At 40.4% G+C, this 46,408-nt stretch carries 33 protein-coding genes; 14 read left to right on the forward strand and 19 right to left on the reverse strand.

Going from position 1 to position 46,408, the window contains the following annotated elements; genetic code table 11:
- Positions 1 to 1,913: alanine--tRNA ligase (gene alaS / locus KK060_RS17910; RefSeq protein ID WP_254155150.1), on the reverse strand; the 1,913-nt coding region annotated here is incomplete at its 3' end.
- A gap of 181 nt (positions 1,914 to 2,094) precedes the next feature.
- Here alaS and KK060_RS17915 point away from each other — a divergent pair.
- Genes KK060_RS17915 through dprA form a run of 5 tightly spaced genes read left to right on the forward strand, consistent with a single transcriptional unit; the run spans position 2,095 to position 6,641 of the window.
- Complete coding sequence (locus KK060_RS17915; RefSeq protein WP_254155151.1) at positions 2,095 to 3,069, forward strand: M23 family metallopeptidase; 975 nt, start codon at positions 2,095 to 2,097, stop codon at positions 3,067 to 3,069.
- A complete protein-coding gene (locus tag KK060_RS17920) occupies positions 3,069 to 4,034 on the forward strand; it encodes a M23 family metallopeptidase (RefSeq protein ID WP_254155152.1) in 966 nt (321 codons plus the stop codon). The genes KK060_RS17915 and KK060_RS17920 overlap by 1 nt, the downstream gene beginning before the upstream one ends.
- Positions 4,035 to 4,085: 51 nt before the next feature.
- Positions 4,086 to 5,162 carry a CapA family protein gene (locus KK060_RS17925; RefSeq protein ID WP_254155153.1) on the forward strand — a complete coding sequence of 359 codons (1,077 nt, stop codon included), beginning with the start codon at positions 4,086 to 4,088 and terminating at the stop codon, positions 5,160 to 5,162.
- Between the two features lies 1 nt (position 5,163).
- A complete protein-coding gene (locus KK060_RS17930) occupies positions 5,164 to 5,502 on the forward strand; it encodes a MerR family transcriptional regulator (protein WP_254155154.1) in 339 nt (112 codons plus the stop codon).
- A 29-nt stretch (positions 5,503 to 5,531) separates the two neighbouring features.
- Positions 5,532 to 6,641, forward strand: coding sequence for a DNA-processing protein DprA (gene dprA / locus KK060_RS17935; protein WP_254155155.1), 1,110 nt, complete (start codon positions 5,532 to 5,534; stop codon positions 6,639 to 6,641).
- 225 nt (positions 6,642 to 6,866) lie between these two features.
- Here dprA and KK060_RS17940 read toward each other — a convergent pair whose 3' ends face one another.
- Both KK060_RS17940 and KK060_RS17945 read right to left on the reverse strand, forming a co-directional pair.
- Complete coding sequence (locus KK060_RS17940; protein ID WP_254155156.1) at positions 6,867 to 7,502, reverse strand: tetratricopeptide repeat protein; 636 nt, start codon at positions 7,500 to 7,502, stop codon at positions 6,867 to 6,869.
- A gap of 99 nt (positions 7,503 to 7,601) precedes the next feature.
- Positions 7,602 to 8,453 carry a hydroxymethylglutaryl-CoA lyase gene (locus tag KK060_RS17945; protein ID WP_254155157.1) on the reverse strand — a complete coding sequence of 284 codons (852 nt, stop codon included), beginning with the start codon at positions 8,451 to 8,453 and terminating at the stop codon, positions 7,602 to 7,604.
- 137 nt (positions 8,454 to 8,590) lie between these two features.
- On the opposite strand from KK060_RS17945, the gene KK060_RS17950 reads away from it, so the two are divergent.
- From KK060_RS17950 to KK060_RS17975, 6 genes are all read left to right on the forward strand, one after another.
- The gene (locus tag KK060_RS17950; protein ID WP_254155158.1) at positions 8,591 to 10,333 is read left to right on the forward strand and encodes a DUF1800 domain-containing protein; all 1,743 of its coding nucleotides are present in this window, start codon (positions 8,591 to 8,593) and stop codon (positions 10,331 to 10,333) included.
- 12 nt (positions 10,334 to 10,345) lie between these two features.
- Positions 10,346 to 12,097, forward strand: a complete 1,752-nt coding sequence (locus KK060_RS17955) for a DUF1501 domain-containing protein (RefSeq protein WP_254155159.1) — start codon at positions 10,346 to 10,348, stop codon at positions 12,095 to 12,097.
- A 7-nt stretch (positions 12,098 to 12,104) separates the two neighbouring features.
- Entirely contained in the window at positions 12,105 to 12,989 is an 885-nt protein-coding gene (locus KK060_RS17960; protein WP_254155160.1) for an outer membrane beta-barrel protein, read from the forward strand.
- Positions 12,990 to 12,996: 7 nt separating this feature from the next.
- Positions 12,997 to 14,211, forward strand: a complete 1,215-nt coding sequence (locus tag KK060_RS17965) for a hypothetical protein (RefSeq protein WP_254155161.1) — start codon at positions 12,997 to 12,999, stop codon at positions 14,209 to 14,211.
- Positions 14,212 to 14,511: 300 nt separating this feature from the next.
- The gene (murB, locus tag KK060_RS17970; protein ID WP_254155162.1) at positions 14,512 to 15,534 is read left to right on the forward strand and encodes a UDP-N-acetylmuramate dehydrogenase; all 1,023 of its coding nucleotides are present in this window, start codon (positions 14,512 to 14,514) and stop codon (positions 15,532 to 15,534) included.
- A 514-nt stretch (positions 15,535 to 16,048) separates the two neighbouring features.
- Positions 16,049 to 16,384, forward strand: coding sequence for a hypothetical protein (locus KK060_RS17975; RefSeq protein ID WP_254155163.1), 336 nt, complete (start codon positions 16,049 to 16,051; stop codon positions 16,382 to 16,384).
- Here the strand turns inward: KK060_RS17975 and KK060_RS17980 are convergent.
- The 12 genes from KK060_RS17980 to bamJ form a co-directional block, all read right to left on the reverse strand.
- The gene (locus KK060_RS17980; RefSeq protein ID WP_254155180.1) at positions 16,381 to 16,863 is read right to left on the reverse strand and encodes a deoxycytidylate deaminase; all 483 of its coding nucleotides are present in this window, start codon (positions 16,861 to 16,863) and stop codon (positions 16,381 to 16,383) included. The two genes, KK060_RS17975 and KK060_RS17980, sit on opposite strands and share 4 nt — an antisense overlap.
- Before the next feature lie 99 nt (positions 16,864 to 16,962).
- A complete protein-coding gene (locus KK060_RS17985; protein ID WP_254155164.1) occupies positions 16,963 to 17,859 on the reverse strand; it encodes a hydroxypyruvate isomerase family protein in 897 nt (298 codons plus the stop codon).
- A 145-nt stretch (positions 17,860 to 18,004) separates the two neighbouring features.
- Complete coding sequence (locus KK060_RS17990) at positions 18,005 to 21,367, reverse strand: VCBS repeat-containing protein (protein ID WP_254155165.1); 3,363 nt, start codon at positions 21,365 to 21,367, stop codon at positions 18,005 to 18,007.
- Positions 21,368 to 21,440: 73 nt separating this feature from the next.
- Entirely contained in the window at positions 21,441 to 23,324 is a 1,884-nt protein-coding gene (locus KK060_RS17995; protein ID WP_254155166.1) for a RagB/SusD family nutrient uptake outer membrane protein, read from the reverse strand.
- Positions 23,325 to 23,328: 4 nt separating this feature from the next.
- Positions 23,329 to 26,886: a TonB-dependent receptor gene (locus KK060_RS18000; RefSeq protein ID WP_254155167.1), complete on the reverse strand. Its 3,558-nt coding sequence runs from the start codon at positions 26,884 to 26,886 to the stop codon at positions 23,329 to 23,331.
- A 167-nt stretch (positions 26,887 to 27,053) separates the two neighbouring features.
- Positions 27,054 to 28,043: a FecR family protein gene (locus KK060_RS18005; protein WP_254155168.1), complete on the reverse strand. Its 990-nt coding sequence runs from the start codon at positions 28,041 to 28,043 to the stop codon at positions 27,054 to 27,056.
- 612 nt (positions 28,044 to 28,655) lie between these two features.
- A complete protein-coding gene (locus tag KK060_RS18010) occupies positions 28,656 to 29,234 on the reverse strand; it encodes an RNA polymerase sigma-70 factor (protein WP_254155169.1) in 579 nt (192 codons plus the stop codon).
- Positions 29,235 to 29,772: 538 nt separating this feature from the next.
- A complete protein-coding gene (locus KK060_RS18015; protein ID WP_254155170.1) occupies positions 29,773 to 31,074 on the reverse strand; it encodes a peptidoglycan DD-metalloendopeptidase family protein in 1,302 nt (433 codons plus the stop codon).
- Between the two features lie 64 nt (positions 31,075 to 31,138).
- On the reverse strand, positions 31,139 to 32,167 hold the full coding sequence (locus KK060_RS18020) for a cytochrome d ubiquinol oxidase subunit II (protein ID WP_367397504.1): 1,029 nt from the start codon (positions 32,165 to 32,167) through the stop codon (positions 31,139 to 31,141).
- A gap of 1 nt (position 32,168) precedes the next feature.
- Positions 32,169 to 33,482 carry a cytochrome ubiquinol oxidase subunit I gene (locus KK060_RS18025; protein WP_254155171.1) on the reverse strand — a complete coding sequence of 438 codons (1,314 nt, stop codon included), beginning with the start codon at positions 33,480 to 33,482 and terminating at the stop codon, positions 32,169 to 32,171.
- A 177-nt stretch (positions 33,483 to 33,659) separates the two neighbouring features.
- Positions 33,660 to 34,295, reverse strand: a complete 636-nt coding sequence (locus KK060_RS18030; protein ID WP_254155172.1) for a hypothetical protein — start codon at positions 34,293 to 34,295, stop codon at positions 33,660 to 33,662.
- A gap of 139 nt (positions 34,296 to 34,434) precedes the next feature.
- Entirely contained in the window at positions 34,435 to 35,232 is a 798-nt protein-coding gene (bamJ, locus tag KK060_RS18035) for a BamJ family beta-barrel-assembly machinery protein (RefSeq protein WP_302180115.1), read from the reverse strand.
- A gap of 361 nt (positions 35,233 to 35,593) precedes the next feature.
- Here bamJ and KK060_RS18040 point away from each other — a divergent pair, with 361 nt between their 5' ends.
- On the forward strand, positions 35,594 to 38,638 hold the full coding sequence (locus KK060_RS18040; protein WP_254155173.1) for a SusC/RagA family TonB-linked outer membrane protein: 3,045 nt from the start codon (positions 35,594 to 35,596) through the stop codon (positions 38,636 to 38,638).
- A gap of 14 nt (positions 38,639 to 38,652) precedes the next feature.
- Entirely contained in the window at positions 38,653 to 40,050 is a 1,398-nt protein-coding gene (locus KK060_RS18045) for a RagB/SusD family nutrient uptake outer membrane protein (RefSeq protein WP_254155174.1), read from the forward strand.
- A gap of 219 nt (positions 40,051 to 40,269) precedes the next feature.
- Here KK060_RS18045 and KK060_RS18050 read toward each other — a convergent pair whose 3' ends face one another.
- Complete coding sequence (locus KK060_RS18050) at positions 40,270 to 41,649, reverse strand: hypothetical protein (protein ID WP_254155175.1); 1,380 nt, start codon at positions 41,647 to 41,649, stop codon at positions 40,270 to 40,272.
- Between the two features lie 505 nt (positions 41,650 to 42,154).
- Here KK060_RS18050 and KK060_RS18055 point away from each other — a divergent pair.
- Positions 42,155 to 42,934: a phytanoyl-CoA dioxygenase family protein gene (locus KK060_RS18055; RefSeq protein WP_254155176.1), complete on the forward strand. Its 780-nt coding sequence runs from the start codon at positions 42,155 to 42,157 to the stop codon at positions 42,932 to 42,934.
- A 131-nt stretch (positions 42,935 to 43,065) separates the two neighbouring features.
- On the opposite strand, the gene KK060_RS18060 is transcribed toward KK060_RS18055, so the two are convergent.
- The 3 genes from KK060_RS18060 to KK060_RS18070 form a co-directional block, all read right to left on the reverse strand.
- A complete protein-coding gene (locus KK060_RS18060) occupies positions 43,066 to 45,210 on the reverse strand; it encodes a glycoside hydrolase family 3 C-terminal domain-containing protein (protein WP_254155177.1) in 2,145 nt (714 codons plus the stop codon).
- A 321-nt stretch (positions 45,211 to 45,531) separates the two neighbouring features.
- On the reverse strand, positions 45,532 to 46,002 hold the full coding sequence (locus KK060_RS18065) for an SRPBCC family protein (RefSeq protein ID WP_254155178.1): 471 nt from the start codon (positions 46,000 to 46,002) through the stop codon (positions 45,532 to 45,534).
- A 109-nt stretch (positions 46,003 to 46,111) separates the two neighbouring features.
- Entirely contained in the window at positions 46,112 to 46,348 is a 237-nt protein-coding gene (locus tag KK060_RS18070; RefSeq protein ID WP_254155179.1) for a hypothetical protein, read from the reverse strand.
- Positions 46,349 to 46,408: the final 60 nt, after the last annotated feature.

Consider the following 46,408-nt stretch of genomic DNA (forward strand, 5'->3'; position numbering starts at 1 on the left):
GCTCCCAACGCCTTTGCCTTCTCTATCGGCACGTTGCGTTGCTCGTCCAGTTGAATATTCTCCCTGATCTTTTTGTTGACAATATCCTCTACCTTCTGAATCTCTTCCTGTGTCATGGCAGCAAAATGTGAGAAGTCGAAACGAAGCATTTTATCATTAACCAATGAACCCTTTTGCTCTACGTGCTTACCAAGCACCTGGCGCAACGCAGCATGCAGTAAGTGCGTAGCTGAGTGGTTATTCATTGACAACTGACGTTTCTTGCTTTCTACCTGTGCTTTAAAAGTAGCATTCAGGTTAGACGGAAGTTTTTCAGTAAAATGAATAATTAACTCATTCTCCTTTTTGGTATCGATGATATTGATCTTCTCTCCAGTTGCCTCAATGTAACCAGTGTCACCAACTTGCCCACCACTTTCTGCGTAAAAAGGTGTTCTATCAAAAACAAGCTGAACAAGTTCTTTATTCTTCTGTTTGATCTTTCGGTACTTGGTAATCTTTACATCAGCATCGAGATGATCATAACCGATAAATTCTGTCTTTTCATCTTCACCTACTACAATCCAGTCACCAGTTTCTTTAGCAGCATCAGCTTTAGATCGGGTCTTCTGTTTCTCCATCTCTCTTCTGAAACCTTCTTCATCAACTGAATATCCTCTCTCTCTGGCAATTAAGGAAGTTAAATCGAAAGGAAAACCATAAGTATCATACAATTCAAAAGCTAACTCACCTTTGATGACTTTATCTTTTAATTCAGACTGTATAACCTCGATCCGCTTAAGACCTTTCTCAAGTGTCTTTAAAAATGAAGTCTCTTCTTCAAAGATCACTTTACCAACGTAATCCTTCTGTGATTCTAGTTCAGGGAATACGTCCTTCAACTGATTACCCAATACAGGAACCAGTTTGTAAATAAATGGCTCCTTGAAATTCAGGAACGTAAATCCGTAACGGATGGCTCTTCTTAAGATTCTTCTGATTACATAACCAGCTCCTGTGTTTGATGGTAGCTGACCGTCTGCTATAGCAAAAGCCACAGCGCGAATATGATCTGCTATTACACGCATAGCAATATCAGTCTTTTCCTCTTGCTTATACTTAATACCAGCAGCGTTACTGATAAAGTCTAGCAGGGGCGTGAAGATGTCAGTATCATAGTTGGATGTTTTCTTTTGAATGGCCATGCATAACCGTTCAAATCCCATCCCTGTATCAACGTGTTGTGCAGGAAGCTTTTCAAGTGATCCATCAGCCTTGCGGTTAAACTCCATGAACACGTTATTCCAGATTTCAATTACTTGAGGATGGCCCGTATTCACTACATCCTTACCTGGAACTTTCTTTATCTCATTGTCTGTACGCAGATCAACATGTATCTCGGAGCAAGGACCGCACGGCCCTGTATCGCCCATCTCCCAAAAATTATCCTTCTTATTACCTCTTAGTATTCTGTCTTCTGCAATCCATTCTTTCCAATAGTTATATGCATCCTGATCAAAGGGCAAATTCTCTTTATTGTCTCCTTCGAATACAGTAACATATAATCTATCTTTAGGAAGCTTATATTCTTCTGTGAGTAACTCCCACGCCCACGCAATAGCTTCTTTCTTAAAGTAGTCGCCAAACGACCAGTTACCCAGCATTTCGAACATGGTATGATGGTAAGTATCAATACCTACTTCTTCCAGGTCGTTATGTTTCCCGCTTACGCGAAGACATTTCTGCGTGTCTGCTACACGTTTGCTTTTCGGTGTGGCGTTTCCAAGAAAATAATCTTTAAACTGCACCATACCGGAATTGGTAAAAAGTAGAGTTGGATCATTCTTTAACACAAGAGGTGCAGAAGGCACAATCAAATGGCCTTTTTCTTTAAAAAAATCAAGGAATTTTCTTCGAATCGAACCCGAATCCATCGCAATACGCTTTTTAAGGGGTGAACTATTGTTTTTTTACTTATATTAGCAGCAAATCCCGAGAAGTGCTCGGGACAGCAAACCACAAAAATAATCGCAGTTGACAGAGATTATGCAGAATGAATAGATTTTTTTATGGTTTGAAACATAAAAGAAGGAAGTGAAATCTGTGAAATTAAACATGCGAGGCCCCACTTACCGTTACGATACGGTAACTTGCCGTTACGAGCGTTCACGCATCAGCTTCAAAGGAGCGTCTATGTATGTATTGGGCGTAGCTATAACTGCCTTCTTTTTTCTTGCTGCTCTACTCATCCTTCATGATTTTCTCTTTAGTTCTAATCAGGAAATTGCATATCAAAAAGAGAATAAAGTTTTACAAAAGAACGAACTGCTCTTATTAAAAGAACTCGAAGACGTTGAGGCAACATTATCTCTGCTCAAAGAAAAAGATAAGCAATTGCACGAAAAGTTTTTTGCCCAAATCAGCAACACACCAAACACCAATAAGAAGACTAAAAGGCAACATGATATCCTGTTGAGTAATGCCAAATCATTTCGCAAAACCGCGGGAACACTAGAAACAAAAGTTGATGCCTTATTTGCTACTATTTTGGAAAAAAATCCAGGATTCTCCCTCAGAAATGAAATTGCCAATACCAAATACGGATTGATCGAATCTCTTCCCCTGCTTCAACCTATTCGCAACTTAGCTCCGCAGCAACTTATTTCAGGATATGGCGTGCGAATAAATCCCTTCCATAAGGGGCTCTACAAGCACACAGGCGTTGATATTGCACTGCCTCGCGGTACTGAAATAATAGCTACTGCACCTGGTAAAATCATAACAACTAAAATCAGCACTGTAGAAGCGGGTTACGGCAACTATATTGAGATTGACCACGGCCACGGGCTTATTACCCGGTATGCACACCTAGAAGAAATTAAAGTACGTGCAGGACAAAATATAGAAAAGGGCGTTGTAATTGCAACCTCTGGTAATAGCGGTGGATCAATTGCTCCTCATTTACACTATGAAATAATCCGAGAGGGTAAAGCAGTAGATCCCATAGACTATATGATTGAAAAAGTAGAACCTCAACTATATAATCAACTTAAACAATTTAGTCAGCAACAAAATCAATCACTTGACTAATGCGGAAAGTAAGATATACATATAACCGTGAGACGTGTAAATATGAACCTTTCTATGTTAATGGAAGGACACTGAGAAACCATGTGCTCACCTTCATAATGTTATCGCTGATTATTGCATTGGGCGCCTACCTTCTCTCCATCCAACACTTTGAGAGCTTAGACGAGCTATTATTGAAACAAAAAAATGAAAAGCTTAAGGTGAAATGGAATGTCCTTCATAGGCGCATTGAGCAAACACAACAAGAACTAGCTGAGCTTATCAGAAAAGACGACTATAACTATAGGATTATACTCGACTCTAACCCGCTTGAATCATCAATCAGAGAGGCAGGCATCGGCGGAAGTGAAAAAATCAACACAATGCAGATCAAAGATTTCCCCTACATTGTTTCTGATTTCCTCTCTCTCCAAAAGATAAAACACCAGGTACAGGTAGAGGTGCAATCGTATGACGACCTTGAAAAAATACTGACAGAGAAATTACTGGCGTGGTCAGCCCGCCCTGCTATACAGCCAGTCAGCAACAAGCAACTTCAAAAACTACATCTCACCTATGGCCTTCGTTTACATCCTATCTTTAAGGTATGGAAAGACCATAAAGGTTTGGACTTTGCAGCACCTCATGGCACACCTGTTTATGCTACAGGAGACGGAAAAGTAGTAATGGCATATTTCTCGGGCTCTTACGGAAACGTGCTATATATCGATCATGGTTATAATTTTGAAACCAGATATGCCCACCTTTCCAAATTTCAGGTAAAGCAAGGTGAAACCGTAAAACGCGGCCAGTTAATTGGATATGTTGGTAATACCGGCAATTCTGTTTCATCTCATTTGCATTATGAAGTGCTCTATAACGCGCAACATGTAAATCCCATCAATTTCTTTCAACGCGATCTCAGCAATGAGGAATATCAGAAATTAATTGACAATGGAAGTGAAAATAGTTTTTCGCTCGATTAATTTTTCCTTATTATTAACAATCTGCTTTCTTTGCGTCCTAAATTTTAAGCCATGAGATTCCTTTGCATTTTAGTCGTACTTTTTGTTGGATTAAAAGCTTTTTCGCAGGATTCTGTCTCAGTTCCTTCTATTGATACAACACAACATACAAAAGATACATTAACCATCATCGGTGTGGGGGATATTATGATGGGTACAAATTTTCCCGAGGATAAATTACCACCGAACGATGGTGACTTCTTGTTGAAAGATGTAGAATCAGTTTTAAAAAGTGCTGATGTTACCTTTGGCAATCTCGAAGGAACATTGCTTGACAGTGGTGGAATTCCGAAGAAATGTAATGACCCGAAAGTATGTTATGCTTTCCGCACACCTGCACGTTATGTGAAAAATCTCATCAACGCAGGGTTTGATATGATGAGTCTTGCCAACAATCACGCCGGAGATATGGGTGATGAAGGAAGAAAAAGTAGTATGGCTACATTAGAGAGCGCAGGAATTGTTCATGCAGGACAAATGTCGCAAAAAACCGCGATTTTTGAAAAGGAAGGAATCAGATACGGCTTGGCTGCTTTTGCCCCAAATAGCAATTGCGTTCCGCTTAACGACTTGCAAGGTGCTGTACAAATAGTAAAAGAACTTGCCGACACCTGCGATATAGTAATTGTTTCATTTCATGGGGGTGCGGAAGGTGCGCAGTATCAGAATGTTCCTCGTACAAACGAAATCTTCCACGGCGAAAACCGCGGAGATGTATACAAATTTTCTCATACATTAATTGACGCCGGCGCAGATATCATTTTCGGACATGGTCCGCACGTGACAAGAGCTGTAGAAGTGTACAATAATCGCTTTATCGCTTATAGCCTCGGTAATTTCTGCACGTACAGAGGAATAAGTGTTAATGGTGTCAATGGCCTCGCTCCTATTATAAAGGTATTTACTGACAAACAAGGAAATTTTTTTAAGGCAGAAATCACACCTACTTATCAAACCTATGCTACTGGCGTGAGAATTGATATGCAAAAGCAAGTAATTAAAAAGATTCAGGAGTTAACAAAAAAAGATTTTCCTGAATCAAAAACTCAGATTGATGATAACGGTTTAATTACTTATCTTGCTCAGTAACATGGCGTATAAAGAAAAGGAAATAGAAAAACTCTACTACTCGATAGGAGAAGTTGCTGAACTTTTCAACGTTGCACCATCCCTTATTCGTTTTTGGGAATCTGAATTTGATATCATCAAACCCAAAAAGAACAGAAAAGGTAATCGCCAGTTTACCAAAGAAGATATCGAGAATGTTCGCACTATCTATCACCTTGTAAAAGAAAAAGGATTTACGCTTCAAGGCGCAAAGGAAATGTTACGAAATGATACCCAGGCAGTAAGAGATAAAATGGAGATGCTTGAATCGCTTCGCAAAGTGAGATCCTTTCTAATCGAACTTCGGGATAACCTTCACTAATATCTCGCTGTTGATGCTGTAGAAAATCCATGGATCAAAACCGACTCTCTTTTCTTGCCTTACATTTTATTCCCGGAATTGGTGATCATCTAATCAGGCAACTTGTAAGTTATTGTGGCTCAGCAGAACAGGTATTTAAGACCCCAAAAGGAAAATTGCTAAAGATACCCGGAATTGGTGAAGTAACAGCAGAATCAATAAAACAAGGCAAACCTTTTAGCACGGCAGAACAAGAGCTAAAAAAGGCAGAGAAAGAAAATGTACAAATCGTCTTCTTTACCGATAAAAACTATCCATCAAGACTGAAACAAATTAACGACTCTCCTTCCGTGCTTTACCTTAAGGGAAATATGGATTTTGAGAATCCTAAAACCATTGGTATTGTAGGTACAAGGCAGGCAACAGATTACGGAAGAGAACGCGTTGAAGAACTTGTGGAGGGACTAGTCGCCCACCAAGCCCTTGTTGTTAGCGGCCTCGCTTATGGTATTGATATTCACGCACACAAACACGCTGTGAAAGTAGGATTGCCCACCATTGGCGTGATGGGAAGTGGCATCGACGTAGTTTATCCTTCTTCGCATAAAGAGATAGCGAAAAAGATGATGGACAATGGAGGCCTGGTAACAGAGCATTCTTTTGGTACTCAACCTGATGCTCATCATTTTCCTGCCCGAAACAGAATTGTCGCCGGCTTGTCCGATGCTATTATTATTGTTGAAGCTGCTCAAAAAGGAGGTGCTTTAATTACGGCAGATATTGCGAATAGCTATAACAAAGATGTATTTGCATACCCCGGCAATGTAGGTCAAAGTCATTCTGAAGGATGTAATAACCTGATCAAGTCCAATCGTGCTAACTTGATTACTTCAGTGAAAGACCTCGAATACGTCATGAACTGGGATGCTGCCGTTAAACCGGAAAAGAAACCTGAAGTATTCTTGTTAGATAACTATTCACCAAACGAGCAGCTCGTTTTAAAAACATTGCTCGCCAATAATAAACAACTTGTAATCGATGAGCTTAGCTGGAAAACAAACGTGCAGGTAAGTCAGCTGGCTTCCATTCTCCTTGAGCTGGAGTTTAAAGGAATTGTAAAATCACTACCAGGCAAAGTATACAAGCTCGTTAAAGCCTGAAACATTGCCTGGGTTGAGTTGACCCTTTCAACCACATTAACCTTTCGACGACATTAATGTTACCCATTTACTTTCCCATTTTTAGCAGATTTCGTACCTTAAATATTCATTTTGGAACCTCATCTTCAAGGTCTCCGCTTAATCTCTAATGTGAGAAATTGATAAAAATAAGAAATCCAGAACGGTCGCCTCTGGATTAATGTATTCGTAGTGTTGTGGTTAGACCTAGTAACTACCTTCTGTCTCGCCGCTCTTTTGGTTACATTTCTCTTTAATGGCTTCATAAGCTTTTAAGTCGCCAAGCTCACCTGCTTTGCTAAGATCAAGACAGCCATTTTTAAAGTCACCGTAATTAATTCGTAACAAACCTCTCATATAATAGGCATCAACACTTTTCGCATTGATCTGAATGATCTTCGAGCAGTCGTTGATGGCATCTTCATAGGCCTGTAAATATTGCTTAGCTTTGCCTCTGTTATAGTAGGCTTCAATGTAGTTCTCATTGATTTTGATAGCCATGCTGTAGTCATCTATCGCTCCATAGTAATCCTGAAGTTTCATCTTTACATTTCCTCTTGAAAAGAACGCATCGGCAAACTTCGCATTCTTTTCTATTGAAATGTTATAGTCCTTCATGGCACCATGGCGATCATCAAAAGCATCTTTAATATTTGCTCTTACATAATATGCTCTGAAATAGTTAGGGTCTAATTCTACAGCTTTATTAAGATTTATCAATGCTTCCATGTACTCATGCTTCTCATAGTACTCCATACCCTTTTGGGTATAATCTTTAGCTGTCTGTGAATATCCTGTTGTTATAGTAACAAGAAGGATAACTAAGAAATAAACACTTTTCATAAACCGTAGGGTTTGATACATTTTAACGAACAAAGTTAAGCAGTAATTATGCCCGTTTGGTTTTGAAGTAATGTTTTGTTTAATAATGAGGTATTAGAACTAGTGTTTAGGAAAAATCCGATCGGCTAAAGATTGCGCTTCTGCAAAGGCAGTTTTGTTAAAATCTAATGAAACTCCTTTTCCTTGCAAATAGTTAACAATTGTTTCAGTAGCAATGTTACCAACCAGTTCATCTTTGGCCATCGGGCATCCCCCATAACCTCTTATGGCGCCATCAAAACGTTTACACCCTGCAAGATAGGCAGCGTTAATCTTTTCAATAGCAGTAAACGGATTTGAATGAAGGTGAACTCCTATTTCTGTAAAAGGGTATTGCCTCGATAAATCTTTAAACAACGATGTGATATTCTCTTCCGAACTCACACCAATTGTATCTGCTAAAGAAATTACAGATATGTTTAACGAGACAAGAATATCAACAAATTTAGCAACAAGACTAACATCGTACGGATCTCCGTACGGATTACCAAAACCCATACTTATGTAAGTAACAAGCGTCTTATTCGCTTTTACACAAACATTCTGGATCTCTTCTACTGTGTTAAGTGCCTCTGCAATCGACTTATTTGTATTCCTTTTCTGAAAGGTTTCAGAAATAGACAGCGGAAAACCAAGGTATGTAATGCGTTCGAACTTGGCGGCGTCTTCTGCTCCTCTTGTATTGGCAACAATAGCCAATAGTTTTGAATTGCTCCGCTGTACATTAAGTTTCTCTAATACTTCCGATGTATCACGAAGCTGTGGTATGGCTTTGCTTGAAACAAAACTCCCAAAGTCAATCGTATCAAAACCTACCTCAAGAAGCTTGTTAATATATTCAATCTTCTTTTGTGTTGGAATAAACTGTTCCAGACCTTGCATTGCATCTCGCGGACATTCAATGATCTTCATCTAGTGTAATTTTAACTATGGTAAACTTAAATGACAGATAAATATTAACAATAGTCGGTAAATAATGCACTTTATCCCCTATTTGGAAATTATTTCCGATTTTAGGGAATAAATAGCCGTTTTGAAACAACCCTACTATGGCCTTACCCGAATTACAAGGTACAACCCTTGGACTTAAACGTGCTGCTCATCTGCTAAGAAGAGCAACCTTTGGCGCTACAAAAGACCAGATTGCCTCCTTTAGTAACCTTACTGCTCAAAGTGCTGTAGATTTATTGTTCCCAAAAAACATAACATTGCCAGATCCTGAGCCCCCTATCGATCCTGCAACGGGACAAGAATGGGTAACCACAGGCACAACAGGAGCTAACAGCGAAGACTTTGAACTCGAAAACTATTTTCTAGGATGGTTCGTGGCACAAATGATGAGCGCTGGTGTTGATAATAGTATGGCACTTGCATGGTCAGCACGCGAACGTATTGTTTACTTTCTTCATACGCATTTTACAACCATCAAATCAAGAGTAAGTAGTAGCAGGGCGTTGTATTTCCAAAACCAACTCCTTAGGCTATTTGCCTTAGATGGAGTTAATCCTGACCCGGAAATAAACTTTAAAACACTTACAGTTAAAATAAGTGTAGACAATGCCATGCTACGTTTGCTGGATGGTGGTCTTAACGTAAAAGGAGCGGTAAATGAAAATTATGCAAGAGAGCTTCATGAATTATATTCTATAGGAAGAGGTCTTGAAGGTGTTGTAGGAACCACACCTGCTGACGGAGATTACATCGTATATACGGAAGAAGATATTCAGGCAGCAGCACGTGTTCTTTCAGGTTGGGACTTCGATGATACCTTTGAAAATTTAGATCCGGATACAGGCTTGCCCCGAGGCAAAGTAAAAGGAAATCCCACCAATGCTTCACAGCACGATAATACTCCGAAACAATTCAGCGCAAGATTCAATAATAATATTATACAACCTGATCAAACACTACTTAACGGAACGCTTCCTACTGAAGAAAGTGCATTGGATGAAATAAGGCAGCTTGTAGATCAGATCTATAGCAGTCCTGAAACAGCAAAAAATATCTGCAGAAAGATTTACAGGTTCTTTGTATGGGCGCCACATACCAGAAATGAGATGGATCCCATTGAAAACACCATCATCAACGAAATGGCCAACACATTCAGAGATAATGGTTATAAAATTCAGCCAGTTATTGAAAACTTGTTACGCAGTGTGCATTTCTACGAAGCTGCAGGTGGTGTTACTGATGATAACTTTGGTGGTATAATAAAATCACCGGTTGATCTTATTATATCTACCTTAAAAATGTTCGAAGTAAAACTTCCGGACATGGTAAATAACACCGAGGAGTTCTATATGACTACGGAAGAAATTCTAGGTCGTATCAACAGCATGGGAATGAGTTTCTTTGAACCCTATGATGTCGCCGGCTATGAAGCCTACCATCAATTCCCGGTATACCACCGGTACTGGATCACTCCTAACGCATTAGCAAACCGTTATGACTTTATCAGAACATTGATAACCACAGGTCGACAAGCCATGTTAAAGGCAAATGTTTATGATTTCATCACGAAACACTTTGCCGCAGAAGCAGGCAACGTCACACAACTTATCAACGCGCTTGCTGCTCATCTGCTCCCTGTACCTTATTATAATGAGCCTACCAATGATCCTGGATTAACAGATGCACGCATCAACTACTTTAAAAAAGCACTCCTGTCAGAATTTACGGAAACATACTGGCAAACCATGATCTGGCCAGGAAATAATATAGAAGATAAAACCATTGCCTTGGAAAAATTACTCAACGCCATGTTGCAATCACCTGAATACCAACTTGCCTAACGCACCAAAACCATGAAGCAATCAAGAAGAGATTTTTTAAAGAAGTTTCCCTTGGCAATGAGTGTTCCATTTACGCTTGCCGGAACTTCTATTAAAGTGATGGGTGATAATTCCCTTACCCGTCTTGCTGCTGCCAGCAAGTCAGACAGGGTGCTTATCATTCTTCAAATGCATGGGGGCAATGATGGATTAAATGCGGTTATCCCTGTTGATAAATACGAGCTCTATTATAACAAGAGACCAAACATAGCCATACCAAATAAAAACAGGAGCCGTGGATTTGTTTCGCTTGATGGTACACTTCCCCTTGAAAAACAAGTAGGCTTCCATCCCGATATGTTGGGCATGAAGTCTTTGTATGACCACGCAAACCTCGCTGTAATACAAGGTGTTTCTTATAAGAAGAACAATGGATCTCACTTTCGTGGAAGAGACATTTGGTTTATGGGAGGCTCTGCCGATGATTATTTACAATCAGGTTGGTTAGGCAGATACTTACAAGGCGAGTATGCACCATTGAAATACCCGCAGGATTTTCCTAACAGTGATATGAAAGATCCTCTCGCCATTGAAATGGGAAGTGATCTTTCGCTAGTCTTTCATCAAGAGGGAAATATTCCTACTTCCATTGCGATAAACAGCCCCGAAAGCTTTGCAGAACTCGTAGAAGAACTGGATGGATTTGTTGATGAACAAATAGATCCGAGGGGTTTACCACCTCAAGGCCTGCAAGGCTCTCCTTATTATAAAGAGCTCGAATGGATTTTAAGTCTCGAAGACAAAACAAAAGATTATGCTGCGCGTCTTGCTGAAGTATACAAGAAGGGAGATAGCATGAATGGGTTCAACAATTACCCCAAAAACTATCCTTACAATGCGCCAAAAGGAAGCCTTACAAATCCACTGAGTGAGCAATTAAAAATTATTTCAAGGCTACTTGCTGGTGGCTGCCAGACTAAAGTGTTCCTTGTTAAGATCGGCGGGTTTGATACACACGCAGAACAGGTAGAGAACTATGATACAACAATGGGCTCACATGCCGCATTGCTACATCACATCAGCAGTGCAATGAATGCCTTTCAACAAGATCTGCGAACCAGAGGTCTGGATGATCGTGTGCTTACAATTACTACTTCTGAATTCGGAAGGCGTGTAACATCCAACGGAAGTTATGGAACTGATCATGGCACGGCAGGGCCTATGTTTATATTCGGAAAAGGCGTTAAACCTGGCATACAAGGCGACGCTTTTAAATTAACGCCAAATGGCCATAACCTCGACATGCAGTATGACTATCGCGTGGTGTATGCAAACATTATGCGCAACTGGATGTTGAATGAAGATGATGAGGCAACAGCAACGGCCAAACTCGATAAAATATTTCCTAACAGCGAAGACCCTACTAAAGGTATTATGACTGGTGGAACTGCTGATGGAGAAACCTTCTTTGAGATGCCTATTGTATCAAAAGTTATTACAGGCAACGGCGACTTTATAGGCGATCGTTTTTCAATGGAGGACCCGTACCCTAATCCTGCTAAAGACAAGATAAGTATTACTTTTTATCTTAATAGTTCTTACCTCGTAAACATTGACGTTTATAACAATCAAGGCAAAAAGGTAAAGACATTAACAAGCAAAGAATATACTCCTGGGTCACATACGATAGAAGCTGATGTCTCAGCATTGGAAACAGGTACTTATATTTGTGAATACAAGTGCGGATTTTTTAAACAAGCAAAAAAACTAGTCATTTCTAAATAACCCCTGAATGAAAAGACTTTACTTCGTGGTGCTGTGTCTGTTGATGATTACAGGTTTGAATGCACAACATAGAAACAAAAGACCAAAGCTGTCCTTTAATAAATCCGGTAAAGAGAAAGACATCTTCTTAAAGAAACAATGGTGGGTTGGCCTGAAAGGAGGCCCCAACTTGTCTAAAGCAGTTGTTGAACAAACTTATTCAGTAGTAGCACCTACCAACTATGAATTATCAGAGATCACAAAGCAATACAAGCACTATAAAAACCTCGGGGGTCAAGCAACGCTAGACATCACTTTTTACTTTAGAGGTTTCTCTGCGAGCTTTCAACCTACATATAGGCATTCCCGCTTTGAATACACAAACAATTACGAATGGACAAGTGCGGCGGAAGGATCTCGTCTGTTTCAGATGAAGTACACACAATTACAGAAGATAGACTATCTTGATCTTCCCCTTGTAGCAAAATATGAGTTCGGTATCGATAGAATAAGGCCTTTTATACAAGCTGGGTTGTATACGACAAAACTTTTAAATGCCAATAAGATTGTTGAAGTAACAAAAACAGACTTTGCTTCAGGTGGTGTAAATGAAATTGTAGATGACCCTATCATTGTAGGAGCCACTGACCTGTTTGCTAAAAATCATTGGGGGTTTATAGCCGGCGCAGGACTTAACTACAACCTTGGCAACGTACGATTAAATCTGGACTTTCAATATAAGTATGGCATGAGCAACATAGCCTCAACCAAAAACAGGCAGGGTAATGATAGGCTCGCCGGCGTTGGAGACTCGCTAGACAACATCAAGTTAAATACCATAGCCATTTCTGTAGGCTGTCTCTTCCCCATGCGTTTCCTCGAAAGTGGATTCAAATCTTTGGATAAAAAATAATCTTATTATGCTTAAGAACTTTACTCCTTATATATATATAGTTGCATTCATTCTTTTCATTGCAGCATGTGCTGAAGAAGAAAATCCGAAGTTTGATAAAGATAACTTTACCAGCATTTTTGATAGCAATGGTTTCGACTCCGCTTACTACCCCATCGATATTAAACAAACTGTTGACGAAGGTTACCTGGTATTGGCAAAACGAAAACTGGAAGGTGAATTTGCCGGTGTCTATATTCTTAAAGCCAATAAGTTTGGCAACTTTGAAAGTCAAATTAATGTAGATCCTCAACTGGTAAATCCAATTGGCACACTGATGCCTTTGGGAGAGAACTTCTATTTCTTCTGCATGGATGTAGCTTCAAAAGAAGCAAGACTTGTTAGCATCAATCAAAGTGGTAGTATTGTAGGTACGGTAAATGTAACATATACTTATCCGTGTGCCTCTGCTCCTTCAAAAGATAATAAGTTTGTATTGTTAAGCTATAACAACGGAGATAAGAGAACAGTTATTTCTACAATAGATCCTGCCACAGGCGCCGGGCCTAACAGTAGTTTTCGCTTAGGTGTAGGAGGCGAAGACAAGATAGAAGAAGATATTCTCAAACACTTTTTCCAGTACGGCAGAAAGTTTCCATTTTTTGTAGGCCAGTTATCAGGTGACACCTATTACTTCAACGGCTTTTACGACTATACGCTCTCTCTTGTGTTTACGCGCATGGGCGCTAGTGATCAATTTACTGGCATAATACAGGGCCAGCATGAAGATGGCGGTTTCAGTGCCGCATTGCCTTTATCAGGAAACCGGTTTGCCGCCTCTGTCTTTAACTTCGGAGACAATTACATTTTACCCAATAAAACTTTAGAGACAACATCCAATGCTCCCGGAGGAATCACCGGGCTTGGTGGGTTTACTTTGCCAGAACTTGTGTCTAATGCTAACGTCAGAAATACCCAGGCTACCGTAAAAGAAAAAAGTGTTATCATCTTTGCTGGTGACACCAAGGCAAAACAAATAGGACTATGGTTTTATGATGAAGCTTCCAATAGTCTTATGAGCAGCAGATATTTTGGTTTCTCAAATCCATTTGAAATAGGAAATGTCTCAACAACTTTAGATGGCGGACTGGTAATCTGCGGGACAACATACATGGCAGGACGTTTCCCGAGAATCTGCATCTTTAAAATCTCGAAACAAGAGTTTGAAAACCAGGTTAAATAATGGCTTCCCATCCTCCTATCGATAAACCTTGATAGAACTTGAGCTCATCCACCGGTCAAATAATTCTGTTTAATACAAGTAGAACCATCTCTTAACTAGAGTAATTCATCGTTTATTATTTGCCAACCCTATTGATAAGGTAGACGCGAACAGTATACAAAGTGAATTACCTCTTCCTTCGTAAGCTTTTTTATACAATTGCCGTTAAGGTGCTTAACAAGAATTTACACCTTCAATGTATAGGATTATCGAAATATAGATTGGATTTTTACAGTTAATCTTAATTCCAGAAAGCTTCTTATGAGCACGATCAGTCAAAATGTTGACTTACTTCCATATAATACATTCAAAATACGAGCAACAGCAAGATACTTTACCTCTGTTTCCAATGTAGATGATGTCAAAAGCATTTTCGATTCAGAGTTATTTCAAAAACACAAACATCTCATCATCGGCGGAGGCAGTAACCTACTTTTAACGGGCGATTTTAATGGTCTTGTAATAAAGAATGATATCAAGGGCATTAATGTAGTTCAGGAAAATGAAGATACAATTATGCTTAAGGTTGGTGCTGGGGAAAACTGGCACAAGTTCGTCATGTATTGCGTTGATAGGAACTATGGCGGAGTTGAGAATCTCTCTCTGATACCAGGGACCATCGGTGCTGCACCTATGCAAAATATTGGCGCTTATGGTGTAGAGATAAAAGAAGTTATCCATACGGTTGAGGCTATTGAAATATCAACAGGCGATGTAAGGGTGTTCTCTAATGCAGAGTGTCAATTCGGATATCGTGAAAGTATTTTCAAGCACGAGCTAAAGAATAAGTATTTTATCTCAAGTATTACTTTAAGTCTTACCAAAAAGAATCACCGCTTCAACACAACCTATGGAGCAATCACCGATGTCTTAAAGCAAAACCACAACAATGAGGTCTCTGTCAAGAACATCAGTGATGCAGTAGTCTTTATTAGAAAAACAAAATTACCAGATCCTGAAGTAATAGGTAATGCAGGAAGTTTCTTTAAAAATCCGTCAGTAGAACATTCAGTATTTGACCGCATCAAAGTAGATTTTCCATCAGTACCATCGTTTCCAGGAGAAAACGGATTGGTAAAAGTACCTGCAGGATGGTTGATCGAACAATGCGGATGGAAAGGAAAAACAATAGAAAACATAGGTGTACACAAGCATCAGGCGCTTGTATTAGTGAATTACGGTGGAGGTGACGGAAGTAAAATCTGGGATCTCGCTATGAAGATTCAGTCGAGCGTAAAAGAAAAGTTTAACATCACACTTCATCCCGAAGTAAACGTGATATGATGATAGACGATGATAACTTCATCATCAAGTTCAGTTCATCATTGGTAAAAAATCTCTGCTCTGAAAAATTTTTTTAGAAAAATTTTCGGGAATAAAAATTTTGTTATAACTTTTCGTATCGTTTAATAAATATTTAAACTAAAACTGAAAACGCTATGGCAAAAACAGCGAAGAAAGCAGCAAAGAAGTCAGCTAAAAAGACTGCAAAGAAAGCTGCTAAGAAGAAGAAGTAATTAGGTAAAACCTAAAGAAACTTTGCGAAGGGAAGTAAATCGGATTTACTTCCCTTTCGTTTTTTAGATACATACTCTCCGAACATCTCACCTCTCTTCCTCCACCTATTTTAGATCATCTCTCAACACTGGAACAATATTTTTATTCAAAACTCGCTGAAGGTTGATACATGGGCAGTGCAGTCGGGACGATAATATTAAGTATGATTATCAAAAAATGCTTGGAAATGGCTCTTAGACAACCTTAACTTTCTTGTTGAAAACCAAAACAAACCCATATTATGGCAAAAGTAGCAGCAAAAACATCTACTAAAGTACCTAAGAAAACCTCTTCCTCTGCTAGCACTAAAGTTTCTTCGTCGGATAAAATTGAGAAGGCATGTGAAGAAGCACTCGAAAAATTAAGAAACCTTGGTATTGAAAAGCAATTACAAAATGATCTTGAGTGGTGCCTGGGAAGTTATAAAGCTGACAAAAATCCTGTAGGATTATACCTAATGGCGGAACGCGCTTTAGCTATTTTCCAGGAAGAGAAAAATAAAAAGACAAAAGGAGTAACTGCAAAGATGGTTACTGATCTTGAAAAAGCTATTCAGGGAAGAGAAACAGAAGCTTAAATCATTTGAGTAACGTTGCTGAGCTGACCAGAATAGCGAAGCACCTCTACTCCAAACTTCTGCAGAAAGTCGACGCCTTCATCAGAAGGAATACCTTTATGCTCAGCGTAGGAATTAAAATAAATTACCCTTGTAATTCCCATAGAATAGATAATTCTGGCGCAGGCAAGACACGGTGAAAGGGTTACGTATAGAGTAGCCCCTTCTACTGACGTCTTATTCTTTACAGCATAAAGAATGGCATTCTGCTCGGCATGAATTGCCAGAGAACATCCACCCTTAGAATCTCTCGGACATCCAACTCCTGGCCATTCTTCATCACAATTATGAGTACCTGAAGGGGGTCCATTGTATCCAATAGATATTATTCTTGTATCCTTTGTTAAGACAGCTCCCACGTGTCTTTTGATACAATGCGATCTCCTGGCAAGGTTAACCGCCAATTCCATATAGATGTCATCAAATGCAGGCCGTGTCATATCCATAAAACAAAGCGCTAAGGTATCACTAATAAACGGATACGGTTAAAGATTCTAAAGTAAACAAGGACCATTAAGGTTCACTTGATAAAATATCCGTCATGCAACATCACAAATTGAAACACCTTGCTTTAATGAGGCAAGTTTATCAGCACGTTTAGGAACAAACTCCTGCGCCACAAAACCCTTGAAGCCCGTTTCAACAATAGCCTTCATTATAGCCGGGTAATTTAACTCCTGTGTCTCATCGATTTCGTTTCTGCCGGGAACACCACCAGTATGGTAATGGGAAATATACTTTTGATATTTTTTAATGGTAGCTATCACATCTCCTTCCATAATCTGCATGTGATAAATGTCATAAAGTAGTTTAAAGTTTTCTGATCCTACCTGATCACATAACGTTGCACCCCATGCAGTATGGTCACATTGGTAGTCAGGGTGATTCACTTTGCTATTCAGCAGCTCCATAACCATCGTCACTTTGTACTTTTCGGCAATAGGCATCAACCGCTTTAATCCAATAGCACAGTTCTCAATCCCTTTCTCATCGTTAAGACCTCTCCTGTTTCCGGAAAAGCATATGATCTGATTGTACCCTGCTTGTGCCACTTTGGGAATTACAGCCTCGTAACTTGCTACTAGTTCATCATGCAACGTCAGGTCATTAAAGCCATGCTCTATACCCTTTCCAGCGCCCCAGGGTAGCGCTGCAGTTAATCCATATTTCTTCAAGATGGGCCATTCCTCCGGCCCTACAAGCTCAATAGAAGCCAGTCCTATTCTCTTGGCTGCCTTACATAGCTCTTCAAAAGGAATATCCGCATAACACCAACGACAAACAGAGTGATTAACCTTTCCCTTTAATTGAGTTTCCAGCGCTTGTTCAGCCGCCTCTATTCTATGCGAAAGTGATAAACCTGCCATGGCTGAAGTGGTTGCTACAATTTTTTTAACTGCATTTCTTCTTGACGAAGGACTGTCGGATTTTTCCATAAAGATAATGACAAATAGATCTGTTAAAGATTAATATTCGGGCACAATATAATTGTTCTTAGAAACAAAAGATTTAAATGTTAATGCTAGATACAACACCGTTATTATCGCTCGATAATAATTTACATCAATGGTATAAAGGGAGTTATAATCCTCTCCTTTGAAGTTCGTAAGCAACCATAGCCTTTCCATTAATTCCGAAAAGAAAAAGGTCGTCTATACACGCCATGCTTCTTACATCACCTGAAATTCTCAAACCTGAACTTCTTTGTGGTATATATTTAAAATCCCCTCTGCCACTCCCTTTTAACAAGACACCATAGTTAGCATCAGTTTTTCCTAATCTCAATTTTGAATTACTTTCATTTCCGAGAAGAAGTATGTCTTGGTTACCATCTTTATCTGAATCAAAAATATGGATTGCATGGACAGGAGAATACTGCGCTTCAATTGGTAATTCAGCTGTTCTGTATTTTCCTTCTTTAGAACTCAAGAATACTGTAGTTTTTAACTCATTCGCATGCAAGTACCCGGCATTCGCTAGCTGCTCCTCTGAAAATAAGTCAGTTAGCGTAGAATTAGAATAGCTGATGTAATTGGTATAGCGGGAACGAAAGCTTCCAATCTGCTCTAATAATTCATCACGTGTTACGAATGGATGACTTTTCCCTTGTATATAAAAACAGAAGAAAGGATCGACTGAACCATTATTATCAAAGTCCTTAAAATACATTTCTGCCGGCTCACTGTCAGAAGCTCTGCATTGCGTGTTAATACCTTGGTTCCCAACAATGATGTCTACTTTTCCATCGTTATTTAAATCACCGGTTTCTATTTTATTCCACCATCCTTGATATGACTTGTCAGTATAAGTATCAGTCCTATTTATTAATCTTTGGTTATCAATACTAAAGATGCTGACAGGCATCCATTCTCCTGCTATAATTAATTCCTTGGTGTTGTCATTATTCAGATCTGCCCAGGTCGCATCTGTAATCATTCCCAATTTTTCCAATCCTGGCCCCCACTGCTTAATCCCATTTTGGAACTTCCCTTTACCGTCATTTATCAGCAGATAACTTAAAGGGGTTTCAGGATATCTTCCCGGAATAACTCTTCCTCCTACAAATAAATCTGTGTAGCCATCGCCATTAATATCATGGGCAGCAACACAGGACTTACTAGTGTACATTTTTGGTAAAGCTTCCTTATCTCTTCTAAAGTTTCCCTTACCGTCATTTAAGTATAATCTATCCTGAAGCTGTGGGTCTTCATCAATAAAATTGTGATACCCTCCGCTTACTACATAGATATCCAGGTGACCATCATTATTCACATCGACAAAGATTGCATCTGTATCTTCACTGGCCTTATCTTCCTCGAAGGAATTGATAATTTTTTCCATAAACTTCTTATCTCTACCTTGAAAAAATAGCCTGCTAGTTTGGCCGCTACTCCCGCCAATAAAGATATCTTCCAATCCGTCTTTATTAATGTCCCCTTTCGCCACACATGGGCTTGAAAAAGACATCCCGTGAATTAGTAAGGGCTGTCTTTTAAAGTCATTTATACTATGTTTATGATTTTCATATTGAAAGGGAGGCCTTACTTGTACAAATGTAGTCGGTTCTACTTCCTTCTTTACAGTTTTTTGCTCTGCATCTTTCTCCTCCACAACTAAAAGCTGGTCTGTTTTTACATTTGTTAATATTTGCCGTTTCCCGCTATTCCATATTACGTTTAGCGTATCAACAGTTGTTGTATTTGATCCTGTACCAAAATGAAGTACGGGAGACACAGCTGACAAGTAACCCCTTGAAGGCATTTGCTCTAGATACTGCTTTTGTCCTTTGCAAGAAATTGAAACTTTTGCGCCTATTCCAAGGGTGTTTAATCCATCTCCCACAAGTTTGATATCCAGGTAATGATTATTGCTAACTTCCTCACTATTATTCCTGAAAAGAAAAGCTTCTTGATTAATATTGTTAATTACAAGATCGAGATCTCCATCATTATCAAAGTCAGCATAAGCTGCACCATTGCTATTGGAAACATAATGCAATCCCCAGTCTACAGTGCTATTCTTAAAATGGAGTCGTCCATCAGAAGCGAACATATAGTTTACCACGTTTGATGAGGGCATGTGATTAACAAGAGTTACAACATCTTCGCGTTTAAGTCTTCCCTTTGCTTTCACAAAATCATCCATGTATTTAATAAAATCCAGATTAGTGTAGTCTCTCAAATAGCCGTTGGTGACATATAGGTCTTTCCATCCATCATTATTGTAATCTGCAAGAAGAGCCGCCCAACTCCAGTCGGTATTAGAAATCCCAGATAACTGGCCAACCTCACTATACGTTTCATCTCCATTATTCAATTGAAGCATGTTACGCATATATTGATAGTGAAATCCTGTGCGGAGATTAAGCTCGAATTTTCCATAATTGTCAGGGGCTAATAAAAGCTTTTGCCTGCGATTGTCCTCTGGCAACATATCCAGGGTTACAATATCCATCCAACCATCATTGTTAATATCTGCTACATCATTGCCCATAGAAAACTGGCTGATATGTCCCATGCTGGTGTTAATTCCATTTGAGAAAGTACCATCACCTTTGTTAATGTATAAGTAATCTGGCACAGTATAGTCATTGGAAATATATACATCAGGCCATTGATCATTGTTAACGTCTGCTACGCCTGCTCCTAATCCATACGTTAATTCAGACCCACTAATCCCTGCCTGTACTGTTACATCTTTAAATACACCTTTTTCCTGTGCAAACAGTCTGACACCCCGTGCAGGATCATCCTTTTTCAACAACTCAGCCGTACTCACTTCATTTAGTATTGGTAGAGAGTGAGGATTATGATTTAAGAACAAAACATCAAGATCATGATCACGGTCATAGTCAAAAAAATAAGCCTGGTTGCTATATGCTGCGCTTGCTAAACCATATTTCTCAGCCTGTTCAGAAAACTGAGGAATATTATTTTCATCATTACCTTGGTTGATGAACAACTGGTTTACCCTATTCTCATCTTTAACATTTCCTGAATAGCAGACATATAAATCCAATTTGCCATCGCCATTGATATCTACAATGGTAACACCTGTCTTCCACGGCCCTGGCCTGCCACCTGCTCCTGAAGTATCTGTAACATCAGCAAATTCAAATTTGCCTTTGTTCAAATACAATCTATTCTTCTCCATATTAGCCGTAAAGTAGAGGTCAACCAACCCATCTCCATTAAAATCTCCTGTTGCTACACCGCCTCCGTTGTAGAAATACTCATACATGAGAATATTTGTATTTAATCCTTCAGTAAGTCTGTTTATAAAATTAACCTTGGTTTGAGAGGAAGGAAGAAGTGTAAATAATGTAGCTGTACCATCGTTCTTCTTTAAAGCGGTTGTCTCGTTTATAACCTTATTACAACCTTGAAGGATAACAATAATGACTAAGGTTATTGCAACAAAAATTCTTGATCTGGCAAACAACATCTTGATTACAGGTATAAATGAAAAAATCTATCCCATAAGGATGGGATAGATTTAAGAAATAAACTAACCCAAATTATTCGTATCCCGGATTTTGGACCAAGGCGTCATTTTTGTTTACTTCATCCCTCGCTATGGGTCTGAAGTACATTTTATCAACCCAGGTTCTGTTTTCATTCGTACTCGTTTGCACCGTATAGGTATAACTATACTTGTTCTTATCATGACGATAAGGATTATACGGTGTTTCACCCGGCTTTAATGTTCCTACTACACGAATCGTCTGTGGATCTCTGTTCACCGTTGTAGGTGCAATCATCCAACGCCGCACATCATGATACCGATGCTCTTCATAGGCAAGCTCAACGCGCCGCTCATTTCTGTACCGCTCTCTAAGTGCCCCTCCTGTCTCTGTAATGGCCGGCATCCCTGCCCTGAAACGTATCTTGTTAAGCCATGTTTTTGCTTCATCATCCTGTCCTAGCTCAATACATGCTTCTGCGTAATTCAACGCTATTTCGGTATAGCGGATAAACGGCCACGGCACTACTTGGGATCCGGACTGGTTGCCAACAACTGCAGGATCCGGATCAATAAACTTGCGCACATAATAACCTGTATGGCTTCCATTCCAGCTTTCTGTTTTTGCATCGCGTGTGTCAATACCGGGAGTAAGTTCTTCTGAATTACCATTATTATAATATCCTGTTTGAATTTGGTTTACAGGATCTATCGGTGCCATGTCAGATGGCCGTGGTTTCCATGGTGCTCCATCATACAGTATAGTTGCATAAAATCGCGGATCACGCGCCGCATAGGGATCAGAATTATGGGTAGGATTTGACCAGTCAAATTCCACAGCATTAGATCCATCCATTCTTTCATAATCATCTACAAGTTGTTGTATAGGCGTATTTCCTGACCAGTTATGATAACCATTAGGACCATTATTTATTTCATGGTGAATACCCCCCAACGGCCATTCATTTTCCTCGGTATACAGGGGTGTATGGGTTCGCTCGAAAAGAAGCTCAACATTTGCAGCAGCGTCTGCTACCTTACTTCCTCCTCCCATGGATAGAGCAAGATAATTAGCGGTACCCTCTTCTCCGGTAACAGGAGCAGCCAGATCAAATTTATATCCTGTAGTTAGATCTAACACCGCCTTGGCAGCATCTCGGGCTACTGCCCACCTTGTATTACGATCACCAGATGTGTACGCGATAAGTTCTTTACGATCATAATTCGCAATGGTTGAAGAGTTAGCTGAAGCAGTGACAGCATCATGTAGATCGCTGGCTGCATATAAAAGTACTCTTGATTTAAGCCCTAGTGCTGCAAGTTTTGAAGCTCTGCCACGTGCCATAGTCTTACCTTCCAGAAGTGTTGCTGCCTGGTCAAGATCACCAACAATGAAGTTTACGCAGTCTTCAAAGGTACTTCTTGGAATGCTATAATCATCATCCAGTCCATATAGTTTATCCACAATTGGAAACCCACCATAGAACCTTAGAAGCTGATGATAATAGTAAGCGCGGAGAAAATAGGCTTCTCCCAGTAGCATGTTTTTATCAACATCAGTAAAAGTTGCATCAGGCAAATTTTCAATTGCCAGATTGGCCGCCCTTACTGCTTCATACATTCTTCCCCACCGATAAGTATCACTTGTCCATGCCAGATTTGAAGGGCTTTCAGTGCCTTCGTTAAATACATTAATATTTCTACCGGTATGGGTAAAGAGCGCTTCGTCTGTATAGGACGCAAGCATTTGTTCTTCAAATCCACCATAACCAAGGTGAGAGTAAATGCCGAACACAAAGGCCTGGGCTAACGGACCTTCCTCCCATGTTGTTTCAGCCTGAACCTTATCTAATGGTTTTGTATTCAAAAAATCAGTATCACAGGAAAAGGGGATTGCTAAACTCACCAGCAAGATCCCAATCTTCAATAGTTTTTTCATGTGCTTAAAAAGTTAAACGTACACCTGTGTTAATTACTCTTGTCTGCGGATAGTATTGAAGACTTGAATTATCAGCTTCCGGATCAAAAATCTTGTATTTGTCCCATGTAACCAGGTTAAGCCCGTTTACATAAATCCGTAAATGACTTAACGCAATTCTCTTTGACAAGCTCACAGGCACTGTGTACCCGAGCTCAACGTTCTTGAGTCGCAGGTAATTTTTACTGAAGAGGTAATAGGTATTGACAGCATATTCTCCTCCTGTGTAATATGTATTATTTCTATCGGCTAACCTTGGATGTTCACTAGTAGGATTTTCTATTGACCAGCGGTTATCATAGCTGTATTTTAAGAAATTGCCAATGTCACCCGACTCAGTTCCAAACTGTAGCAGTGCTCCCGTTGCTCCTTGAAACAATACAGATAAGTCAAAATTGCGAAACTCCAGGTTTAATGTTATACCATAGTTGAAGTTAGGTGTTCTGCTCTTATCAAGTCTCTTCTTGTCATCACCATTAATCTTCCCGTCTTGATTGATGTCCTGGAATTTCATATCGCCCGGACGAAGCTGTGAAGTAACTGCGCTATAATCCAGGGTCTCTCTGTCAATCTCCTCCTGGTCTCTGAATACACCATCTGATAGGTAAGCGAGGTAAGCCTCCCATGGATGGCCTGTTTGCCACTGATATGATGGCGCTCCAGTAGATTCGTCCATGAAGACAATTTCATTTTTATTGTAGCCTGCATTAACGCCTACGCGATATCTAAGTCCTGAAACCTCACCATTATATCCCAGTGTAAATTCGTATCCTTTATTATCCATCCTGCCTTGATTTACAGGTGGAAGGCGATTAGATATACCGGAAGACTCAGGTGTTGATCCTTGTTTAAAAATTAACATCTGACTACGTTTATTGTAGAAGTATTCAAATGAAAAGTCTAACCTGTTATTCAGCAAAGTACCATCAATACCAATGTTAAAATTGTTAGATACCTCCCAGGTAAAATCAGGGTTTGGAACGGTACCTTCTACTAACGTGGTTGCCACTTGTCCATTGATAGGATAGCGACCAGGATCATACAAAGAGAGAAAAGCATATTCAACCAAATGCTTAGGAACGTCATCGTCATTTGGCCTGTAGATCTGGTCATTTCCCATTTGGCCATACGACGCCCTTAACTTCAAGTAGTCTATAAAATTGATATTACTAGAGAAGAACTCCTCACTAGACATAACCCATCCTGCTGAGACACTTGGAAAAAAACCAAAACGATTTCCTTCAGGGAAGAACGAGGATCCGTCAACACGCCAGAGAAACTCTGCAATGTATTTCTCTTTATAATTATAGTTTACCCGGCCATAATAGCCCAAACGTGCCCTGTTATAGGTATTCCTATTATCATTACCTCCTAAAACTTCTGTTACTGCACCTCCAAAAAACGGTTGATCAATTGATGTAGAGATATATTCTCTCCTTCTCGCCTCCACAAAATCCGCTTCAAACTCTTCCTTTGTTACCCCCGCTAAAAGGCCTAGTGTATGCCCGTCTCCAAAGGTCTTGTCGTATGACAACAGTGCTGTTAAATTGGTATTGAACCTCGTTCCGGTAGATTGAGTAAGCCTTGCATCTGTAAAAGTGGAACGCAGTGCTTTTTGTAATTGAGGTGTTATTCCATCAGCTTCATACGATGTCTTATCCCACGTATATAAATACCATGGTGTCTCCCATCTTTTAATACGATCAATCGTTCTATCAAGAGACCCTTGAAGCGTTAGCTTTAGTCCCTTTACCCATGGATTCGTAATATCTACTTTACCATTGCTCTGTAAGTAAGTTGTTGGATTTCGATGATAACCTGTAGCACTCGTTGTAATCACATAAGGGTTCTGACCGTTTTCGATGTCGGGTCCTGGTAAACCATTAGGCCAGACCTCAGGCTCAGTAGGTCTACCACGCATGAGCATACGAAAGATAGAGCCTGCTGTTTGTGTTGGATAATTTCGCTCTTCTTCCCTTGCTAAAAATCCAAAGCTGGTACTTACATATTCGCTGATTTTGGCGTCGAGATTGATACGGGCATTGTATTGATTGTAGTTAGTCGCGGAATTCTTATAAATAGCATCCTGATGCAAATATCCGATCGAAGAAAAATACTTTACATTTTCAGATCCGCCGTTTATTTGTAGAACATGACGTGATTGAGGAGACCACGTCTTCAGCGCATCACCAAACCAATCTGTATTTGGATATCCCCAGGGGTCAGATCCATTTCTGTATTTTTCAATGGCCTGAGCGGAGTATTTTGCCTCAATTGTTTTGTTATCACTAACTGTTGTATAATTATTTTGTGCTGCAAAACTCTGCCATGCTGCTCCCCACTCACCAGGATTTTGTACTCCACTATAAATTGCGAGCTCATTCATGATGGTAGCATATTCAACTGCATTACTCATTTTAGGGATACGTGTAGGTTGAGACCATCCTTGATTAAAATCGTAAGAGATTTTAGGCGGGCCCGTCTTCCCTCTTTTTGTAGTAACCAGAATAACGCCATTGGCTGCACGTGAACCATAAATTGCTGCAGAAGCATCCTTTAACACAGAAATAGATTCTACCTCCTGTGGTGTTAACCTGTTAAAACCTCCTTCCCTGTCAGGAATACCATCTATAACTACTAAAGGATTTGTATTTCCCATCGTATTTACACCGCGTATTCTAATGGTAGATGCATCATTGCCAGGCTCACCACTGGTTTGAACTGCAACTACGCCTGCTAACCTTCCGGCAAAAGAGTTCGACAAATCTACGGAAGGCGATTTTTCAAGCTCTGCTCCTCCAACGGCGACCACAGAGCCAGTTACAGTAACTTTTTTCTGCTCGCCGTAACCAACCACTACAACTTCTTCAAGAGACTTTACATCAGGCTGAAGGGTTATGTCAATAGTTGTTTTACCTCCCACAGGTACTTCCTGTGTGGTATAGCCAATGAAGGAAAATACAATAACCGCATTCCCGTCGGCCACTTGAAGCCTGTAATTTCCATTTGCATCTGTTGTTGTTCCATTGGTCGTTCCCTTCTCCAGAATATTAACGCCGGGCAGCGGCGCGCCGGCATCATCTTTCACTGAGCCAGAGACTTCAATGGCAATAGTATTACGAATTGAAATTCCTTTCATAACCTCTTCAAAGTAGGCCGACCGCTCTTTTAAAACGATTTGTTTTCCTATGACTTCAAATTCAATGGAAGAAGGGTCAAAAAGTTCAGTAAGGATGTCACGAAGTGGTGCTGAAGTTGTGTTAAGGCTAAGCGTTCTCCTTGGTATTAACAGATTGGGTCTATAAGTAAAGTTTACATCTGCTTTCGCTTCAATTTGAATTAACACATCTTTCAAATTGGCATTATCTACTTTTAAGCTTACTCTTTTATCGAGAATCTCTTGGCCGTTCGTTTCGGTGGCATAAGCGAATGCCAATGTTAACGATGTGATCAGTACTTGAAGCAACGAGATTTTCATAAGAAATAGAAGTCCATTCCTATTAGGTTTAGATTTATTCTTCATAAATTGAGAATGTTTTTGTTTTTATAAATACGGACAAAAACTAGGTGCTGCGTACTGTAATTGTACGCAGGATGACGGGCTGATTGATGGTACCAGCATCAACAGCCCTTTTTTGTTCAGGTAGTATTATTCTATAACATACGTTTCGTTTAAGTTATACATAGTCTTTAACAGCCGCGACCATTTATATGGATCACCGCATCTTCGATTACATAGGTTGCATTAATTGCCTTACAGATAATTTCAATGCGCTCGTAAAGGCCCTCGTTTGACATGGAAGTTGTAAGAACACAGTTCTTCAACAGTGCTTCATCATACTGGATCTCTACACCGTAGTTTTCTTCAAGTGCGTGAAAGATGGTGGACACAGGTGCACCATCAAACTTCATATTAAACAAGGTTGGCTCTTCCAGCACAATGGCAGGAATAGAGACCAGCTCCTTTTTAACTCTCTCTTTTTCGCGATCATAAACCAATTGATAATTAGGGCGAAGCACCACACCTTCATGGGCTGAAAGTTCTGTTGCCGCCTCAGATACTTTGGTAAATACTGAAACCTTTCCGGTTTTAACCGCTACAGTTATTTGTTCGTCCGTATCATAAGCCCTGATATTGAAACTTGTTCCCAACACCTTGGTCACCACTTCTTTTGAATACACAATGAACGGACGATTCTTATCTTTCGAAACGTTGAAGAATGCCTCCCCTTCCAGGAATACCTCCCGTTTATCAGCAACGAATTGTTTGCTGAAAGCAATCTTACTCTTCGGTTTTAGCGTAACTATGGAGCCATCCTCAAGCGTAACTTCCTTAAGCGCTTCACTTTTATTCTCGATGTTTATAAATCCTTCTTTTGATGCGAAGGACGATGTTTCGGCAACGCCGGGCCATTTAACATTGATGACAACAAGAAACGCTGCGACAAGCAATGTGACAGCAGCTGCTACCCGAAGAAAGAAGTTAATTCCATTACCACCGCGCTGGCCCTCAGCAGGCTTCACCTTTGACCACAAATTCTTTTCTATTGACTCATCACGAACAACACGGGCAGGAATATTTATTTCGGAATACCATTGTTCAATCAGTTCCCTCTCCTGATCGGTACAGGTACCAGATTCATATTTTTCAAGTAGCTTTTTAAATTCTTCGGGTTTCATACTCTAAAGACACGCTTCTGCCCTGCAACCCTAAAGAATAGAATCAAAATATTGGTCAATGTTATTTAGCCTTTTCCAGACACAGTATAGCAAAGCTTTTCCAGTGATGATTATGCGTCTACTTAATATGTTTAAACAGATAACCTGTATCTCCTTACCCTTTCACCTGCATATCTCCCGTCTTTAAGCCTCGTTTCACTACAGGATAAACCGTAGATAACCCGTATATAAACCGTATATAACCCGTAGATAATCCGTACCTTAAAGAGACGGGTTATCTACGGATCACCTATGTTTTAATATTTTGTTGCCTATGGGTTAATGAGGGGTTAAAGAGCTTTTATTGTGCGGTTATTCACGCCTTTGAGTGGGTTAGAACGGTAATCTGGCGAGGGCATGAAGTTGTAGTACAACAGGATGATCCGGATCAGGTATGTACCAGGAATCGGAAAAGGTTATACTGATGAAAGGATGAAGAAGATAGCTTTGCGCAGAATTGCAGGGATGATGCTAAGGCGATTGATCACGAGGTCATCCTTCTAAGGATGTTTTGTGCGATGGATTTGAGGTGGTGTATTGTGTTCAGGAGATGTTGATGCTTCTGCCAGATGATTATAGCATGGTGGCAAAGCACAGGAAAAAGATAAAGTCTTTGAGGTGGAGCTTAAGCTGGCGCAGCGATTTTGTGAGGTGATACTCTATTGCTTTTTCGGAAACCTTGAGCAGGCTAGCAATTTCAGCATTCGACCTGCCTTCCATTCGGCTTAGACGAAATACCTCTCTTGACTTTGCAGGAAGACCATTAACAGCCCGCTCAACAGCGTTGTTCAGATCATCAAATTCAACAGAGTTTGGGGTGGCATTCTGTTGCTCAGGTATAAATGTCTTATAGTAAGTCCAGTATTTCTCCTGCGTTATCTTTGATCGTATTAGGTTAATCACACGGTTTCTAACTGAAGTCTGCAAGTAGTAAGAAAGGTTTGTGATCACCAATGTTTCCCGTTTCTCCCAAAGTGTTGAAAAGATCTGTTGGATGATCTCCTCCGCATCATCGTGCGAATGCACCTTTGACTTGGCCAGCTCGTAGAGTTGAAACCAGTGGTGCTTAAAGATCTGTTCAAAAGCCTGTACACTACCTTTGCGCAAATCCTCAAGGAGGAGTAATTCTGTATGTTGGTTTAGTTTGGACATCCGGTAACGATGTATTACAAGTTTATAAAAAAAACTTACAATCGTTTTCGGAAATTAGTAAAAAATATTGATGGGCATTCTATAAAGCCTGGTTTTATACGATAACTTGTTGGGGTAGTGTTTGTAGCATCACATAATCAGGATTTGTTCTCGCTCGCTGATCTTTAACCAACCATAAATAGAGTAACAGTTTATAAAAAAATGTAAAGGTTACCCTCCTATTTTGGACCTTTGTTAACTTCCTATAGAGGCGCTTTTTGTCTTCCCGATAATTTTCGCTCTTTACATACCTGCGTCTTTGGCGTACCACATGGCAGCATAAATACAAACAGATTTTTTGAACAACGTCACTTGAATTGTTCTCAAGTATGAAAGCCCGGTTGATATGCAAGGTCAACACAAAGACTGTTGTGCCTATCCATATTAAGGTGCAGCTATGGCTTTGTTAGAAATGACAAGTGTATACTTGTACGACGTTTACAGAACAATGATGAACGGTGAGTCACTAGCAAACACGGAAGTGTCTACCGAACAGGAATTAAAGTACGAGCCATCCCGTAAGGCCTTCCTTGGTTTTTATAAACTGGTAGCCTTCAAACTGTGCAAGCAGATAAATGGTAGTGGGCTTGTTGAGATGTGCTACTGGTACCGCTTCATCGTTTATTCCGGTACGTACTACAGCGGGCGACTTCAATTTTATTCGCTTGCCATTCTCTATAGGGGCAATCGACTTCTTGGTGAGAAACCCTTGTGACTTGTCAGGAAGTGCGACACGATACCATGCATTACTCTGCGCGATCACTTTTACGTAGGTATCTTTCTTTAACGATGTTTTCACAAGATGTTTTTCACCAGGGCCTGCTCTGAAGTTCACTTCTTTGCTTACAACTTTAAAATCGGATTGCCTGAAGGTGGTATCCCATGGAAGTGCCTCAGTAACGGCCTCGAGTGTACGGATATAATTGATTGGATCTTTGCTTTTACTGCGATAGATTCCAAAATGAAGATGCGATGGCGTGTACCTGGCATTGCCGGTGTTGCCCACCGTGCCTAATGTATCGCCTTGCTTTACGGTAGCGCCAGGCTTAACCAGTTGTGAATCGAGGTGCGCAAAGTAATACGAATGCTGGCGCTTTTTGTCCTGCATCCAAACTACTTTACCGCCGAGGTTATTGGTGCTTACCCGTGAGATATAACCACTGGTAGGAGCAATAACAGGCGTACCCTTTTTGGCGAAAATATCTACACCTTCGTGCGATCGTTTTCCCCCATCGCGTGAAGCGCCATAAAAACTTCCGATCGACTTATTATCTGCCCCGGCAACAGGATTTATCAATACCGGTGTCGCCGAAATGCTCAGTGTGTAATAGGCATCGAGCAACAACTCTGGCTGAATACGAATAAGACATGTCATGTCCTTCTCAAACTCGTAACTCATTGTCATGCTTGAGTCGGCATGCACCAGTTCTTTCCATCCGTCTTCTTCCCATGAAAAAAGATCGAGAAAGAATGTTGCGTTTTGAAAAGATACCACTGCACCATTGACGGTAAGCACCTGGCCTTCTTTTGCTATAAACTGATAGGACCGTGCATCGGGTTCTGTTGCTTTAAAATAGCCGGATTCAGAAAAAGGCAGGCTCACCTCAACGGAGTCATTGAGCGCACGTTGACCGGCAGCAAGCCAGGCCTGTGCCATAACTGTTTTGTCAAGATCAGCTTTTTCTAATGAACGAACGTATCGTTTATAAGGTGGTACATCAAATAGTGTGGTTTTAATGGGATTGGAGCCGCTACAGCCATAAAGTAAAACGGCTGCTACCAGCCAAAAGAATTTCTGCATGTAAGCACAACGCCGAACCTTTTGATTTAGTTTTTACAATTGGCCCATACAGGTAAAGTTGGGGTTAATGGCTGTAACCTACGTCAGCATTAGCCTTCTTGCGAAAGCTGTAGTAGAGATAAAAAAGTGCCGGCAGTATAAATACACTTCCGATAAGCAAGGCCCATCCTAATGCATTCAAGGTTGCTGCCGGTGCTTTATACTGAATGAGCGAAAGATTATCACCCGAGGTTGTGATAACAAGATCAGGAAAATGAGCATAACTGATGGCGAGCAATATCATGGTAACCTGGAAGGCCACAAGCCCGCGAATAACCAATTCGTTTTTAGCATGTACAAATACCCAAAGCAGCACCAGCGAAATAGTAGCAGCCAGCACAGCGCCAAGGCCTACTTTATCACCAAACACCCAGCGCACCAGCGGCACTTCGTTTGCCTCAGCAGCAATGAACACCAGGATGCCACATATAACGGCAATGCTATTAGCGTTCTTCGCCTTGCGGATAAACTCTTTACGGTCTTCTTCGTTTGTAGCTTCTCCAATGAGATACACAGCGGCAAGGAAGCCACATAGCGCTACGGTAAAAAAGCCTACGGCTATTGAGAACCAGTTAAGCCACGGATAGATGTAAGCGGTCTCAAATGTGTCTGCTTTTAAATCTATCTTTCCTGATACCGTAGACCCTGCAATGATGCCGAGGAACAACGGCGTAATAAAACTTGACCACACAAAGATCTTGTTGTAAACCTCCTGCATGTTATCGTGTATGGCATCGTAATGCCTGAATACAAAGGCAGTGCCTCGCGCTATTATTCCGAGCAATAAAATTAGAATGGGAATATGTAAATGAACAGACAGTGTGCTGTAGATGACCGGAAACCCGACAAACAAAATTACAATGGCAATAACCAACCACATGTGGTTAGACTCCCATATCGGCCCGATAGCTTCGTATAACGTAGTCCGTGTTTTCTTGATGCGTTTCGATGATGTAAACATCTCGATAATGCCAGCACCAAAATCGGCTCCGCCAAGCAAAAAGTATAACAAGATCGACAACCACAGATACGTGATAACAACTTCATCCATCATTTTACTTATCCGATTTATCGTAAAGAACAGGTACCATTTTAATCTGACGATTGAGCAGGAATATAACCACCACCGTTAGTGAGATGTAAATAAGCGTAAACAGATAGAACGACCAAGCAATGCCAGGCATGGGTGTTACGGCATCGGCAGTGCGCATAATACCATGTATGATCCACGGCTGACGTCCTACTTCTGTTACTGTCCATCCGGCTTCTACAGCAATAAAACCTAACGGTATAGCGATGGCGAAGAGCACGAGCAACCATCTGCGTTGTAGCAATTGCTTTTTACGCAGGGCAATAAAGAACGTAATGGAAAGTGCCATCAGAAAAACACCTATGCCGACCATCACCTGGAACGCATAATGTACAATGGGAACAGGGGGATGTTCCTCAACAGGAATCTGATCGAGTCCTTTTACCTCTGCATTGATATCGCCATGTGCAAGAAAGCTGAGCATACCGGGCAACTCAATGGCATAGGACACTTCTTTCTTTTCAGGATCAGGGATACCTCCGATAAGAAGCGGAGCTTTTCGTGTTGTATGGTAATGTGCTTCCATGGCAGCAAGTTTCGCGGGTTGTCTTTCGGCAACATCCTTTGCTGAAATATCACCACTCAGAGGTTGAAGGATGGCTGCAACAGCACCAAAGAATCCGGCAATCTTAAAGGCGCGACTATGAAACAAAACATTTTTATTTTGCAGGATCATGGCTGCGTGAACACCAGCCACAGCGAAGCCTGTGGCTGCAAAGGCCGCGAGCGTCATGTGCAATGACTGTGAGAACCATGCCTTGTTAAACATGGCTTTGATTGGATCGATGTTGATGTATTCTCCGTTAACAAAATCAAATCCTGCAGGACTGTTCATCCAGGCATTTGCCGATACAACCAGGATACCTGAAGCAAGACCGCTGATGCCTACAACCACACCGGTGAACCAGTGAAACCATTTATTAAAGCGATCCCATCCGTACAAGAAAAATCCAAGCGCTATGGCTTCAATAAAGAAGGCTGTGCCTTCAAGTGAGAAAGGCATGCCGAAGATGGGGCCTGCGTGCTCCATAAACGATGGCCAGAGAAGTCCCAATTCAAATGATAGCATGGTGCCCGACACGGCACCGGTAGCAAAAAATATAGCTACGCCTTTGCTCCATGCTTTTGTTAGATTCTTGTAACCCTCATCATTTGTGCGAAGCCATTTATAGTGTGAGACTGCCATGAAGAAGGGCATCACCATCCCGATACAGGCATATATAATATGAAATCCGAGTGATAATGCCATTTGCGATCGGGCCGCAAGGAAGTTATCCATAGTTTCTGAGTTGTGCTGCTCAAAAGTAGATACGGATGTCGAGATTAAAAGGATTTACTAAATGATTTTTGTAATATTAATTTCTGATTTTCTTAAACACAGTACCAAACTGAGCGTAGTACAAATAAAAAACCTTCAACTTTTACGTCGAAGGTTCTAGTATATATAATGGTTTAACTACTGACCACCATTTGGCCTTGGATTTTCAATTGCATTACCATTTTGATCAAATCTATATGTTCTTACTCCTTGAGGAGTGTTGATGTCCATCGAATACTGATTCGTTCCACGATCATAGTAAATGGTCGAGTTCTCCCAACCCTTATAGCTACTACTTTGCAATGTATTTCTCAAGCCAGTAGGCACTTGCTCATTCTGCACAGGAGATAAAGCGTTATTGGTTGTATTAGGTTGTGCATAATTAGTGGATGGCTGCGTCGTTACAGGTGACTGATAAGGATTATTCGCATTCGGTGAATTCTGAGGCACCTGAAAATCGTTACCTGCAGGAGCATTCAGTGAAGAAGAATTACTTCCTGGCTGTGTGGCATAAGGATTAGATGCAGCAGGCGTATTTCCAGGCGTGCCTGGGCGAACAGCACTCGATGGCTGTGGATATGTCGAAGACGGTGTCGTCGCCGTACCTGGTGTTGCACTCGGCGTAGGTTGAGTTACTGTGCCAGGCGAAGGCTGGGTAGTTCTTGAACTTCCGGGTTGTACTCCCGGTTGTACTGACGATCCTGATGTTTGCGCATAACTACTTGCTATACCGGCAGATAGTAAAGCGGCTAACGTTATCGATGTAAGTTTCATAATATTGCTCGTTAAGGTTAAACATAAGTTAACACGTCTATACCTTAAGAAACCATGCCATCAGATTAAGAAGCGCCTATATAAATAACAAAGCGCCCTTACGGCGCTTCTATTCTTATTTGAGAACAGCTAATTAGGATTAGTTGACTTTAATTAATTCTACTTCAAATATAAGTGTTGAAAATGGTGGTATTTGTCCTCCAGCACCACGCTCGCCATACCCCAAATCAGAAGGAATATATAATATCCACTTATCTCCTTCCTTCATTAGTTGCAATGCCTCCGTCCAACCGCGTATTACTTCGCTTACTCCAAAGGAAGCAGGTTCGCCACGTTGTACAGAGCTATCAAACACAGTACCATCAGTTAGTTTACCAGTATAATGCACGGTAACATTATCTGTAGCCTTAGGCGTCTTGCCTGTACCTGATGATATTACTTTATATTGAAGACCGCTAGCGGTGGTCTTTACCCCTTCCTTAGATTTGTTTGCTTCTAAAAAGGCAAGCCCTTCTTCTTTTGCTTTTCTTGTTTTTCTTTCCATCACTCCTTCCATGTACCTTTGAACAACCATCTGCGATTGTTCTCGGTCCTGCTTTAAAGTTTTATTACCAAAAAAATCACGAATACCAGCTACAAACGCATCAACATTTAGCGAGTCAAAACCTTGGCTTTTGATATTTGAACCAATAATTACAGCGACTCCATAACTTGCTTTTTTTACGGTGTCAGATAAATCCGCTTCCTTAGGCTTCTGCAATTCCGTGATCTGCGCCTTAAGTTTCCCTATTTCTGCCTGAAGCTCCTTTTTTGATTGAGCAACTGCAGAACTCGCGACAAATAAACCAATACAAAAAACAAAAACTTTCATGTTCATTAAATTCTTATAAGTGCCTGCAAAGAAACGGAATATTAGTGTATTCCCTAAATTATCCATCTATTTATATGTCCTTAGAGGTCCCTTCGGCTATGAAGCCCAATGACCTAAACTTTAACACTATTCCAGCTAATCATATTGAATCTTAGTATTCTCAGTATACCTATTCTGGCTTTATCTAATTATTACAACACGTGTATACGATGGTAGAAAAAGAAAAATCTCCCCGAATAACTAAAACGCGATAACCACTTAAATAAAATATTTTAGGAACAACAGATATGGAATTAAAATTCAAACGATTTAAAACTTACTAACGTTAATCTTTCTTTCTCAAGCTTTAAACTTTACTCTATAAATCAAACTCATACCGATCCTTATTTTGTTTTTGCTAAATTCGATTAAACAAACCTAAAACCAAATGAGGAAATTTCTACTAGCTGTTATGGCATGCCTACTTGCCTATGTAGGCTATGCTCAGCAAAAAACAATCAGAGGAACAGTTACATCTTCGGAAGATGGCGCAGCCGCGCCTGGTGTCAATGTTTTTGTAAAGGGCACAACAAATGGTACTACTACTGATGTATCGGGTAATTTTACGCTTGAAATTGACGAAGGCCAAAACACACTCATTTTTTCTTTTATAGGATTTAAGACGGTGGAAATGGAAATTGGCTCAAGAACTGTCCTTGACATACAACTAGAACCTAACGTTACTGAATTGTCTGAAGTAATCGTAGTAGGCTATGGAACACAAATTAAGCAAGATCTTACTGGAAATGTGGCTTCGGTATCTGGTAAAGACATTCAAAATATACCTGTACCAAGTTTTGATCAGGCTATGCAGGGAAGGGCTGCTGGCGTTTTTATTGAATCAGGGAATGGCAAATTGGGGCAAGGAATTAAAGTGAGGGTAAGAGGCGCAGCTTCTGTATCTGCGTCAAATGAACCTTTATATGTAGTAGATGGTATCATTGTAACAACAGATAACCTGTCCTCTACAGATGCACCAACAAATCCTCTTGCAAATATCAATAGTAACGATATTGAATCTATGGAAATTCTAAAAGATGCAGCTGCAGCTTCTATTTACGGATCTCGCGCAGCCAATGGTGTTGTACTCATTACGACAAAACGTGGAAAAGCAGGGAAAACTACGTTTAACATTAACTATCTGAAAGGTTTCAGTAGTCCTACGAGAACAGCGAAATGGCTAAAGGGTGCACAATATTATGATGCCTTTAAAGAAGCTTTCGATAATACAGATGCTATCTTACAAAGGGATGAAGGGGCCGACTTTGGATCTTACATGTATGATGAGCCAGGCATGACCTTTGATGATGTACTGGATACCGAATTAGGTGACTGGAGTCGAAATGCCAATGAAAATTGGGCAGATAACGCATATCGCGATGATGCAGGTATAGATCAATTTGACATTTCCGCTAGTGGTGGTACAGACAAAACCAGATTTTTTACCAGTTTACAAATATCAGATCAAACTGGGATACTTATCAAGGATCGCTATAAGAAAATTAGCGGTCGAGCTAACCTCGATCATCAGGCGACTGAGAAATTAAGTTTAGGGATTAATTTCAGTTTATCACGCTCAATCAATAATCGTCTAAGTGATGATAATGAGTTTACAACACCCATGCAGTTACTTGCGCTACCACCAATACAACCAGCATATAATGAAGATGGAACATTGAACAAAAACACCGTTTACTTTAATGGTTTAATTAGTGCAGCCAACTCAACAAATGAAACAACTGTTCTTAGAAATATTTCTAATCTATTTGCTGTTTATAAGTTCACTCCAAATCTTACTTTTAGAAGTGAATTTGGTATAGACATATTAAACCAGAATGAAGAGCGTTGGAGCGGAAGAGAAGTTGACTCTCAAACAGGCTATATTAACGGTGGTGCCTTTTCTGCTTGGAAGAATGTTTTAAATTACTCTACTAATAATTACTTCTCCTTCAATAAACTCTTTAATGGGCATAATGTTGAAGCGATAGCTGGGATGAGCTTTCAAAAAACCGAAAGAGATGAAACCACCGCATCCGCCCAAACGTTTCCAAACGACGCTTTTCGTGTTCTGAATAATGCCTCTGTTATTACCGACGTAGGAGGAACACCAACAGATTACTCTTTCCTCTCCTATTTTAGTCGCGTTAACTATAAGTTTAGTAACAAATATCTGCTCTCATTGAGCGGTCGTATCGATGGTTCTTCAAAATTTGGCAAAGATAATCGCTATGGTTTTTTTCCTGCTGCGTCTGCCGGCTGGATAATCTCTCAGGAGCAATTTGCAGAAGCTTTTCGCAATACCATAAGCTTCTTGAAGATGAGAGGAAGCATTGGTTTAACAGGAAATGCTCCAACACAGAATTTTGCTGCGCTGGGACTTTATTCTGCGTCAACGTATGATGTGCAAGGAGGAATCTATCCATCACAGTTAGCTAACCCAGATTTAAAGTGGGAAACGACGCTTCAAATTGATTTCGGTATTGACTTTGGTTTATTTAATGATCGCATTACGGGTGAAATAGATTATTATATTAAAAATACGAGTGATGTATTACTTAACAGAAACGTCCCAGGTATTACAGGCTATTTAACCCAATTTGTTAACATAGGTGAAATTGAAAATAAAGGCTTTGAATTTGTTCTTAACTCTCAGAATGTTATAGGGAATTTTTCCTGGAGCACTTCCTTTAATTTTGCCCGTAACCGTAATAAGATTGTTAACCTGGATAACAATGTGATTGAGGGCGGGATTCTTAATCGTGCCGTGGAAGGTCAACCAATAGGCGTGTTTTATGGTATCGAATACGCAGGAGTAGATCCAGAAAATGGGGATGCACTATTCTATGTCAATGATCCAGAAAACGCAAGTGATGAGACTACCAATGCTTATAATAATGCTTTTAGAACTGTAATTGGCAATCCTAATCCAGATTTTATAGGAGGTTTAACAAATACTTTTTCGTATAAAGGGTTTGATTTAAACATCCTATTCCAGTTTGTCTACGGCAATGATGTTTATAACGCTGCAGGTAAATTCCAACGCGCTAATTTCACTTACTTTGATAATCAGCTTGTTGAGGATTATGAAAAAGCCTGGCGAGAGCCTGGTGATGTTACTGATGTTCCCGAATCAAGACTGTTCCTTGAAAATGGTTCGCAGGAGTCATCACGCTTTCTTCAGGACGCTTCTTACGTAAGGTTGAAGAACCTTACTTTTGGATATAATTTCCCAAAAACCATGATTAGACGTGCTTCGCTCGAAAGCCTTCGGCTGTACGTTTCAGCTCAAAACCTTTTAACATTTACCAAGTATGATTTAAATGACCCTGAAGTAAATACCGATTACCTCGCGGGTAACATCGGGCAGGGCAACGACTTTTATGCTGCTCCTCAAATCAAAACCATTTCATTTGGTGTAAGCCTTGGATTCTAAAATGATAAGAACTTATGAATACCTATAAAATATTTTTCCTTTTTGCTTGTATAGTACTGCTTCAGGTAAGATGTGCTGATGAACTTAAAATAGAACCTCAAACGGATGTTACAGAAGAAGTTGCATTGGACAATGAGGAAGCTGTGCAATCATTGCTTGTAGGCGCATACGACCTGTTAGGCGACGATGATGTATACGGAGGATGGATACAGATGACTAGTGACCTATTAGGTACTAACAACGATATTAATTGGGGTGGCACATTTACTGACCCGGATGATTTATGGCTTAAAGTAACTACCAGTGCGAATGGACAGGTAGAAGTTACCTGGACTGAAACATATGAAGTTATTAACGTTGCTAACACCATTCTTGCAAACCTTGGCGTTGTGGCTGATGATGAGCGCGCACGTATTGAAGGTGAAGCAAAATTTATAAGAGGTATGCTTTACTTTGAGTTAATTAGATTATTTGGTAAAGATTGGACAGATGGTGATCCAACAACCAATTTAGGAGTACCATTAAAGCTGACACCAACGAACCTAGTGTACGCCCCAGAGGAGAACTTTATTGGAAGAAGTACCGTAGCACAAGTATATGCTCAGGCGATTTCTGATCTTACCGCGGCAGAAGAATTACTTCCGGAGGAAAATGGGTTCTTTGCTACAACATGGGCAGCAAAAGCAGTGCTTGCACGGGTATATCTTCAGCAACAAAACTATAAAGAAGCAAGTTTAAAAGCGAGTGAGGTCATTGAAAGTGGTAATTACGCTTTAGTGGACCGGGTAGACCGTGCCTTCAACCAGGCCTTCAATTCAAGTGAAGATGTTTTTTCTATCCAGATAACTAATCAGGATGGCGAGAACGCATTTCAAACCTTTTACGCCTCCCGTGATTTTAACGGAAGACGTGATATCCGCGTTCGCGGAAACTATGTAAATCTCTTCGAGCAGAATGACGACAGGTTGAAACTACTACTCTACGAAGATGGTACTTCCGGTCGTATCCTCAGCGGAAAGTATAAAGATCAATTTGCAAATGTTAGTGTTATTCGATTGGCTGAAATGTACCTTATCAGGGCTGAAGGCAACTTGATGTCCGGTGAACAAACAGGACCAAACACGCCTTCAGAAGACTTGCAAGTCATACGAAGCCGCGCTCATGCTTCTGATGCTCCTGCAAATCCGACTATTACGGATATTTACCTTGAACGAAAAAGGGAACTGGGTTTTGAAGGTCATTTTCTTCATGATGTACATAGAAGCAAAACCAATATTACCCAAAACGCAAACAATACCGAAAATGGTTACTTCGAATGGAATCATAATATGCTTGTTCTACCAATTCCACAGCGCGAAGTTGATGCAAACCCATCTTTACAAGGTCAGCAAAACCCTGGGTATGGGATTTAAATTTTAAGAAAGGTAACAGTCCAAAAGGCCTTGAGTAACCCCTCAAGGCCTTTTTAATTAATCGATCCTAAAACATCATATTCATACATAATTGTTCTCCCGAAAACTTGTAATTATGTGCTTTCCCAATGCTTCATTGACAATTAATACTTACTCTTTGCTCCATTTCAAAAAAAATGACCAGCATAGCTGGCCATTAGGAGAGATAGTTACGGATATTCAATCATTTGAATCTTCAAAAAACTCATCTGCAACCTGAATATTCCATTGATATTCATCAATTAAGGTTTGCAATTTTGCCTTTGTAGGAGCAGGCATTGGTTCATATACATCAAAAATCAGAATAAATCCTTCCCTCGTATTATGAGTTGTAGCGTTACGGTAAATGTTGTCTACAAAATCTACAAGGTTTGAAATTTTTTCAAGGGTGACAGAACGAATGTAATTCTCTTCAGGTAAAAACACACCTCCCGGGAAATTTGTAAACGGTATGTTGATGCTTTGCAATTGCAAATTGTGGGTAAAGTCAATAGTATCAGGAGCAAACCATCCGGGAGTAAAACTTCGTAACGATGTTAGGTATTGAAGACCTCCTATTTGCTCAATTTCAGTGTCATAACCAAATGCATCAATACCAGTGATCTGACCGATATCGCCAGTGATACGAAGGTTATACCATTGCTCACTTAAGTTTAGTTCGATTGACATTGGAAGAGTATACGTTGTGGTGGCGGTGTCATTCCAGTTAATGTTTACCTGACCCGATCCTGCGAGTGCAAATTCATATCGTTCAGATCCCCCAGCTTGCAGTAAGATCTCGAAAGCATTTTGCTCAAAAAAGACTTTTAAAGGTTTATCACCTAACGCAGCTATCAAATCATTGTAAGAAAAGCTCTTTCTATAGTCAGCATGTCCTTCCTTTCTTACTACCAAAGTATAGATCTGGCTAGGATCTCCTGCAAAGGCAATTGTATTAACTTTACCACCCAATGTAAAGTCTCCAACAACCGTATCACCCTTCATAATGCTTGCTGATGCATTTGTCAGAACAACAGTTCCATCTGTAGCTTCGAACACAGATATTTGCAGTGCATTCACTACTTCAAGATGAAAAGAAGTATATCCAAAAGCCTGAGGTTGGGTACTGCTTGTAGAAATTACTTGCATTGGAACATTGGCGACAGTGTTTTTGCTCACCGAGAAATTATAAGGCAACGCGTGTTCAACAACCTGCGACAATGGGGAACCTTTCTTCGGGGTAGCGTAAATAATCTCGGAACCGCTGACAATCATAAAGTCCGTCAATGTGTATCGGCCTTGTAATAGTTCAAGTGGCGTAGTAACCAGGCCATCACCTAACGTCATGATATCAAGACGATGATTGGTGAGTACAGCTGTCCCATTACTGTTGTTAAGAGTTATTGAAACATAAGCGCCTTCAGGCAGTCTTGCTGCTGACCTTCCCGCTGAATTAACAGAGGAAGTAACGTTAAATGTAAATTGGATTTTCTCATTACTTGTAGCGATTTCATTATCGTCTACACAAGAATGCAAAACGAGCGCGATTACGCCGAGGAAAATAAATGATAACTTTTTCATAGAGATTCTTTTTTGTTATTCTTTTCACGAAATGAGATGCCATTATTCTAAATGCCCAAAATATGTGACAGCAAGCGATACAGTTGCTCTACATTTTATTAATATGAGAATGAATCTCATCGACTAATGAAAAGAATATACGGTTTAACAGTGGATTGTATCGACCAACGGAATAGCTGCTAATTAATTTCTATCAGATATTAGTCGGTTATTTCCAGCTTGTAAATGGTAAAAGTAAGATGCTATTACCCTATTCCTACCAACCTTGGTTCGCTTGCTGCGAATAGCAAAGCTTCAAACACTATTATATTTTTGAACAGTTAGTATATTTGTGTCATGAGAATGGCCGTAATGTTATAATCTTCCTTCTAAGCTTATTTCCTAAGCTTGAGCAGCGGGCATTACCTATGCCTTTAATATTATCTACACCCATCAAAATCAATTATTAACAAATGCTGATAATGCACGACCTACTGTGTCTTGCTTCACGGCTAAACTCAACATTATGGCAGACCCATTAACTCCAGAAGAAATAGAACACTTTATTAATAACGGTTTTATTAGAATCGACAATGCTTTCTCTGCTGAGATTGCTCAAGAAGTAATAGAAATCTTATGGAACGACATACCATTTCAGAAGTCAGATCCGAATACATGGACTGAACCTGTAGTTCGACTAGGAATGTATTCACATCAACCCTTTATTGATTCTGTTAATACAAAAAAATTACACACGGCCTTTGATCAGTTGATCGGTCGCAATGGTTGGCTTCCCTGCCGAAGTGTAGGAACATTTCCGGTCCGGTTTCCATCAAGCGTTCAACCAAACGATACTGGCAAACACGTTGATGCAAGCTTTCCTGGTGATGACCCTGCAAACTATTTTCAATGGAGAGTCAACCTTAAATCGAAAGGCAGAGCTTTGCTGATGCTCGTTCTATATTCAGATGTCGATGAGAATGATGCGCCGACCGTTATTTACAAAAAGTCACATATCGATGTAGCGAGGATTTTGAGTAGGGAAGGTGATTCAGGACTTTCTTTTATGGCACTGGCTGAGAAGGTTAATGCACTTCCTCAACATGACGAAATCTATGCAACCGGTAAAGCGGGAACAGTGTACTTGTGCCATCCTTTTATAGTGCATGCCGCCCAGCCTCATACCGGTAACACACCAAGGTTTATGGCTCAACCTCCTTTATTGCTTCGAAAGGAATTAACAATTGAGAATTCTGCAAAAGAATACACCCCGTTGGAAAAGTCTATTCGATTAGCGTTGGACTAGGAAAGTATCGTTTTATAACTCAAAGAGATTACCCGAGGGTAATCTCTTTACTCAGACACTTTGAAGCAAATGCTTTCTTAAAAGCGCCTTACGGTTAACAAATTTACCTTGCAACATAAATTTATCAATAACTACTTCACATCGAAATTCAATCTCATCTTTTCATCCCGCGAATGTGCTCCAACCACTACCTCGTAAGGACCACGAATAACTTCCCATTCGCGCTTCTTTAAATTCCATTTTCTCAGCTCTGCTACGGGGATCGAAAGCACAACGGTCCTGCTACTTCCTGCAGGCACATGAACCCTCTTAAAAGCCTTTAACTCACGCAGAGGCATACGCGATTGATCGGGGTAGTCAATATAAGCCTGCACTACCTCGTCGCTGTCTACATTGCCGGTATTGTTCACAACAACTGATATTTTAACTGTATCGCGTTGCGCATAGGTCTTTCTTAAAGAGGCACCAGGTGAGTAAGAAAATGTAGTGTATGAAAGTCCAAAGCCGAACGGGTACTGAACTTCGCCATCATAGTAACGGTACGTCCTGCCTGATATGTTGTAGCTGGCATAAGGAGGCAGATCACCAAATGAACGGTAAAATGTTACGGGCAGTCGCCCGGCAGGTGACACCTTCCCAAAGAGAATATCCGCCAATGCATTTCCACCTTGCTCGCCGGGATACCATGTGAGAATGATGGCGTCAGCATAAGGCTCAATTGAGGAAACGTCGAACGAACTTCCTCCAGTAACCACGGCCACAATTGGCTTGTTGTGGCGCTTGCGCATAGCTTTGAGATATGCGATGTGAGCTCTAGGAATATTCAGGTCTTTGCGATCGCCGCCATGTGCTGCAAGAAAAGCATCGCCTTCCTCTCCTTCAAGTACAGGCGTAAAACCAATTGCCACAATCGATACATCACTATTCTCTGCAACCCAAAGGCCTCCAAACCGAACGGTATCTTCAAAGTTAGATCCCTGGTCATACTGTACTACAGTACCAGGACCAGCCTCACGGGAAATTCCTTCAGCGAAAGTCACCAACTCCGATGACATTCCGTGATAATTTCCAAACAACACTTCAGCAGAGGCAGCATTTGTTCCGGCTACAAGAATGCGATGATACTTGTCTTTAGCCAAAGGAAGAAGATTGTCATTATTCTTTAGCAACACCATGCTCTGTCTTGCTACCTCTCGCGCAGCTTTAACATGTCCTGGAGCACGTACATCGTCCTCATCCAGCGAATGGAACGGTGTTGCATTCGCATCATCGAAGAATCCAAGCTTGAACTGTGTTCGCAGCGCCGGTGCAAGGGCCCAGTCCACATCACCTTCTGTTATCAACTTCCGGTTCAAAGCTTCCATCACATCTTTCTGCAACACCGTAGAGCAATCGATGCTTACACCAGTCTTCACTGCGGCAGCAGCAACTTCTACGCCCGAAGGCATAACTTTGTGCATATTGAAAATATCATCCAGTGCGCCGCAATCTGTAACAACATGACCACTGAATTTCCATTCACCTAAAAGTATTTTACGAAGTAATGTATTGCTTGTACAACATGGCTCACCATTGACGCGATTATAGGCACACATCACTGACTCCACATTTGCACCCACAAGCTTTTCAAAGGCATACAAATAAGTTTCGCGCATATCCTTCTCATCAATAACAGCATCAAAAGAGTGCCTTCCTTCTTCTGGACCACTATGTACTGCATAATGCTTCGCGCATGCAGAAGCCTTCAGATAGTTGGAATCATTACCCTGCAACCCTTTCACGTAAGCGACACCCATCTTTGAAGTAAGGAATGGATCTTCTCCGTAAGTCTCCTGACCTCTTCCCCATCGCGGATCCCGGAAGATGTTGATGTTTGGCGACCAGAACGTAAGTCCCTGGTACTGCAAAGTTTTTCCCGACCTCAAAGCAATGTTGTATTTCGCTCGCGCTTCTGTAGAAATGATGTCTGCAACAGAATGCACAAGGCTGTCATTGAATGTCGCAGCCATACCAATAGCCTGCGGAAATACCGTGGCCTCCCCTGCCCTGGCAACGCCATGAAGCGCTTCGTTCCACCAGTTATACTGACGAATACCCAGACGTGGAATCGCAGGACTATTGTAGCCGAGAAGCGAAATCTTTTCCTCTAAGGTTAGCTTTGATAATAATTCTTTAACACGTGTCTCAACACGCTCGGAAGATGCTGCTTTCTGCTGAGAGAACGCAAGCTGAATGTGAATGACAATCAGAGTCACCAAAAGGATAGATCGATTCATAGCTAGTTTCATATCAAATATCATGGCTTGTTAAATACTGCCGGCGAAATATAGCTGATAAAATTATTCCACCGAAGTGATTTCATGTAGCAGACTAAACATTTTATAAAGGTTGATGTGTTTCAATCGCACATCACAATGGGAGGTACATGTTGTAATTTATAACCTTCATCTTTCGTTATTCTCATTATACTGTGCCATGCTAAATTCACTTTTCCCCCTGCTGACATCAACATAAGCTACTATTTTATCATAAGCAAATAAAAGTTATTTGTAATAATGATCGAAGGCTTAATGATTGTAAGCGAAAACCCTTCCAAATCATGCTAAGTCACCAACCTCTCTGGGGTATTTGTCCGCAATTAAATTAAGCTGAATATCATGTTCTAAATAAGCTTTTAACCCATCTAAAACAGTCGTGAAACCTGCGGTGTTATCTTTAATGGCTTGAATTAATTCATCTCCTGTAAAGTTGAAACCATAATTTTTTATTACTACATAAGTTGTACTTTCCGTTAATGCAGTGAATTCAAAGTCAACTTGTGTTGCAGGGTCATCCCACTCAATTGATATCTTTTTGTTTGAGATAACATCCTTCACTAATACATTGGTCGAAGCACCATACATCTCCCACTCCCAAGTTACTGTCTTACCTATTTCTAATTGTCCGCTCGATTTTGTAAACCAAAATTTGGTCGTTATTGCCGGGTCGACAAATGCTTGAAAGACTATAGATACAGGCTTTCTGATTAGCATTTGTGTTTCTACTGTCGGGATTTTTGCGTCTGTCATTTCGTATTATGTTCTAATTGTTCGTAATATTGTTCTAGATCCTTAAACTGAAACGTTTACAAAAAACATCCTGTGCTAGATTTCGATTCGCAACCTTGTCTTAATTTTTTCAATTTATATCGGTCAGTTTGATAATCTTTTCACCTTTGAATTCAAAAATAGATCTTCCTGTTAAATTAAGTTCCTGCCCACTTTTAAGTCCGTTAGGAAAGTCCATCGCTAAAACTGCACTGTAGTTAACTTCTATTTCAGTTTTGTTATCGAAGTGATTAAACGACTTAATTGTTTGTTGTCTGATCGTAAAGTAATTTTTCGCGAGTTCCGCCTGTTGTCTAAAAGCCTTCATCCCCTCCAAAGACAAAGTAACATGTCCCTACTGAACCAGTCTCTTATAAACATCTCCGAG

This window comes from Chryseosolibacter indicum (genome assembly GCF_018598585.1).
GTDB lineage: Bacteria > Bacteroidota > Bacteroidia > Cytophagales > Cyclobacteriaceae > Chryseosolibacter > Chryseosolibacter indicus.

Coding starts and splice junctions, on each gene's coding strand:
- KK060_RS17915 (WP_254155151.1), top strand. CDS start 2,095: ATGCGAGGCCCCACTTACCGTTACGATACGGTAACTTGCCGTTACGAG.
- KK060_RS17920 (WP_254155152.1), top strand. CDS start 3,069: ATGCGGAAAGTAAGATATACATATAACCGTGAGACGTGTAAATATGAA.
- KK060_RS17925 (WP_254155153.1), top strand. CDS start 4,086: ATGAGATTCCTTTGCATTTTAGTCGTACTTTTTGTTGGATTAAAAGCT.
- KK060_RS17930 (WP_254155154.1), top strand. CDS start 5,164: ATGGCGTATAAAGAAAAGGAAATAGAAAAACTCTACTACTCGATAGGA.
- dprA (WP_254155155.1), top strand. CDS start 5,532: ATGGATCAAAACCGACTCTCTTTTCTTGCCTTACATTTTATTCCCGGA.
- KK060_RS17940 (WP_254155156.1), bottom strand. CDS start 7,502: ATGAAAAGTGTTTATTTCTTAGTTATCCTTCTTGTTACTATAACAACA.
- KK060_RS17945 (WP_254155157.1), bottom strand. CDS start 8,453: ATGAAGATCATTGAATGTCCGCGAGATGCAATGCAAGGTCTGGAACAG.
- KK060_RS17950 (WP_254155158.1), top strand. CDS start 8,591: ATGGCCTTACCCGAATTACAAGGTACAACCCTTGGACTTAAACGTGCT.
- KK060_RS17955 (WP_254155159.1), top strand. CDS start 10,346: ATGAAGCAATCAAGAAGAGATTTTTTAAAGAAGTTTCCCTTGGCAATG.
- KK060_RS17960 (WP_254155160.1), top strand. CDS start 12,105: ATGAAAAGACTTTACTTCGTGGTGCTGTGTCTGTTGATGATTACAGGT.
- KK060_RS17965 (WP_254155161.1), top strand. CDS start 12,997: ATGCTTAAGAACTTTACTCCTTATATATATATAGTTGCATTCATTCTT.
- murB (WP_254155162.1), top strand. CDS start 14,512: ATGAGCACGATCAGTCAAAATGTTGACTTACTTCCATATAATACATTC.
- KK060_RS17975 (WP_254155163.1), top strand. CDS start 16,049: ATGGCAAAAGTAGCAGCAAAAACATCTACTAAAGTACCTAAGAAAACC.
- KK060_RS17980 (WP_254155180.1), bottom strand. CDS start 16,863: ATGACACGGCCTGCATTTGATGACATCTATATGGAATTGGCGGTTAAC.
- KK060_RS17985 (WP_254155164.1), bottom strand. CDS start 17,859: ATGGAAAAATCCGACAGTCCTTCGTCAAGAAGAAATGCAGTTAAAAAA.
- KK060_RS17990 (WP_254155165.1), bottom strand. CDS start 21,367: ATGTTGTTTGCCAGATCAAGAATTTTTGTTGCAATAACCTTAGTCATT.
- KK060_RS17995 (WP_254155166.1), bottom strand. CDS start 23,324: ATGAAAAAACTATTGAAGATTGGGATCTTGCTGGTGAGTTTAGCAATC.
- KK060_RS18000 (WP_254155167.1), bottom strand. CDS start 26,886: ATGAAGAATAAATCTAAACCTAATAGGAATGGACTTCTATTTCTTATG.
- KK060_RS18005 (WP_254155168.1), bottom strand. CDS start 28,043: ATGAAACCCGAAGAATTTAAAAAGCTACTTGAAAAATATGAATCTGGT.
- KK060_RS18010 (WP_254155169.1), bottom strand. CDS start 29,234: ATGTCCAAACTAAACCAACATACAGAATTACTCCTCCTTGAGGATTTG.
- KK060_RS18015 (WP_254155170.1), bottom strand. CDS start 31,074: ATGCAGAAATTCTTTTGGCTGGTAGCAGCCGTTTTACTTTATGGCTGT.
- KK060_RS18020 (WP_367397504.1), bottom strand. CDS start 32,167: ATGATGGATGAAGTTGTTATCACGTATCTGTGGTTGTCGATCTTGTTA.
- KK060_RS18025 (WP_254155171.1), bottom strand. CDS start 33,482: ATGGATAACTTCCTTGCGGCCCGATCGCAAATGGCATTATCACTCGGA.
- KK060_RS18030 (WP_254155172.1), bottom strand. CDS start 34,295: ATGAAACTTACATCGATAACGTTAGCCGCTTTACTATCTGCCGGTATA.
- bamJ (WP_302180115.1), bottom strand. CDS start 35,232: ATGGATAATTTAGGGAATACACTAATATTCCGTTTCTTTGCAGGCACT.
- KK060_RS18040 (WP_254155173.1), top strand. CDS start 35,594: ATGAGGAAATTTCTACTAGCTGTTATGGCATGCCTACTTGCCTATGTA.
- KK060_RS18045 (WP_254155174.1), top strand. CDS start 38,653: ATGAATACCTATAAAATATTTTTCCTTTTTGCTTGTATAGTACTGCTT.
- KK060_RS18050 (WP_254155175.1), bottom strand. CDS start 41,649: ATGAAAAAGTTATCATTTATTTTCCTCGGCGTAATCGCGCTCGTTTTG.
- KK060_RS18055 (WP_254155176.1), top strand. CDS start 42,155: ATGGCAGACCCATTAACTCCAGAAGAAATAGAACACTTTATTAATAAC.
- KK060_RS18060 (WP_254155177.1), bottom strand. CDS start 45,210: ATGAATCGATCTATCCTTTTGGTGACTCTGATTGTCATTCACATTCAG.
- KK060_RS18065 (WP_254155178.1), bottom strand. CDS start 46,002: ATGACAGACGCAAAAATCCCGACAGTAGAAACACAAATGCTAATCAGA.
- KK060_RS18070 (WP_254155179.1), bottom strand. CDS start 46,348: ATGAAGGCTTTTAGACAACAGGCGGAACTCGCGAAAAATTACTTTACG.